Genomic DNA, 41,802 nt, shown 5'->3' on the forward strand with positions numbered 1-41,802 from the left:
CGGCGCGGCTGAGCCAGGAGAGCGTCGCGGCGCGCGATATGATTACGCGCTTCACCGAGCGCCGAGGCAGTCCACCGCAGACGCTGGGCGCGGACACGACGTACGGCAATGGCGAAATGCTGGACTGGCTCGAACAGCACAGCATCACAGGGCACATTCCGGTGAAGGAGTGTCCTTTAGGCAAAAGCAGTCTGTACAGCGTGGAACAGTTCACCTATCGGCCTGAGAACAACAGCTACGTCTGTCCGGAAGGCAAGCAACTCACCTATGTAGGGATCAACGCACGCAACCGGACGCACCTGTATGCGTCGACGCCAAAACGCTGCCACGACTGTTCGCAGAAAGCGCAATGCACACGAGGAAAGGCTCGGATCCTGCAGATTCACATTCACGAAGGAGCACGGCAGCGCGCCCGCTATCGGGCCCAGACGCCTGAGTTCAGCATCGCGTCGCGTGCTCGCAAGAAAGTCGAGGCTTTATTCGCCGAACTGAAGAATCAGATCGGATTACGCCGGCTGCGATTGCGCCGGATGAAGTTCGTACGAGAACAATTCTTCCTGGCGGCCGCCGCGCAGAATCTGAAACGCCTGGTCCGCTTCCTCGCCCGAACGACATCGCCACAGGCGCAAGTAACCGCGTAAAAAACAACAAGCAATGCGAGAGCACTAACAGGGAAACAACAGCTCAGTGAAGGAAGAGGCTACCATCAACAGGAGTTTTTCAACAGCTACAGGCATTATCGTAACTTATGATTCTGCACCGGGAACAGTGCAAATTCGTTACTTACGCTAAGACGATTTATCACTCGTTGACGCGGACTTCACCTCGATGCGGTGGTAACCAGAGGCCGTTCTTCATATCTCTGAGCCGGTCCGTGGCACCTGAGCGTGCCCACTCTTCGATGGAAGGGCTATTCTTCGTATTCGCAAGCACGTTGATGACGGTATCGCTGGCTTGGCGAAACGATAGCCACCATGCAGCTTGATATTCAACAAGTTCGTCCTTGGAATGAAGAAAGGGCTCCACGGCGGGAATAGCATCCTTACCGATCACCTCTTCGGCCCAACTGAAATAGTGGGTTGCCATCCTCCCGAGTGTCTTCGGCTTTGACCGAACAGAGTAGAACAGTTCCTCAGCGATTCCTGCCGGTGATGGCGAAACTGATGTGGCGGCTGATGACGGCCTCGGTGCAAGACGTATCTCCATTTGCCAGACAGGAACTGCGACTTGCAGATTCTGTCCATCGCCTTTTAGAAAAAGAAGGTAACGCGATCCGGTTTCGAAAAATGCGGTGGGCGGCGCGATGTGATCTGGTGTTGGATACGGGCCGAAATCGTAGTATCGGAACCGTACAGAAGGAGAACGCAAAGTTCCTTTGAACACCCGGCCCACTTCGGCTTCCGCTATGAATTCATCCCGCTCGGCACTCCCGATTAATTCTTTCCTTCCCATTTTTTCCGTCTTGAGAATGGTTGCCGAACAGACGATTTCTGAGTAGCTGATTCTCTTTGCAAGAGAGGGTTCGTAGGCGAACGGCGGTTGCTGAGCGTATGCCCCGACTACCAGTAACGAGAAAAGAACGGCGACTTCGAGTGCGCCCAGCCTTGATCGGTCCACTTGACCTCAAATGAAACCGTCTAATAGTAGCCAGTCTTGGGCAGGAAACCAAATGCAAGCTGCGTCTTAAAACGATAAGTGGCGTGAACAGTCCTGCGTAAGTAATGCCGGACGGGCTTTAAACCAGATTGCCCATATCTGCTGAAGTGGCCCCACCGTCGCCCGTGACGGAAGGTGGTGGCGTTCGACCCGTCAGCCAATCAAGCACGGCGACAATGCCATAGATGGCTGCACCCTCGGCAACGACGAAGAACAATATGGCACCCACTGTAAACCAGAGCCAACCAACGCCCACTGTCACGATGACGCAGACAACGTACAGGAAGCTTGCCCAACGCGGAACTCGACGGGTCGGCATAAGCGGATTCTACGCCAGTGATTGTCGATAACAGGCATTATCGTAGGTTTGCGCCGTTTGTTCGCCGTAATCACGGTTTTGTTACAGGCTCTTAGTAGTTAGTAGTCAGGAGTTAGTAGTTAGCACTTAGGAGCAAGAATCGGAGTCAACGCCTAACTGCCTAACTCCTAACTCCCAACTACTAACTCCTAATTACCAGCTCCTGTTTCATGGATGCGTCATGGTTTCCGGCTTGACCAGCTTATCGAACTCCTCGGCGGTCAAAAAGCCCAGCTTCACGGCGGCCTCTTTCAAACTGCTGTGTTCGACGTGCGCCGTGTGTGCGACCTTGGCGGCGTTGTCGTAGCCGATCTTGGGCGCGAGGGCGGTGACCAGCATGAGCGAGTTCTTCACGTACCAATCCACTTTCTCGCGGTTCACCTCGATACCGTTGATCATGAACTCGACGAAGCCGTGGCAGGCGTCGGTGATCAGGGTGACCGAGTGGAGGAAGTTGTAGATGATGACCGGCTTGAAGACGTTGAGCTCGAAGTTGCCCTGCGAGCCCGCGAATCCCACCGCGGCCGTGGCGCCGTGCACCTGGGCGCAGACCATGGTCATGGCCTCGCTCTGGGTGGGGTTCACTTTGCCGGGCATGATGGAGGATCCCGGCTCGTTTTCCGGAATCGTAAGTTCGCCGAGCCCGCAACGCGGTCCGGAAGCGAGCCAGCGAATGTCGTTGGCAATCTTCATCAGCGAGGCGGCGGTGGTTTCCAGCGCGCCCTGCGCGAATACGATCTCGTCGTGCGCCGAAAGCGCGGCAAATTTGTTGGGGTGGGAGCGGAAGGGAAGCTTGGTCAACTCGGCAATTTTGGCGGCCGCGCGCTCGGCAAATTCCGGGTGCGTGTTGAGGCCGGTGCCGACAGCGGTGCCGCCGATGGCGAGGTCGTAAAGGCCGTCGAGCACCATCTCCAGGCGCTTGATGTCGCGCTCGATCAGGCTGGCCCAGCCGCCGAACTCCTGGCCCATGGTCAGCGGCACCGCGTCCTGCAGGTGGGTGCGCCCGATCTTCACGATGGCGTCGAATTCCTTCGCCTTGCGGGCCAGCGCTTCCTGCACCCTCTTTAACGCCGGGATCAGCGCTCGCTTGACGCGCTCGGCGGCGGCAATGTGCATGGCGGCGGGAAAAGTATCGTTGGAGGACTGCGACATGTTGACGTGATCGTTGGGATGGATCGGCTTTTTGGAACCCATCTCGCCGCCCGCGATCTCGATGGCGCGGTTGGAGATCACCTCGTTCACGTTCATGTTGGTCTGGGTGCCGCTGCCGGTCTGCCAGATGCGCAACGGGAACTGGTCGTTCAACTTGCCGCTGATGACCTCTTCCGCCGCCTGGGTGATCAGGCGGGCCTTGTCGGCGGGAAGTTTGCCCAACTCCTGATTGACCAGCGCGGCGGCCTTTTTCAGGATGCCGAAGGCGCGGATCAACTCCGGCGGCATGGTGTCGCGGCCAATGTTGAAGTGAATGAGCGAGCGCTGCGTCTGCGCGCCCCAGTAGACGTTGGCGGGGACTTCAATTTTCCCCATGCTGTCGGATTCAACGCGCGTGCGCGGCTTTTCCACGGTGGTTGCCATTCGAGCGCTCCTCAACGCGGTAGCTAAGTACCGAGTCCCTGAGTACCTGAGAAAAAGCGAGTACCGAATGAAATTATAGTCTGCGTGGGCGCGCCGGTTGTGCGTTGGAGCACATGCAGGTGTGACAGGTTGTCCCGGGCGAAATCGCCGATTGCGGAACTGCGGAATTGCCGAACCGCCGATTCCGCGTGGCCGCAGTTACCCGGTTCGGCAACCCTCCTGACGTTCTGCGCACCGCTGCGGCCCCCGCCTGAATCCAATCACCGTGTCCGAAACGTTCGATGTAGTTGTCATTGGCGCCGGCCCCAGCGGCATGGCATCCGCCATTGAAGCGCAGCGCGCGGGCTTTCGCGTGGTGCTGATCGACAAGGGCTGCCTGGTCAATTCCTTGTTTCACTACCCGGCGAACATGACTTTTTTCACCACGCCGGAGCTGCTGGAGATTGGCGACATTCCGTTTCCCAGTGCGCACATCAAGCCGACGCGCGAAGAGGCGCTGGAGTACTACCGCAAAGTTGCCGAGCATTACCGCCTGGATGTCCGGCCGTACCAGCGGGTGGACCAGGTCAGCGGCGGCGACGGCAATTTCCAGGTCCGCACCACGGCGGTGAATCCCACGATTCTTGGCGCGCTGGAGGCGTCGGAGGAGCACCAACGGATTCCCGGGCGGGTCCGCGAATACCAGGCGCGCAAGCTGGTGGTTGCCACCGGCTACTACGATCTGCCCAACATCATGCACATACCGGGTGAGGAGCTGGCGAAGGTGTTCCATTACTATCGCGAGCCGCATCCTTTTTTTGATCGCGACGTGCTCATCATCGGCGGCAAAAACTCGGCCTCGATTGCGGCGCTGGAACTGTGGCGGCATGGTTCGCGCGTCACCCTGGTGCATCGCCAACCGGGGATGCACCCGCACGTCAAGTACTGGATCAGGCCCGACATCGAGAACCGGATCAAGAACGGAGAAATCGCCGCCTACTTCAACAGCACGGTCAGCGAGATTCGCGAGGAATCAGTATTGATCCAGACCCCGAACGGCGAGGTCCGAGTGAAAAACGATTTCGTGTTTGCCCTGACCGGCTATCATCCCGATTACGCGTTTCTGCAAAGCCTCGGAGTGCGACTCACGCCCGAGGAGTGCCGCCCGATCGTGGATCACCAGACGCTGGAGACCAACGTTCCGGGAGTCTATGTTGCAGGCGTGATCGTGGCGGGCTCGCGCACCAGCGAAATCTTCATCGAAAACGGCCGCTTTCACGGGCAGCACATCGCGCAAGATTTGAAGAAGAAGCTCTCCGCTGCTGGCTCTTAGCTTTCAGGGGTGAGGTTCGACTTCTCACTTCTCACTTCATACTTCTGACTTCGACAAATACAATGTTTCCCATGCGCACTTCCGTGATCGTGATGGTCCTGGCGGCCTCGCTGCTGGCCGCATGCAACAAGAGTTCCGAGCCGGCTGCGGTTTCTGCGCAGTCGGGCAACGCCGCCAAGCCTGCTGAAGCGAACCCGCCCGCCAACCTAAAGCCGGCCGACGCTTTCGGTCAAAAGCTGCAGGAGATTGCCGGGTCCGGGGCTAAGGACTGCGGACGACTGGCCTCGCAAGCGCCCGAGCCGACCCAGAAAGCCGGAGATTGCGCGATGGCGGCGGCGAAGGACAAGCACGCCTTCTATGTCGCGTATGACATGCCTGGACTGACGGTGGGCGTGGCCGGCAATTCGGAGGGCAAGCTGTTCACGGTCCAAGCGGAACAGGCGCAGGCGGGCGGGAAGGCGGAGGTGCACACCGCACCTTGTCCATCGGAATTGCGCATCGCGCAGAGTGGACGCGTGACCTGCATGAAGCCGGGCGCCGGCATGCCAGGCATGGGCGGGGGCGCGAGCCCGCACGGCGCAATGCCGCCGGCCAGCGGGGAAAATCCGCACGGCGGCGGAATGATGAGCATGCCTCCGCCGGGAACTGCGAACCCGCATGGAAGCAGCAAGCCAGCGACTCCGCCAAAGCAGTAAAAAGGGCTAGGAGCTAGGGGCTAGGAGCTACCACTACCCCCCTTTCTCGTACAGGTTCCGCACCGCCTGCTGCGCCGTCTCAGTCAAGGCGGCCAGGTTTTGCCGCGTATAGCCGGCCACCGGAATCGGATCGCCAATGATGAATTGCAGGCGCCGGCGGTGCAGGTGCGCGCTTCCCAGCGGCATCGCCTCATAGGTTCCAAGAATCGCCATGGGCACGACATCAACCCCGGCTTTCACTGCGACATAAAATGCTCCCCGCTTGAACGGCAGCATCTCGCCGCGAGGCGCGCGTTCGCCCTCAGGAAAAATCACCACCGACATTCCGCTGTTTAACGTTGCGATTGCGTTGCGCAAAGCACGCCGCGACAAGGCCAGGCTTTCCGGGGCGATTTCCAGCGCGCCTGCCATGCGCAGCCACCATCCGATGATGGGCACGCGGAACACCAGGCGGTGCGCCATGATCCGGAACTGGAATGGCAGGTAGCGGTAGAGAAGAGGAATGTCCATGGCGGAAAGATGATTGGCGACGTAGAGCCGTGAGCGGGCGGGATCAATGCGATCCAGGCCGTGGACGGAAACCTCGGCGACCAATTGCAGGCAGATCGCGGACCATAGCCGCACCACGGCGTTCCGCGCGCGGCCGCTGGTATCAAACAGTCCGGCAAGAAGCGAAACTGGCGCCAGGATAAGCGAGACCAGAAGGATGACCGGCCAATAGAGGAGAAGAGCGCGGGCCCAGCTGAGGAGGTGGCCGGCTGGATTCCGTGCGTCCCCACCGAGCCGGGGCTGAGGTTTCAAGTTTCACGTTTCACGTTGCCGGGCTGAGCGTATTGGCGCAGATCTTCGGAACGTGAAACTGGAAACGCGCAACGTGAAAGCAGTAGGTCAGTCCAGGTCAATCGCTTCCGTCTCCAACTGCTGGTTCATCAGGCGCGAGACCAGGGGCTTCAGGCCTTCGCCCGTTTTACCGAGCACGAAATCGTTCTGATCCTCGTTCCAATCCAGTTTGAAACTGGTGGAGAGAGCGGAAATCCAAATCTGCTTGGCAGGCGCGTTGGGCGAAACCACAAAGCGGCCGGGAGGCTCTTCGAAGCTGATGTGGAGCGCGCCCGACTGATCTTCCACATCGAAGTCGGCGTCGCCTTCGGCGTCGATCAGGGATTGCTTCAGCGATTCCATCGCGGCGTCGGCATGGCGCCGGAATTCACGTTCTTCCATGGCGCGGCATTCTAGCATTCGGTTGTCAGCTTTCAGCCATCAGCTTTCAATCGGCCCCGCCATGCAGTACCAATTAAGCACTGAGGCCCGGTCGCCATGGAGTGAGAGCGCCATGATTCTGGTTTCGAACCGCGGTTGAGGGCCCTCATCCGGCAGCCCAGATGGACGGGTGATCGGCAAGCGGAGCTATACTTTTCCGAGTGAGGATGAAATGGCTGTTATTGCAGAAATCGCACCCGACCTGTACCGCATCTCGATTTATGTTCCCGAAATCAATCTCCAGTTCAATCACTTCCTGGTCCGCGACGACGAACCCATGCTTTTCCATACGGGGCTGAAGAGGATGTTCCCGCTGGTGCGCGAAAGCGTGGCCAAAATTCTGGATCCGGCGCAGATTCGCTGGATCAGCTGGAGCCACTTCGAGTCCGACGAGTGCGGCTCGCTCAATCAATGGCTGGAAATTGCGCCCCGTGCCGTGCCGGCCTGCAGCCTGGTCGGTGCGATGGTAAGCGTCAACGATTTTGCCAGCCGCCCGGCGCGCGCGGTCGGGCCGCAGGACTTGATAGATACCGGGAAATATCGTTTCCGCTATTACCCAACGGCGCACGTGCCGCATGGCTGGGACGCTGGGGTGCTGTTCGAAGAGACAACGCAAACGCTGTTGTGCTCCGACCTGTTCCACCACGACGGCGACGTGGAAGCCATCGCTTTATCGGATATCGTCGGCCGCGTGCGCGAGACGCTGAAGGCATATCAGCAGGGTCCGCTGGCCAACTACGTGCCCTACACGCCGAATACGGGCCGCATTCTGCATTCGCTGGCAGACCTGAAGCCGAAGCTGCTGGCCACCATGCACGGATCCAGCTTCAGCGGCAATGGCGAACAGGCGCTGCGAGATTTGGCGGTGGTGATGCGAGAGGTCCTGGGCGAGGATTTATCCGCCAACGCCGCATAAGGACGAAGACTATGCCGAAAACGAAATCGCGTGCGGTCGCCGCGTCGTGGGCGAAGGTAAAGGTCGGCATTCCAAAGATGCCAGCACTCTACACCTCGCAACACCAGAAGAAATTTCTTCCGTGGAGCCACGCGGAAGAGCGGCTGGTGAACTCGCGAAGCTATTGGATCTGCACGACGCGACCGGACGGGCGTCCGCATTCGATGCCGGTGTGGGGGATGTGGGTGGAAGGCGCGCTCTACTTCGGCACCGCCCGCGACGCGCGCAAGGCGAAGAACCTGGCGCGCAATCCGGCAGTGTCCGTGCACCTGGAGTCCGGCGACGACGTGGTCATCCTGGAAGGGAAGGCGGCGGAGGCGAATGTTGCGGACAAAGAACTGCGTGCCAAGCTCGACGCCGAGAGCAAGCGGAAATACAGGATGCCGCTGCTGGTGATGCCGGAGAGCATCTGCTACCGGGTGCGCCCGCACGTGGTGCTGGCCTGGCTGGAAAAACAGTTTCCGTTCAACTCGACGAGATGGGAATTTGAAGCGGACTGAGCATTTATTCCCTGTAAAACCTGGCCCCGGCCAGCGTGGCGATGACCAGGGCCGGCAGAGTTCCAATCATCAGCGGGATAACAGTTCGCGGCGGAAAGAGCCCGAAGGAACACCAGGTCGCATCTCCCAAGCTGACGATAAACCACCAGGCGAACGCCGCGATGACGGCGGTTCTCGCGCCGCGGCCATAGAGTGGGTATAAGGCGGCATAGAGCCAAACGATGGAGATGCCCTCCATGAGATCAAGCACAACGTTGTAAGCAATAAATCCCGGCGTGGGTTTAGCCAGGCGGTTATTGGGCAGAGCGGCGAAATCGCGGCCGAGCAGCGCGGTGACCAGGGAACCGAGGATCACCCAAACCATCCCGGCCACGAGTCCGCAGCCGAGCACGCGTGACCAATTGATTTTGCGCATGGCAGCTACGGATTGTACCCAGATGGGTCAAGCATGCTTCGTACCTCATCGCCCGTCGCAAGCACTGCAAGGGGAACAACGGGTTTCCCCACTGGACACAGTCGACCAACGCTGCCGGTTCAGGGCGAACCCTGCACCTCTGTAACTATGCGCCTGCGATGCCCAGCACTAAACTAGGGTGCGACGGATCATACAAAGGCGGCACACAGATGAGAAATCATTGGGTCGCAGTATTTGCACTCGTCGGCTCGCTGTTCTTCACCTGCCCCGCCGTCATGGCGGATCACGGGCAGGGACACGGCAAAGGAAATCCGCACGCTGAACGTGACGGCGATGACGATCACGGCTGGGAGCATCGCGAAGGCTACGAGTACCGGGTGTTCGAGCGCGACGCGCGCCCGCCGGGATGGAGTCATGGCAAGAAAACAGGGTGGGGCAATTGCGGCATGCCCCCAGGCCAGGCCAAGAAATACGGCTGTCGCAGTTACGTTTACGAAGGACGTCGGCATTTTTACTACCAGGACGAGAGAGGCCGGATCATTGTTCGCCGACCTGAAATCTCCGTCCACGGCGGCATAGACGTCCACTGATTGGTTTGCGAAAGAGCTTTGGTTGCCACCCTGGCAAAAGCAGCCAGGGTGAGCCACCGGTCCCGCAGAAACTCACAAAACTTAGATTCCTCGCGGGCTCCTTCGCTCCGCTCGGTACGCCCGCTCGGATTGACAAATATTTGGCCAGGTTTTTCCGCAGGCCTGAAGGCCTGCGCCACCCTGGTGTGGCACGGTTTTCTGCAGGCCTGAAGGCATGCGCCAACCCGGGCTGAGAGCTGGATAGCAGCTGAAAGCTAGAACGGAATGTCTTCGTCCGTAATCTGGGTGCTGGTTGCGTGCTCGGGTTCGGGCTGGCGCTGATCGAAATTTTGCGCGCCTGCGCTGCGCGAGCGTCCACCGCCACCTTCTCCCATATCGCCACCGCCGCCGCCGCGTCCACCCAGCAGGACCAGGTCATTGACCACGATGTCGGTGCGATATTTCTTTTGCCCGGTTTCCTTGTCGTCCCAGGAGTCGGTCTTGAGGCGGCCTTCGATGTAGATCTGGCTGCCTTTCTTGCAGTACTCGCCGACAATTTCCGCCGTTCTCTGCCAGGCAACCAGGCTGTGCCACTCGGTGCGGTCCTGCCAGTTGCCGTCCTTATCCTTAAAGCGCTCGTTGGTCGCCAGGGTGAACTTGGCCACGGGCGTGCCTTGCGGCGTGTACTTGACCTCGGGATCCTTGCCCAGGTGTCCGACCAGAATGACCTTATTTACGCTTTTCGCCATGAAATGCTCCTGAAGAATGCGGTTGGAAGCGGCCAGTGTAGCAGAGCTGTCAGCGATCAGCCATCAGCATTCAGCCGAGGCGGCCCGCCACCAGCGTTGCCAGCAGAAGCGCCGTAAGCTGACCGCCGAAAGCTGATAGCTGAAAGCTACACTTGTCACATTTTTGTCCGTAAGTTGCTGAAAAGTCGCAGTCGTGCCGCTCCGCTCGGCTCACCACTCCGCCGCTTGACCGCGATTTTCCCCCGTTCGACACAATCCATTCTTCGTTCCTGTTTCGGACCCTGAGAATGGTCAGCGCCCGAAGCATGCCCAGGTGAGGATGGCAGAGGGCAACTCGGCACACCCCTATCCGGGGCGAAGGTGAGGAAATGAGCACATCTACGCAGATTCCTGCCAGCGGTCAAGGCTTAGTGCAGATTTCATCGCTCGAGGACATGATCCGCCAGCGTGTTGCCGAAGAGCGCGCGCGCCTGGAAAAAGAGGCGGGCGTGGTTCACAAGCAGGTACACCACTTCCATAAGCCCATTGAGCACACCTTCACCAAGGAGCAGCGACACAAGACCACGCTGCTTTTTGGCGGCCTGACGTGGAAGCACGAAAAGCTGATCCACGGCGCCCTGGAGGGCCTTGGTTACCGCTGCGAAGTGGTGCCGGTGCCCGACGTCAAAGCTTTCCAGTTGGGCAAGGAATACGGCAACAACGGCCAGTGCAATCCGACCTATTTCACGGTCGGAAACCTGGTGCAGTACCTGCAGAAGCTGGAGGAATCCGGCGTCCGGCGAGAAGACCTGCTGAACAACTACATCTTCCTCACCGCCGGCGCGTGCGGGCCGTGCCGCTTCGGGATGTACGAAGCCGAGTACCGGCTGGCGCTGCGCAATGCCGGTTTTGACGGCTTCCGGGTGATGTTGTTCCAGCAGTCCGGCGGCCTGAACCAGAGCGAAGCCGAAGCCGGGCTGTGCATGAACCTGGACTTCTTCCTCAACCTGCTGAACGCGATGAACATGGGCGACGTGATCAACGAGATCGCGCACCAGATCCGTCCGTTCGAGGTCAATGCCGGCGAAACCGATGCCATCCTGGACGAGTGCGTCGACTACATGCACGAAGTCTTAAAGAAGAAGTCACCGTGGTCAATCGAGGGAGCGTTGGGCAAGCTTGGGCAGAAGATCCCGATGAAGGGGACGGTCGAGTACCTTGGCAAGTTCCTGAACCAGCTCTACAGCGACGACTACGTGACCGCGTTGAACCACGTTCGCGACCGCTTTAACACCATCAAGGTAGACCGGCTGAGGGTGAAGCCGATCGTGAAGATCACGGGCGAGTTCTGGGCGCAGACTACCGAAGGCGACGGCAACTTCAACATGTTCCCGTTCCTGGTGAGGGAGGGCGCGCAGATCATCGTGGAGCCGGTCGGCACCTGGATCATGTACATGATCCACCAGGTAGTGCAGAAGATCCGGGACACCAAGGGCCTGGAAGAAGGCGCGGTCCTGCCTCCGGCGTGGCGCCTGGACAAGCAGGCGAAGATCGAACTGAACTACCGGCAGAAGCTGGCCAAGCTGAAGGTGGCGGAAGTCATCTTCGCGCGCGAGTACCACAAGATCATTGACTCGCTGGGTGGCACGGCACACCGGCTGGTGAACCAGTACGAACTGCAGCGCCTCGGACATCCTTATTACAACTCGCGCGCCGGCGGCGGCGAAGGCCACCTGGAAGTGGCGAAGAACATTTATTACTCAAACAAGGAACTGTGCCACATGGTGCTTTCGCTGAAGCCGTTCGGCTGCATGCCGTCGACCCAATCGGACGGAGCGCAGTCGGCGGTGGTGGCGCATTACAAGGACATGATCTTCCTGCCCATCGAAACTTCGGGTGAAGGCGAGATCAACGCCCACAGCCGGGTCCAGATGGCGCTCGGGGAGGCGAAGGCGAAGGCGAAGATCGAGATGAAGGAAGTGCTGGGGAAGGTCGGCAAGACCGCCGACGAACTGCACGCCTTCGTGGAAGCGCATCCGGAAATGCAGGCGGCGCTGTACAAGGTGCCGAAGTACAAGGGCGTGATCGGCACGGCGCCGAATTTCGCCATCCACGTCGCCGAGAAGATGGGCGCGCAAGTGCCGTACCACCAGGAAGCTCATTAGCAACGTTTCACGTTTCAAGTTTCATGTTTCACGTGTCCGCAGCCACGTGAAACGCGAAACGAGAAACCTCGAAACGCTGAGAGGACAAATGCCCGGACTGACCGAAAAGGCTGACCCGCAGAAAAAGTACGACCAGCTCTGGATGGGGTTGGATGTTGGTTCCACCACCGTCAAGGTCGTCATCATTGACGGCAACACCGACGACATCCTGTGGGCGGACTACCAGCGCCACGAGACCAAGCAGCCGGAGAAGGCCATCGAGATGCTGAAAGCCATCTCCGCCGACTTCCCCAACACGCCGACGGAGAATTTCCGGGCGTTCATCACCGGGTCGGGCGGCTCGGGGATCGCCAAGCACATTGGCGCGAAGTTCGTGCAGGAAGTCAACGCGGTTTCGCTGGCGGTAGAAAAGCTTTACCCGCAGTGCGGGTCGGTCATCGAGCTTGGCGGACAGGACGCCAAGATCATCATCTTTAAGGAAGACCCCGAGACCGGCAAGAAGAAGAAGCTGCCGTCGATGAACGATAAGTGCGCCGGCGGCACGGGCGCGGTGATTGACAAGATCAATGCCAAGCTCCGCATCCCTTCCGACCAGCTCTGCCAGATGGGCTACAAGGGTCTGAAGCTGCACCCGGTGGCGGGCAAGTGCGGGGTGTTTGCCGAGACCGACATCAACGGCCTGCAGAAGCAGGGCGTCCCTCCCGATGAGCTGATGGCGTCGCTGTTTGAGTCCATCGTGCAGCAGAACCTGTCAGTTTTGACGCGCGGCAACACGCTGCGCCCGGTGGTTCTCCTGCTGGGCGGGCCGAATTGCTACATCAAGGGCATGCGCGATTGCTGGAAAGTGAACATCCCGAAGATATGGGAAGAGCGCAATTACCCGCTGCCCGAGGGCGTGAACCCAGAAGAGCTGATCACCACGCCTGACAATGCGCAGTACTTTGCCTGCATCGGAGCGGTGGAGTACGGCAAGTCGGAGGATCCGGGCATCGGCCTCTATACCGGGTTCGAAAAGCTGGAGTGGTATATCACCGAGGGCCGGGCGCAGGAGAAAGCGAAGAAGGGCGGAGCGCAGGCGCTTGCCAAGTCGCCGGAAGAGCTTGACGAGTTCAAGACGAAATACACCAAGAAGAAATTTATTGCGAGCACGTTCCAGCCCGGGCAGGTGGTGGAAGGCTTCATCGGGATCGACGGCGGGTCGACCTCGACGAAGGCGGTGCTGGTGGACAAGGACCGCAACGTGCTGTGCAAGACCTACCAGCTCTCGAAGGGAAACCCGATCGAAGACACGCAAGAAGTGGTGGCAAAAGTAGCCAAGCAGGTCAGCGATCAAGGGGCAACCCTTAAAGTGTTAGGTGTAGGAACGACCGGCTACGCCAAGGACATCCTGAAGGACGCCGTGGGGGCCGACGTGGCGCTGGTGGAAACCGTCGCGCACACCCAGGCTGCGCTTCACTTCTACGCCGACGCGGACGTAATCTGCGACGTGGGCGGCCAGGACATCAAGATCATCATCCTGAAAGATGGGCGGGTGAAGGACTTCAAGCTGAACACGCAATGCTCGGCGGGCAACGGTTACTTCCTGCAGGGGACCTGCGAGAGCTTCGGCTTCAAGGTGGAGGAATTTGCCGACATCGCCTTCAACGCCAAGGGCTACCCGCAGTTCGGTTACGGCTGCGCGGTGTTCATGCAGTCCGACATCGTGGACTTCCAGCGCCAGGGTTGGAAGCCGGAAGAGATCATGGCGGGGCTGTGCAACGTGCTGCCGAAGAACATCTGGCTGTACGTGTCGCAGATTCCGAACCTGTCGGCGATCGGGCGCAAGTTCATTTTGCAGGGCGGAACGCAGCACAACCTGGCGGCTGTGAAGTCGCAGGTGGACTTCATCGAGTCACGCTTCAAGGGCAAGGAAATCAAGCCGGAGGTGATTGTCCACCAGCACTGCGGGGAAGCGGGCGCCATCGGTTGCGCCTTTGAAGCGGTGCGGTTGTGGGAGAACGGCAAGCAGACGACGTTCATCGGGCTTGACCAAGTGGCCTCGATCAGCTTTACCACCACGCGCAACGAAGCCACGCGCTGCTATTTCTGCAAGAACAAATGCCTGCGCACGTTCATCGATGTGACGACGATGACGCCGAACCCGAACTACAAGCCGCCGGTGAAGACCAAGGTGCCGCTGGCCGACGGCGCGCAGCGGTTGATCATCGCCACCTGCGAGAAGGGAACGGTGGAGAACGTCGAGGAGATGCGCGTCATCAAGGGCGACATCGACGCCATCAAGAAAGAAAACCCGAACCTGGTGGAGATCGCAGCCAAGGCGGCATTCAAGAGCTACGAGCCACCGGTGGTGGCCGACCCGCTGCCCAAGCTGCAATTCACGGCGGCGCAGAAGAAACGCGCTGAGCTGATGAAGAAGCGCTCGGAACTGAAGATCGGCATGCCGAAGGCGCTGAACATGTACTCCTGCGGACCGTTCTTCACCGCCTACTTCGAATCGCTGGGGGTGAAAGCGGAAAACCTGATCTGGTCGGAGTACACCAGCGAGCAGCTTTACAAGGAAGGCGCGAAGCGCGGCGCGATTGACCCGTGCTTCCCGTCCAAGGTCGGCATTCCGCACGTGCACAACCTGCTCTACGCCATTCATCCGAAGAAGCAGCTGGACATCATCTTCTTCCCGATGATCGATTCGCTGCCCACCTTCCTGGTGAAGACGCAGAGCTCGCGCGCCTGTCCGACGGTGACGGCCACGCCGGCGTCGGTGAAAGCCGCGTTCACCAAGGAGTCCGACCTGTTCACGGAAAAGGGCGTGATCTGGAAGGACACGCTCATCGAGCTGACCGATCCCAAGGTCGCGCATCGCCAGATGTACGACGACTGGAAAGAGATCCTCGGCTTGAGCGAGGAGGAGAACTACCGCGCCGTGGAGCAGGGCTTCCAGGCGATGCTGAGGTTCGACAACGAGATCATGCGCGGCACCGCCCGCGAGGTGCTGAAGAAGCTGGAACGCGAGGACAAGCTCGGCATCGTGCTGCTGGGGCGGCCGTACCACAACGATCCTGGCATCAACCACGAAATCCTGGAGGAATTCCAGAAGCTGGGTTACCCGATCTTCTCCCAGGACTCGCTGCCGCTGGATGACGAGATCATCTGGAAGCTGTTTGGAGACGAAGTCAAGATGGGCGTGATCTCGCACCCGCTGGACGTCAGCGACGCGTGGAAGAACTCGTACTCGGAGAACACGACGCGCAAGGTGTGGGCGGCGAAGTATATCGCGCGCCACCCGAACCTGGTGGCGCTGGAGCTTTCCAGCTTCAAGTGCGGCCACGACGCGCCGATCTACACGGTGATCGAGGAAGTCGTGGAGCACTCCGGCACACCATACTTCTGCTTCAAGGACATCGACGAGAACAAGCCGACCGGGTCGATCAAGATCCGGGTCGAAACCATCGGCTACTTCCTGAAGCGCTACCGCGAAGACATGGTGCGCAACAACCAGAAGCAGCTTACGGTGGAAGAGCAGCTCAAGCAATTCGAGCAGCGCCTGCGTCACGAATTAACTTTGGCCGCCAGTGTCGGCTCCAAGGCGGGTTGCTGTGGCACGGAAGAAACAGCACCCGCGGAGCTGATATCGATCGCCGGCGCGGAGCAGCCGTCGCAGGACATGGTGGAAATGGCGGGAGACTGAGAGAGTCGGTCAGGCGGTCAGTAAAGCCCCCATCATTGACGGTCCTGGGCGGCATGGCTCAAGCCGTGCCCTACCCAAAACTGTTTTTTACATCTTTTAACCCGCTGCAATTCTGCCTCTTGCTAGACTGACGTCTTACGAGGGGAGGAGGAATTATGGCAACCGCGTCCACTAAAGCCCACTACGTTCCCGCCGGGTATCACACCGCGACCCCGTACCTGATGATCAGCAAGGGCAAGGCGGCCCAAGCGCTGGACTGGTACCGGGAGGTGTTCGGAGCGGCGGAAGTGATGCGCTTTCCGATGCCGGACGGCCGCATCGGGCACGCTGAGACCCAGATCGGGGACTCCCATATCATGCTGGCCGACGAATACCCGGAAATGGGCTACCAGGGCCCGGAAACGCTGGGCGGAAGCCCGGGGTTGATCATGCTGTACGTCGAAAACGTCGATTCGGTGTTCAAGAGAGCGATCGAGCATGGCGCCAAGGTCAAGCAAGAGGTGAAAGATCAGTTCTACGGAGACCGCAACGGCACCATTACCGATCCGTTCGGGCATCACTGGACGCTCTCGACGCACTTCGAGGATGTCACTCCCGAAGAGATGAAGCGCCGCATGGCGTCCATGCAGAAGTAAGGTCCAGCTCACCACCAGGACACCGATCAGCACCGAGGCGCACCGGGGAATCGGCCTCGGTGTATTTCTGTGACCGCGTTGCCTCGTTTAAACCAAGACCTGGATCGCGCCCTTTGTCCTACTGCGCCCGGCCCATCTTCCGCCATGAACCATCGACCACCGGCTCCAGCGCGTTTGTTACAATGAAACCGGGCGAGGTTCTGAACGGATGGCGATGGAATCCGACAAGGTGATGTTCGAGATTTACCGCGAAGCGGCCTATACCGGCAAGTACCGGGTTGTGTATTACACCGAGCTGAACGAAAACAACAAGGAATGGGAGATCAATCGGGCCCTTTCCGGCGAGCACTTTTACGACGGATTCATCAAGAACTACCGTAAGGACGAGGCCAAAGACATCGTCGATGCCATTCTGAAGCGCCTCAATGACGGAGAGAAGCTGACGCCCGACGACATCGAAGCCGCGCTCAGCGAACATATCGCGGCAGGATAGTCAGCCTATCAGTCCGTCAGCAAAGACGTTGCGACTGAGAGATTGACAGACCGCGGCCCATCGGAGTACCGAGTTACAGAAATACTGAGATACTGAAAAACAACATGTCCACCGCCTCCGAAGCCAATCCCGGCATGGTTCCCGACGAGCTGAAGCAAGAGCCTCGATCCAAAGGCCTGACCACGGTGCGCAAGAAGAAGCCGAAAGAGCTGGCGGTGATCACCGAGTGCTGCACCGGATGCGCGGGGTCGCCGGCCTGCGTCGAATATTGTCCGGTGGAAGACTGCATGTTCTGGGTCCCGGATGAAGACCATCCGCCCTTCGGCCGCATCCAGGTCGATCCGATTCTCTGCATCGGCTGCAAGAAGTGCACCAGCAAGGGTCCGGATGGCGCCTTCCTCGACGGCTGCCCGTGGGACGCCATCGTCATGGTGGACACGGTCGAAGTGGAGAAGGAAGTCGGCGTGATGCCGTACTGAGCCACGGATACGAATACCAACTTGTCATTGTTACCGACGGTGAACGCGGTCCTGAATGGAACCAGCGCGATCCTGATCGCCTCGGCGCACAAGTTCATTCGCCGCGGAAACGTGGTGGTCCACCGCGGGCTGATGATCGCGGCAGTGGCGACGTCGTCGCTGTTCTTCGCTTCCTACATTTACTATCACGCGCACGTCGGCAGCGTGCATTTCCAGGGACAAGGCATCTCGCGTCCGATTTATTTCGCTATCCTGATCACGCACACGCTGCTGGCGGCCTCGATTCCGCCGCTGGTCATCATCACGTTGACGCTCGGGCTGCGACGGCGGGACCAGCGCCACCGGCGAATCGCGCGCTGGACCTACCCGATCTGGCTCTATGTCTCGATCACCGGGGTTGTGATTTACTTGATGCTGTACCAGATCTTCCGCGCGCCCGTATGAATATGCCGATCGTGAAGCTCAAGATCGATGTTGGTGGGACCATTGGCCACGAAGCGTGGTATGGGATTCATCAGTTTCCGGAGAACCAGGGCGCGTTCTTCGGGCCTGAATTCGGCTCCAGCGGCGAGTGCAAGCATCCGGCGAACATTCCCCACCCGAAGGGCGAATGGATCGGCGCGGAAGTGATGGTCGCGACCAGCCTGCTGGCGCAGTACGCCATGTCCCATTATCTCGAGCAGGACCGCGTACTCGACGTCGATATCGAGGAATGAGGGATTCTTGCCTTTACCGACCCCGATCGTGAAAGACGCAAACTTCGAGCACAAGCGGATGTCGGTGCGGAACCGGATCCTGTTCTTCGTGGTGGCGTGGGCGATCGTGCTGCTGCCGTTTCTGTTCTGGCACAGCACCTGGTTCGGACGCCAGCTCACCGACGGGGAACTCGACCAGTACATCCACGACCAGCAAAAGCCTCGCCACATTCAGCACGCGTTGGTGCAACTCGGCGAGCGCATGGGACGGCACGATCCAAGCGCGCAACGTTGGTATCTGGACGCGGTTCGCCTGGCCTCCAGCCCAGTGGAGGAAATCCGCAACACGGACGCGTGGATCATGGGCCAGGACAACACGCGAGCGGAATTTCACCAGGCGCTGCTGCCGATGCTGAAGGATCCGTCCCCGATGGTCCGCTACAACGCCGCGCTGTCGCTGGTTCGATTCGGCGATGCCAGCGGGCGTCCGCAGTTGATCGAGATGCTGCAGCCGGTGAAGGTGAATGCGCCGCACGCCGGAAGGGTGACAGACCTGGCGAAGGTGGGGGAAGCGATTCGTCAGAACGGAACGATTGCGAAGCTCGACGTCAACGGATCGACGGTCGAAGCGCGGTCGCCGATTGCGGGCCGGGTGCGCTCGTTCAGCGTGACGCGAGGGGCGCAAGTGCAGGCCGGAAGCGGCCTGGCGGTGATGGATCCGGGTCCTGAGCAGGTGTGGGAGGCGCTACGGGCGCTCTACCTGGTGGGCGAGAAGGAAGATTTGCCGGCGGTGCGGGCTTACGAGAGGGGCCAGGCAAACATGCCGGACCGCGTGCGAGACCAGGCCGTGCAGACAGAAAAGGCGATCGCGGAGCGGGAGCGAGGCAGGTAGCGGTAGCTCGTAGCTGGTAGTTTGGAGGAGATCAGCCGAGCTGCCAGCTACTACTACCAACTACTGATTACTACGCTGCAGGTTTCGTGGTGCGGCGATTGGCGACCAGGAACGCGACCACGAACATCACCAGGGAAAATCCCGCCAATACAACCAGGCAAGTGCTCACGGCGAAGATGGCGCTGTTGGGGAAGAGCAGCGCGCGCAGGGCTTCGTTGCCGTAAGTCAGCGGATTGATGCGCATCAGCAGGCGAATCCATCCGGAAGCGCCGGTGAGCGGGAACAGCGCGCCCGAGAGCAGCCACAGCGGAATCAGGAACAGGTTGATAACGGCGTGAAAGCCCTGCGAGGAATCCATGGGCCAGGCAATGATGAAGCCGAGCGCGGTCAGGGAGAACGAGACGAGAAAAACGTCGAGTACGATGAGGCCGAACTGCGCCAGGCTGAAGTGGATGCCGAGCGCGGGCGCAAAGCAGAGGAAGACCAGTCCTTGAATCATGGCAAGCGTGGTGCCGCCGAGAACTTTGCCCAGCACGATCACGGAGCGATTGACAGGCGCGACCAGAACGGAGAGCAGGAAGCCTTCCTTGCGGTCCTCGATCACCGACATCATGGTGAAGATGGAGGTGAACAGAACAATCATGATCAGCGCGCCAGGAAAGAAGTAATCGAGATAGTGCTGGTTGCCGGCGCCGCTGCCGCCGTTGAAGGAGGTGCCGAAGCCGGAGCCGATGACGATCCAGAACAGGACCGGGGAGGCGATGACACCGACGACGCGCGAGCGCTGGCGATAGAAGCGAACCACCTCGCGCCACCACAGCGAGACCGCAGGAATGATGGTCCCAACCGACGGCACGGGAACGGATTGGATGGCTGTAGTCATGGAGAATTTGGAAATCTGAAATTTGAAAAGTTGAAATTCGTCGCTGTCCGGGATTCAGGGTTGTCCTGCGAAGTCGGCAAGCCGAGCAAATTTCACATTCTCAAGTCTCCAATTTCAAACCTCCTCCTTCTCGCCAGCGTTTTCGGTCCAGAAACGATGCCCGGTGCGATGGATGAAGACGTCTTCCAGGGTCGGCTTGCTGACCGATAGGGATTGAATCTCGCCGGGAAAGGCTTCGACCACATCGGTCACGAAGCGATGCCCGTGTTCCCGCTCCAGGCGCACCTTTCCGCCGATCACAGTGGCATCGAGCCGGTAACGCTCCTTGATTCGCTGCGCGAGCGATTCCGGATCGGAAGCCTCGAGCAGGATGACGTCACCGCCGATTTCACGCCTGAGTTCCGCCGGGGTGCCGAGGGCGACCAGCTTGCCGTGGCTCAAAATGGCGAGGCGATCGCAGCGCTCGGCTTCCTCCATCAGGTGCGTGGTGACGATGACGGTGACGCGTTCCTGCTGGCGCAGGATTTGCAGGTACTGCCAGAGATCGCGGCGCGCGCCGGGATCGAGGCCGGTGGTGGGTTCGTCGAGCAACAGCACCGAGGGATGATGCAGCAGGCCCTTGGCAAGTTCCAGGCGACGCTGCATGCCGCCGGAGAAGGTCTCGGCGCGATCGTTGGCGCGGTCGGCGAGGCCGACGCGGACCAGCATCTCGGTGATGCGCTGGTTCAGCGAGGCACCGCTCAAGCCGTAAAGGTGCCCGACGTGGCGCAGATTTTCGGCGGCGCTCAGCTTCACGTCAATGCTTTGCGCCTGGAAAACGACGCCGATGTGCTGGCGCAAACCAGTGGGGTCGGTCGAGGCGTCGTGGCCCATGATGAGGGCGCGCCCACCGGAGGGCAGCATGAGGGTCGAAAGAATGCGGAAGAGCGTGGTTTTGCCGCTGCCGTTGGGGCCAAGCAGGCCGAAGATTTCCGCCGGACGGACGTCAAAAGAGACGCCGTCGAGCGCAGGACGTCCGTCGTAGAGATGGCGCAGGCCGGCGACCTGGATGACAGGCGCCTGCGCGGCAAGTTGTGGTGAGACTTCGGCGGACACGGCCACAAGCCATTTTAGCAGGCGCAAGGCTCCCGGTTGCGGCGATTGAAATGCCTTCGGCGAATTCGTTCAGCGCGCGTTGAGCATCATGAGGGCGAACAGGAGCGGGAGGTAGAAGACGGTTGCGAGCAGCAACTGGCGGGCGCGGCGCTTGGAATGGCCTGAGGTCAGAGGCTGCTTGAAGGTGGCGAGGCGGACGCCGTACCAGAGGAGCACGGACCCGAAGAGGATAGCTCCGGTGAGATAGATCCAGCCGGACATGTGCAGCAATGTCGGAGCAATGCTGACGGGCAAGAGGGCAATGGAGTAGAGCACGATTTCGCGCGAGGTCGCTTTGCCGGTGACTTCGACCACGGGGAGCATGCGGATATTGGCGCGCTGGTAGTCCTCGCGGTAGAGCCACGCGATGGAATAGAAGTGCGGGAACTGCCAGAAGAAGACGATGGCGAAAAGGATAAGGCCTTCAACGTCGATGCGTCCGCGGATGGCGGTCCATCCGAGCAGCGGCGGCATGGCGCCGGGAAAGGCGCCAACAAAAGTACAAACGGGGGAAACGCGCTTGAGCGGCGTGTAGGCGGCAAGATAGACGATGGCGGTGGCCAGCGCGAGGCATCCGGTCAGCAGGTTGCAGAAGAGCGCGAGGTAAAGCGCGCCGCCGAAGACCAGAATTCCCGAAACCATGGCGGCATGCACCATGCTCATGCGATTGGAGGGCAGCGGACGATGCGCGGTGCGGCGCATGAGGGCGTCAACGTCCTTCTCGAAGACCTCGTTGAGCGCGGCGGATCCGGCAGCGATGAGAGAAATACCGATGCAGGCGTGCAGGATGGCCCAGGATAGCTCGGGCAGTCCGGAGCGCGGGGCGGCGAAATAGGCTCCAGCCCAGGCGCTGAGGACAATCAGCGAGGTGACGCGAAGCTTGATGAGCTCGGAATAATCGCGCGCGAGCTGCTGGACCCGCACGCGCGAGGGCGCGTGTGCCACAAGTTCCTGGGAGGGAATTGGGGGTTGAACGGTGCTCATACGGCCACCGGCTTTGCATGGGCGGGCACGCGCTCGGCAGTGGGAATGGCGACGTGGCGCCATGCCTGAATGGCGATGACGACGGTAGTCGCCAGGAGAAGCGCGCCAACGGAAACGTGGGCGACGGTGGTGTACACCATGGGCGCAAGCGGCTGGGGAGTGTCATGTCCCCACTCAACCCGGGTGAGCCAGGAGCCGAAGCCGAGCGCAAGCTGGACCATCAAAAGGGTCAGCAGCATGAGAGCCGGACGGCGGAGTTGCTGGACTTGCGAATATTCGCTGAGCACGCGCACGACGGTCCAAAGCAGAACAAAAGTCACGACCGCAGCACTGATGATGTGCGGCAGAAGTTTGATGCCGTGATGGCGAAAGGCGGCTCCGAGAATTAATTGCAGGTAAACGCAGAGGACGGCGGCGCTTGCCAGCCAAGGGAGGCTCGGACGCTTGGTCGGAAGCTGCATGCGCGGCTCCTGCACCCAGGTGCGGCCGGAGAAGAGCCAGAGCGCGACGACCAGGCAGAAGAACGTCTGGGCGAGGGTAGCGTGGGCGGAGGAGATACTGGGCGGCAGGTAATTCAGAACGGTGATGCCGCCGAGGACGCCCTGTGCGATCACCGTGCCGAGGGCGGCCCAGCCAAGCTTGCGCATCCAGGGACGGCGGTCGACCTTGGATGTCCAAACAGCAAGAATGATGGTGAGGACGCCGACCACTTGCGCGATGATGCGATGGCCGTGCTCCCAGCGAACGCCGCCCACCATGGGAACACTGAAGTAGCCGTAGGTAACGGGCCAATGATGGAACGAAGTCGGCCAATCGGGGACGGCGAGGCCGGCTTCGTTGCTGGTGACCAGGGCGCCGGCGATGATGAGCAGAAAAGTGCAGAAAGCGACCAGGGCGGCAAAGCGGTGGTGGGCTGCGTTATAAGGTGTGGTTAGTGAATGCAGAACGTTACTCCAATGCAGAATTGTGAACGAAGAATGCAGAATGCCGCTGCTCTGACATTCTGCATTCTAAATTCATTCTGGATTCCTCTACTGCATGGCGCCGGGGCCGCCGCCCTTCATGGTGAAGTCGACGGTCTTCGATTCCTTGGCGCCAACCGTGACCTGCTGGGTTTCAGTGCCGAGTTTTTCGTGCACGACAGCGATGGTGTAGGTGCCCGGCGGCAGCCCTTTCAGCGTGTACTTGCCATCCTTGTCAGTGACCGCGAAATAGGGGCTCTTGACCACGTTAATGTACATCTTCATCCAGGGATGCTGGTTACATTTCACCGGAAGCATGATTTCTTCGCGGGCGAAGCTCTTGTCGATAGGAGAAGCCTTGGGAGGCTGCGACTCGTTCCACTCGCGATTGTCTTTCGGGGTGGGGTGGATATTGTGAGTGGTGGGATCGCTGTTGATGACCTCGAACTTCTGGCCGGTCATGATGCCCAGGACATGGGGGTGATAACGGCAGCCCTTCTGGTCAAGCTGGACGGCATCCTTAGGGACGTCAAAGGTGCGGCTGCCGAGACCGTCCTTCACATAGACAAAAGCGTTTTCGAGATTGCCGTTGCTGGCCACGATGGTCTCGACGGTATTGTCGCCCTTGCAGGCGGGATCCTGGCTCATGTCAATCTTGGCGGCCTTGGGAACGGCGCCGGGATACTTGACACTGCCGGTAATGGTAGCGGCGGTGGCGGGGTCAACGGGTGTAGCCGGGGCGGCGGCGGTGGCTGCCTTTTCTTCAGCCTTGTTGCTGGCCTGGGGTTCCTCTTTCTTGCTGCAAGCGAGCAGCAATGCGAGGAGAGCAAGCGTGAGCAGTACGAGGATCGATCTAATTTTCATAATGTGACTGCCTCTCCGTTCAGTAATTGAGCCCATAGGAAATCTCAACATTTTACCGCGAGCGGGTTAAGAGAACCCACCCTAGCAGAAGCAGCCAGGGTGGGCCACCCAACGGCGATGATCAATTCTGGCCCGCGCCCGAGTTGGAACCGGGCTTGACCGTGCTCGAGGTCTTTTTGGCAGGGGCAGCGCTGCGCGGCAACTGAGCCGACAGGCGGCGCTGCTCCTCCGGCGTCAACTGAAAGATGTATCGAACCAGTAGCTTGGTTTGATCCTGGGGATAGTTTTGTAAGGAGGCCGGCGTGGGCCCGGCGAAGACGATGCGTCCCTTGTCGTCCTTCTTGAAGAGGCCGGAGGGCATGGCGGTGCCGGGGCTGATGTTGGCGGGATCCATGAGCCACCGCTCGGTCCAGCCGGGCTTGAGGCGCTCCTTGGCGAAGAGGAAATTGGGCGCGGTGGCGGTCTTGTCGTGCGCCGGGTCGCCGGTGGCGTGGCACTTCAGGCAAGGTGCGGCCTGGCTGGTAAAGAGAGCACGCGCCATGTCAGCTTCGCTGGCCGTCAGCAACTGCTGCTTCTGCGGAATGTAGGGAATGGGCTGCTGGGAAAGGGCCTGGAAGAAGCGGACCAGCTTGCGCAGCTCGTTTTCCGAGAAGAAGAACGTAGGCATGCGGACTGCGAGATACGGACGGATGCCGTTCTTATGCTGATCGGCGGGGTTCGAGGCCAACGACGGGTTCGAGAGGAAGCGGAGCAGCCACTCGGGATCGACGCGGGCGCCCTCGGTGAGGAGCTTGGGAGGCAAGGTTTCCTTGGCATCCTGGTAGCGCGGCACGGTTTCGAGAGCGGTGGCCTGTCCGGGGGTGAACTGGTGGCAGCCGACGCAGTTGTACTTGCGCACGATCCACCAGCCTTCCTGGATGTCGCGTCGGGCGTCTTCAGGACGGTACTGGTAACTCGCGGGAAGGGAAGTTTCCTGGCTGCCAAGAAGGAACGTGGTGATGGCGCGGATCTGCTCCTTGGTGAGATGGGGATCCGGCATGCGAAGTTTTTCCGTCTCGCTCTTGATCATGCCCTGGTCGTACACATTGGGCATGGCGAGCTTGTGTTCGAAGAAGCCCTTGTGGTTATACCAATCGTGCGTGGCCGGCCCTTCGGGCAGTCGCTCGCGGATGGCGGCGTCCTTGATCGGCTCCTTGCCGTCCTCAGCGGGCCTGGTAAGCAGGGCGAAATCGAGGCGCTCGATGGGCTTGCTGCCTTCCTGAGTAAGCTCAGTACCGATGCGGCCTTCCTCTTCAAAGCCCGCTATCTCATGGCAGCCGGCGCAGCCGAAGTGCAAGATCCACTTCTTGCCTTCGGCCTTGAGCCTGGGATCGTCCATGTAGGCGGCTTCGGGATAAGCGGAGGGATCCTGGCGCTTTTGCGAGAGCAGGAAGGTGGCGATGTCGGCGACCTCGTCGTCGGCGAGGCGCAGGCTGGGCATGACCGTCATCTGCTCGATCTGCAGCTCGTGACCGTCGTTGGGACACTTGCTGTGATCGAAATCGAAGACGTAGGGCAGGCCCTTCTTGGCGTAATCCTCAGGGCCAATGTCCTTTTTCTCATACGGGCAGTAAGGGCGGGTGCGGACGCGCGGGTTCTTGATCCAGCGGAAGATGTAATCGTAATTCGCTTTTTCGCCGAGGCGGGTGAGATTGGCAGCGAAATCGCCGCCGATCCGGTCGGCGCCTTCACCGTTGGAGTGGCAGGCGAGGCAGCCCCGGGATTCAAACAGTTCCTTGCCGCGGGCGGCATTGCCGGCCGGCGCCTTGGGCAACTGGTCGTGAAGGGCCGATTGCCACAGGTAAGCCGAGATCGCCTTGATCTGGTCATCGTTGAGGCGGAAGTTCGGCATCTTGGTGTTAGGACGGAAGTCGGTGGGCTTCTTCAGCCAGACGGGTATCCAGTTCTTGTTGAGCTTTTCGCGAACTTCCTTAAGATCGGGGCCAATCTTCTTCATGTCGCGCAGCAGGGAAGAGGAGCGGAGGTCGAGCTGCTCGATGCGGCCCGCGATCTTGCTGTTTTCGACGCGCAAGGCCTCAGCGCGCTGATTGAGGCGGTTGGCTTCGTCGTTGGTTTCGGCGGTATCCGCCTGCTTCATGGAGATGGAAGCTTCGCGCAGGTTGTCGCGCTGCTGCTGCTCCATCTGCTTGATCTGCTGGCCAATGTTGAGCAGCTCTTCGGGTTCGCGATCGTAGCCTTCGTAGCGGTGGCATCCGTTGCAGCCGCGCTGGCGGAAGAGGAACTTGCCGTCGCTGATGGTCTGGCCGACGGCGCCGGCCTGGAGGAACATGTCGGCCTGGTGACAGGTCTGGCAGCCGGCTTCGACGTTGGCTTTTCGGAATAGCGGCCAGAGCCAGTGCTCGTAGTAGCCATGCGCTTTTTCGACGCTGGTGGTGGCGCGGCCATTGCCTTGATGACAGGGCGAGCAGCCGAACTTGTCGGGGTCGTGGACCTTGAGCAGTTCAGGCTCAGGATGGCTGGTGAAGGCAAGCGCGTACTCGTCGGGAGACTTGCTTCCCTTGGGAGTCATCAGCGCGGCGGTGATGCGAACGGGCTCGCGCGCGCCCATGTGGCAGGACTCGCAGCGGTCCACGATGTTGGCTTCCGCGACGTTGATCTGGACGATCTTGGGATCCCAGTCGGCGGTCTTGTTCTGCAGACCGCGAAGAGCATCGGGGGTGAGCGACACCATGTGTTCCTTGATCCAGGTGTCGCGGGCAAGCTTGGCCTCGTTGATGGGCTTGAGCAGATCGCCGAGCTCGCCGCCGAGCCGGCCCTTTTCGTCCTTCAGCTGGTTGTAGGTTTCTTCGAGTTGCTGAAAGTTGTATTTTTTGCGGGTGCCGTCGGGATAGACCACCTCAAATTGCTGCGCCTTGTACTTGTCGAGGTTCTTCTGCTTGGAGGCTTTGCCGCTGGCGCTGTCGTCGGTTTCGAGCTCATAGGTAAGGGCGTTGACGTAGGCGCGCTTGTCGGTAAAGACGCTTTGGACGGCGAGAATGTTGGCGGAAGTGGCGGCGAGCTTCTGGTTGAGTTCCTCGATCCGGGGTTGGGCCGACTTGTAGGCGGACTGGTAGGCATCGTCGAGGGCGTGGTAGTCGGGATTGGTCTCCAGTTCTTTTTCCGACTGCGCCGATTGCGAGCGTGCCTGCTTGAGGAACGCGACATAGCGATCCTGGAAAGCGCGCTGGTAGCGCTTCCATGGACGCTGGCCGTAAGCCTCGTCCCACATGGCCCATAATAACGTCCCGATCAGCACCACGATAGCGATGGTGTAGTGCAAGGCGTAGGATCTGGTCGTGATCGGGTCTTGCTCGGGAATTTGATCTTCCGGCACCGAATCTTCCTCCTACAAAACAGGGCCCGTGTCGTCCCTAAAAAGGTTTCACGTTTCAAGTTTCACGAGGGGCGAATCGATATACGTTTCGCTGATCCTGGCAACGTGAAACGTGAAACTCGAAACCTGAAACGTCATATATTGAACCAGGGCGTAATCCAAACATACTTGATGTGCAGCGCCAGTCGCAGCAGGATCTTGATGGGCAGAGCGAGCATGATCAGCATCAGGCCCATCGTGATCTGGTATTGAATCAGGCTCATGCGTTTCCAATCCTTCGGCATGCGGCGGCGGAAGAGCGCGGTCATCACGAAGCCGCCCACCGCGAAATAGCCGAGCACAATGATGGCGCCGAAAATCCCCTTGCCCAGGTTGGAGGTGATGCCGAATAAGTCCGGCAAGTCACGATTCACCTCGTAAATTAAGCGATTGTGGTCCCAGGTCTGGCCGGGCCAGAACCACTGCCATCCCGGACCGCGAATAAAGGTGCCGATGATGATCATCGAGACCCACAAAACGAGGAAGCCGAAACAGAAGGTGGCGATGGAAAACTTGCGCTGCTTCACGGTGTAGTAGCCGGCGCCCAGCGGATTGGTGTCGATGTAAGGAATCACCATCAAGCCGATGATGATGAGCGTGGGCATGACCACGCCTGCGATCCAGGGATCAAAGTAGACCAGCATTTCCTGCAGGCCGAGGAAGTACCAGGGCGCCTTGGCAGGATTCATCGTTAAATTGGGATTGGCAGGCTCTTCCAGCGGCGCGCTCATGGTGATGGACCAGACCATGAGGATGATAGTGACGATAATCGCGGCCAGGAATTCCATCCTCAGCAGGTAGGGCCAGACGTGGACTTCCTTCTGCCATCCGGGGCGGAAAGGCCAGGCCTTGCGATGGTGGGTTTTGGCGAGCGCGGGGTCGGCCTCGAGCTGCTCGATGAGCTGGTCGTTGGCCTTGGCCTGGCGCACCGCCAGCCAGGCATAAAACAGCACAAGCGGCAGCAGTGCCGTAATGGGGATGTTGTCAGGCGTGGTGGCGATCGTCCAGAGCTGGTGCAAATTCATAAGAAAACCTGAGTTTCAATGTTTCAAAGTTTCAATGTTTCAAGGTCACTCATCGCGAAACTTTGAAACACAGAAACTTTGAAACGTCCTTTACGTTCCTGCCGCCGATTGGGCGCGGCGCGGCTTATCGGCTTCGGAAGTAAGCATGACCGGGGCAGGGCCGGAGATGCCGCCATCCTTACGCACGCGCCAGAAGTGCACGATCATGAACACGGAAGCGATGATCGGGATGGCAATGCAATGCCAGATGTAGGCCCGCAGCAGGGCATTGGCGTCCACGATGGAGCCGCCCAGCAGGCCGAAGCGAACGTCGTTGTAAGGCGTCATGCCGAGTTGCGGACCGAATGGACCTTCATGGCCGAGCAGCGGCGTCGCGCGCGCCATGTTGGTTCCCACGGTAACGGCCCAGAACCCGAGTTGATCGTCCGGCAGCAGGTAACCGGTGAAGGAAAGCAGCAGCGTGAGCACGAGCAGGATGACGCCGACGTTCCAGTTGAACTCGCGGGGCTTCTTGTAGCTGCCGGTGAGGAAGACGCGGAACATGTGCAGCTCGACGGCAATCACCATCAGGTGGGCGGCCCAGCGATGCATGTTGCGCAGAATCTTGCCGAAGGGAACGTCGTGCTCCAGGTAAAGGACGTCGCGGAAGGCCTGCACCTTGGTCGGGTGGTAATAGAACATCAGCAGCACGCCGGTGAAGGTGAGGACGATGAAAAGGTAGAAGGTGATGCCGCCCATGCCCCAGGTGAAGGGATAGCGCACGGCGTCACGATTGATCTTGGCCGGGTGCAGGTGCAGGAAGACGTTGGACAGCACGCCGAGGGCGCGATTGCGCGGCGTCTCGTCGTGCTTATGGCGGAAGATCGAGGTATAGACCTGGGTCTTGGTCGGGTCCTTGAGGCCCTCGATCTGCTCCTTGACCTTGCCGGGCATTTCGGTGCGGAAGGCTTCGACCTCTTCCTTAACGAAAACGCCGACACCCTTTTTACCGTTCTTCGGCGCGGAACCATCGCCCGCGTTCGAGGGCGAAGGAGCTCCCGCTCCATTTCCGCCTGTAACCTTCACATCATCGTCGGCCATAACACCTCGGAAACTGACTGTCAGTCTTTCAATCGTTCATGGTTGCGCGGATCGACCGACAGACTGATGACAGAAAAACTCATACCGACAGGAACGCTCCCGGATCGTCGAAATGACTGGCCTGTCCCTTGGGCCACTGGTAAAGGCGGCTGACATCGACCAGCACCTGGCCGTCGGGAGCGATCTCGACATGGGCGCGGTCCATCGGCCGGGGCGCCGGGCCTTCGAAGTTGACGCCTTCGCTGTCGTAGCCGCTGCCATGGCAGGGACACTTGAACTTGTTCTCGCTGGGCTTCCAGTCGGGAGTGCAGCCCAGGTGCGTGCACTTGGCGTAAATCACGAACAGGCGTCCGGGGATGCGGTCCACCCAGATGCGGTATCGCTGCTGGAACTTGGTATCGACGCCGAGGCCGAAGTCGGAGGGATAACCGATCTTGAAGACCGTGCTCGGCTCGAACAAAGTACGCGGCAGGAAGAAGCGAAAAAAGGCCAGCAACCAGGTCGCGAGGAAGGCAATGACGCCGGTCCACACCAGGCGCCGGCGCGCGATGTCAGCTTCAGTGCCGATTTTTCCGGCGCTGCTGATGCCTCCTGCAGCGGCAGCTTTCGAGGTGCCGACGGCGGGCGTGCCGACATACCGAGTGGCCGCGCCGGTGCGCGCTGTCGGCGGCACATTGGGCATCACGGCAGCGGGTTTCGCAGCCGCAGGAGCAGCGGGCCGGGCTGCCGCGGGGGCAGCGGTAGCGGCGGCAGGCCCTGCGGGGGCGGCCGCAGGCGGAGCTTCGCCGAGAAGAAGTGCGACGTCCGTATCAGTGAGCGGCGGAAGGTTATTGCGCTTGCGGCGGGCCTGCTCGGCGGCGATGGAAGACTTGCTCCACTTGAAGCCGCCGTTCATCAGCTCAACGGCGGCGGGGCTGGGGGTGGCGGAAATTGCGGCGGGTGGAGCGGAAACAGCAGCGGGAGGTGCAGGCGCTGCGGCGGGGGCAGGGGCGGCGGCGGCAGGAGCAGCGGGTGCGTCGCCGCGCTCGAATGACATGGGCTGGCCGGCCCTGAGGGCTTCGACGTCTTCCTCCGAGATCAGCGGCAAGCCGGAACGCTTGCGATAAGCCTGCTCGGCGGCGATCACGGAATTGTTCAGTGGCTTGCGCGGCCAGGCGGGAAGCCGGCCGAGTTCACCGCCGGCCACAACCTTGGATGCCTCATCAACCATTCTTTAATACCCCTTTGCCACAGCCCGCATGGGTGGAGCGGCGAATGCAGGTTCCTTTCTCATGCCCGGGACACAGGCGGTAACCAGTTGCGCCAACGCGCCGATGAAAATGGGCGAGTCGTTCAGGCCCTCGGTCATCTTGAAGCGGGTAATGCCGGCGGCGGTGGCGAGTTCCCGGGCTTCATGATTGATCTCGCCGAGAGTTTCGACATGGTCGGAAACAAACGAGATGGGAACCACGCAGACGTCCTTGATGCCGGCGGCGCCGAGTTCGCGGAGGGTGGAGCGCAAGGAAGGCTGCAGCCATTTGCTGGCGCCAACCTTGCTCTGGTAACAGAGGCGGTGACAGTTCAACCATCCGCCGCGCTTCTTGACCAGTGCGACCGTCTCTTCAATCTGGCGCTGGTAGGGATCGCCCTGCTCGATGACGGACACGGGAACACTGTGGGCGCTGAAGACGAGGACGACGTCGTCGGGATCCGGGAAGCGGGCGAGCGTGTCCTCGATGCGCTCGACCAAGGCGTCCAGATAAAGGCTGTTGCGATAAAAGTCGTTGACCAGGGAAACCTGGCGCCCGGCGGCGGAAAATTTCCGGGTCCACTCGTTGAGGCTGCTGCCGGTCGTAGTCCTGGAGTACTGCGGGTACATAGGGAGCAAGACGATATTATCGCATTGCGATGCATCGAGGGCGGCGACAGCCTCCTCGGTGAAGGGATGCCAGTAACGCATGGCGACGAAACAGCGGGCATCGAGACCTTCGGCGCAGAGACGTTTTTCCAGGGCCGAGGCCTGGCGCTCGGTGAGGCGGCGGATGGGGGAGCAGCCTCCGATCGCCTGGTAATGGTGCTGAACCTTGCGGGCGCGGGCGACGGAGATCAGCTTCGCCAGCGGCTTTCGGCCGAGGCGCGCCAAGGGAAAATCGATGATATCGGGATCGCAAAAAAGGTTATAGAGGAAGGGCTCGATGGCATCGAGCGAGTCTGGGCCGCCGAGTTGAAACAAGACCACACCTGTACGACGGTTTGTCCTCACCATCCGGAAAAGCACCCCACAGCGCAGCAGGGCATGATATTCAAAACGTCTGCTGCTCGTCAAACGACGCGGCGGGAATCACTGCCCTGAAAGCCGCGCTGGCTGCGGGTTTCGAAGGGGCACGATTTTATCGGAAGGAGAACGCTCCAGGTTTCGCGTTGCGCGTTTCACGTTCGCGACGACAATCAGGCGGTGGTGGAGGCAAAGGGTTGAAAACCGGTTCGTCGGAGCAGGTCACGCTTGACGCGCGACCGGCTCGGGCGCCGCGGATTGCGGCTCGCATTGCATGGCTGCAATGACGGCGTCGGCGAACTGGGAAGTACCGGCGGTGCCGCCGACGTCGCGGGTGCGCGTGGACTTGTCGCGGTAGACCTTCTCGATGGCAGTGCGGATCCGCCAGGCGGCGTCGGATTCGCCGAGGTGGCGAAGCATCAGGATGGCGGAGCGGAGCAGGGCAGTGGGATTGGCGATATTGCGCCCGGCGATGTCGGGAGCAGAACCGTGAACCGCCTCGAAGATGGCGCAGCCCTCGCCGAAGTTGGCGCCGGGCACGACGCCAAGGCCGCCGACGAAGGCGGCGCAGAGGTCGCTGATGATGTCGCCGTAAAGATTTTCCAGCACCAGCATGTCGTACTGGTAAGGGTTGGTGACCAGTTGCATGCAGGTGTTGTCCACGATGTGCTCGCCGTAAGTGATTTCCGGGTACTCGCGGGCAACCTCGCGGGTGCAACGCAGGAACAGGCCGTCGGAAAGCTTCATGATGTTCGCCTTGTGAATGCAGTGAATGCGCTTGCGCTTGTTCTTGCGCGCGTATTCGAAGGCGAAGCGGGCGATGCGGGTGGAGGCTTTGGCGGTGATGATCTTCAGGCTCTCGACCACGCCGGGGACGACCTCGTGCTCGATTCCTGAGTAGAGTCCCTCCGTATTCTCGCGGATGATGATGAGGTCGACGTCGGGATAGCGGGTGGGAATGTGCGGCAGATTGCGAATGGGGCGGAAGTTGGCGTAAAGCTCGAAACGTTTGCGCAGGGCGACGTTGATGCTGGAGAAGCCCCCGCCGATCGGGGTGGTGATGGGACCTTTGAGCGCGACCTTGGTGCGTTCGAAGGAGTCGATCAGCGATTGCGGCAGGTACTCGTGGTATTTCTCATAGGCTTCGGCGCCGGCCTCCTGAGTGTCCCAATCAAACTTGACGCCGGTGGCCTGGAGAATGCGCACCGTGGCCGCGGTAATCTCGGGGCCAATGCCGTCGCCGGGGATGAGAGTGACTTTGTGAGCCATGAATGAATGCCGAATGCCGAACGTACTTGGATGCATAACTGCTTCTGTTCGACCCATCCGAGTCTACCAGTGGCACGCTGTTGCAGCATAGTTTCAGGGGCGGCACACCCAGGCTGAGTGGCATCAAACAGGATATTGGTCCTGGACGAATTGGAGTCAACATTGGTGTCTGACAAAACCGCCGACCGCATCCGCTCCGGTCTCAGCAAAGTTCCGCAGGTCACGCTTGTGTTCTGGGTGGTCAAGATTCTCGCCACCACACTGGGCGAGACGGGCGGCGACGCGCTATCCATGACTCTGAAGCTGGGATACCTGGTCAGTACCCTGATCTTTCTCGTATTTTTTGCCGTCACGCTGGCGGGACAGGTCTTTTCGAAGCGCTACCACCCGGTCGCCTACTGGACGGTGGTCGTGGCGACCACGACGGTGGGCACGACCACCTCCGACTACCTGGACCGAACGCTGGGGCTTGGGTACGTGAAGTCCTCGATCATGTTGTTCTGCGCGGTGCTGGTGGTGCTTTTTGCCTGGAAATTTGCGGCCGGCAGGATTGAATACCAGGACATCACATCGCGGAGAGACGAAATTTTCTACTGGCTGGCCATCCTGGTTTCGAACACGCTGGGGACCGCGCTGGGCGACTTCATGGCGAGTTCGACCGGAATCGGCTTCGAGCGGGGCGCCCTGGTGTTTGCGGGACTGATCGCGCTGGTGGCGGCGGCCCACTTCTACACCAGCATTCCCGACAACGTGTTGTTCTGGGCGGCCTACGTTTTGACGCGGCCGCTGGGGGCGACGCTGGGCGACACGCTTACGAAATCGCATGCCGAGGGCGGACTCGGGCTGGGCCGGATTTACTCTTCGCTGGTCATCGCGGTGATGATGGTCTTCATGATTTCCTTGACGTCGCTGCGCAAGCGGGCACAATTTCCCGTGCATGGCGTCAGAGAAGCGGGCGCGGAAGGCGATTAAGCCGCTGCAACCGGCTTGCCACATCGTTCCACAGGGCACGAGTGCGTTTGAGATGCGACCGCACCGCACCATCCTGTCGCTAACCATTGCCAACCTGGCGGGTCTAACGAAGATGCAGGCCGAACTTTTTCCGTGCTGATTCGTATTGCACGTGAGAGAGCATGCACTTCTATCCACGAATCGTGCTGTACGGGTTGATATTGGTTGCGACCGTCACGCGGATGCAGGGGGCGGAATCGGTGGCGCTGCAGCGCGTCTCGCATCCGCCACGGATTGAAGACTTCGGGCAGTCGCCGCCGCAGGGCGCCGCGCGTGAACTCACAAAAGTGAGCGGGTTTATCCAGAGCCAGCCCTCCGACGGCCAGCCGGCGACGCAGCGGACGGAGGCATATCTCGGTTACGACAGCACGAATGTCTATGTTGCGTTCGTTTGCGAAGACCAGTCGCCAGGGGCGATTCGCAGCCATCTGACCCGGCGCGAGCCCTCGACACCGTTCGATGCGGAAGACTATGTCGAAATCACTCTCGACACCTTCCGCGACCAGCGGCACGCATTCGTCTTTGACATCAACCCGCGCGGGGTGCAAGCGGACGCGCTGCGCACCGAAGGCCAAGGCAACGATTATTCCTGGGACACGGTATGGCATTCCTGGTCGCGGGTGACCGAGCGAGGCTTCGTCATCCTGGCAGCGATTCCCTTCAAGAGCCTGCGCTTTCGTGGCTCATCGGCCGCGGGATGGGGAATCACGCTGATGCGGTATCTCTCCCGCAATGACGAGAACGACTACTGGCCGCGAGTTTCGTCGCGCATTTCGGGCCTTCTGAACCAGGAAGCAACTGTCACCGGACTGGAAAATATCTCTCCGTCCCGCAACATGCAATTCATTCCTTACGGAGAGGCAAGAAGCTTTCGTGCGCTCGACCAGCGCGATCCGGTGCAGCCGCGCTTCGATAGCTGCACGCTGTGCGGCAAGATCGGTCTGGATTCCAAGTTCGTGTTCCACAACAGCCTGGTGCTGGATACCACCATCCGGCCCGACTTCGCGCAGATCGAGTCCGACGAGCCGCAGAACACGATCAACCAGCGCTTTGAAGTTTTCTTTCCGGAGAAGCGCCCGTTTTTCCTGGAAAACTCGAATTTTTTCGAGGCGCCGCTGATTGCGGTCGGACTGCAGACGCGAATGGTTTTCACGCGGCGAATTTCCGACCCCACCGCGGGCGTGCGCTTGACCGGTAAGCAGGGGCCGTGGAACCTGGGATTTTTCGTGGTCGATGACCGTTCCCCCGGCGAGATTGTCACCGATTCTGATCCCTTGCACGGCCAGCGCGCATACTTCGGGATCGGGCGAGTCAGCTACGACATCGGCAACCAATCCGCCATCGGCGCCATGTATACCCACCGCGAATTCCAGGGCATGTTCAACCGCGTGGGCGGGCTGGACGGCGTGTTCCGCCTCAATAAGAACTGGAGCGCAACCTATCGCGGTTACATGAGCTCGACACTGGATACGACCGGATACCTGTTCGGCCAACACCATGAGGGCGTGCTGTTCGGCAACGGCCGGCGGTTCACCCTCAGCCTGCAGTACCTGGACATCACCCCGAACTTCCGCACCGAGACGGGCTTTGTGCCCCGCACCGACCAGCGCGCCCTCAACGAGTACGGACACTTCTACTTTCGTCCGGAAGGCAAGCATCTCGTCTTCCACGGGCCGGAAGAAAACGGGACGCAGATGTGGGACCAGACCAACACCGTGGTGCAGCAGGTCTTCAGCTTCGATTACGTGTTCGGATTCCGCGGAAACATCATCGTGGCGCCGATCGTGGCGTATGAATCTGACGTGCTTCGCCCGCAGGATTTTCCGGGCCTACCGGGCAGGCGCCAGTTCGTGCAAGACGCCTGGGGCCTGGTTTTCAAAGGCAGTTTCAAGCGTTTCCTGAGCTGGAACACCAAGATCATCCGCGATGGAACACCGGTGGTGGTGCCGGCGGCCGGGCAGTTGCCGTACACGGGAAATGAAACTGCGATTACGCAAACGCTGACGGTGCGACCCACCGGCAGCCTGCAGATCGATAACACCTACATCCTCGACCAAGTGACAAACGGCGCCGTCCACCACGCCGTGTTCAACAACCACATCATCCGTTCCAAGTGGAACTACCAGTTCTCGCGCGAGCTCTCATTACGGTTCATCGGCCAATACAACGGCTTGCTGTCCAACCCGGTTTACAGCTCGTTGCAGACGCAGAAGGCCGTCAACACCGACATCCTCCTTACCTACCTGGTCCACCCCGGGACGGCGATCTACGTGGGATACAACTCCAACCAGGAGAATGTGAGCCCGGGACTGTGCGTTCACTTGCCAGGATCGACGGAGTGCGACCCGAGCGGCAACGGCCTGGTGCGCACCCGAGGCATTGGCAGCAACGACGGCAGGCTGTTTTTCGTGAAGGTCAGCTACCTGTGGCGGCGCTGATGAAGTGGTGAGTAGGAATCAGAACATATGCCGGGACCGGGCAAATGTGGGTCGCCCGCGCCGGGCAGTTGGGTTGTTCACTGGACCTTGGGGTCAAGGTTTTTCGCCTTGGCCGGCGCCGCCATGTCCTTGGCCTTGAGCAGGTCCTTCAACTCCAGCATGAACTCCTGCACGTCCTTGAAGTCGAGATAGACGGAAGCGAAGCGGACGTAGGCGACTTTGTCGTGGCGGCGCAGGCGGTTCATGATCAGCTCGCCGATTTCGCTAGTCTTGCGCTCGCGCTCGGGAGAGTTGATGACGAACTCCTCGGCCTCGTTGACGATCTGCTCCAGTTTGCCGATGGAGATAGGACGTTTTTCGGAGGCGCGCATCAGGCCGTTGAGCACCTTCTGGCGGTCGAAGCGTTCGCGGCGGCCGTCCTTTTTCACCACCATGTAAGGAATTTCGTCAATGCGCTCGTAGGTGGTGAAACGCTTGCCGCACTTGAGGCACTCGCGGCGCCGGCGGATGGATTCGCCTTCCTTGCTCTCGCGGGAATCGACGACGCGGTCGTTTTCAAAAGCGCAAAAAGGGCACTTCATGTCGGAGGCTTGGCGTACCGATCCAAGGAGATTGTACACGGGGCAGGGAAGGTGAATTGCGGAAGTGCCGAACCGCGGGCCGCGGTCAGAGCTTGCGAGGCTCGCCGGGAGCCGGGAGTCCGAAGCCTGCAGCCTGGTGTTCGGCTTTGTGCTCCAGTTCTTCTTCTTCGTGCGCCTCGTGCGAGATCTTGCGCAGGGAGAGGTGTTCGCGGTGTGCCAGGACCAGGCCGACGGGGATGACGGCCATGAAGGTTACCAGCCAGAGCAGAATGCCGCAGCTCACGGCAAGTTCGGGGGGAATGCCGTAGATGACCTGTAGCGCGCTGATGACTGCGAGCTGGCTGCCGCCGCCGACCGCGGGCAACTGCGCGACCGAGCCCACCATGCTGAAGCCCATGAGCAGAAGAACGTGGCTGAGGTCGAGATCAGAAAGGTGAGGCCGGTCGCCGATCCGCTTCAGCCGGCTTTTTCCCCGGAAGAGCCAATAGCCGTGCGTGTGGGGGGCATCCAGCCGCTCGATGTGATAGCCCTTGGCCTCCAACCCCTCGCGCAGTTGCGCGATAGTGAACTCGTCGAGTGCTTGCCCGGCCAGCAGCGGGAGCTCAGCAAGGTGCGCCGTTTCGACGTCGACCGCATGCGGCTCGGGCCTCTGTCCTGCGGCTCGCGCCTGGCGGTATCCAGGCTCGGAGGGGTAAGAGTGCGCCACCGCGCGATAGGCGAGCGCAATCAGAAGCCAGATGGCCAGCGATAAAGCGGCGACCTGCATGAAGGAATAGCGGTCGCGAATGGTATCGAGGCCGACCCCAAAGGCGCGCGTCTTCTCCTCGAGGTGGTGAGCCAACTTGCTGGACAGCGGGGTGACCCGGCGGTGCAGGAAGGCGGCGACCTGCGGGCCGCGGGTGCGGATCAGGTAACAGATCGCCCCGACGGCGGCGACGATGCCTGCCAGCACCACGGCCGCTTCCTGGAACCTCCCGATGTAGGGGTTCACTTGGATGCTGGTGGGAACGAACACATCGATGAGCATGAGCACGGCGAAGGCGCCGATGTCGAAGATGCGCTCGACCGTCCAGACCCCAATCTGCGAAGACAAGGAAACGTTTTCTTTCTTGGCGATCAGGTAGGGACGGACGAACTCGCCGGGGCGCCCGAGCAGCGCCAGCCCGGTGAAACCGATGAAGGTGGGTCCGATTAGATCGCGGGATCGAGCGTTGCAGATGGGCTTGAGAAACACTTTCCAGCGGAGCGAGCGCAGCAGGTAGGTGACGTAAATGAGGGTGACGGCTAAGGCGAGGTGAGCGGCGTCGATGCCGGCAGACTCGGCGCGGAAGCGTCCCCAATCGAAGGCGCGCCAGTGCTGTATCTGGAGATAGATGAGCACTCCCAGCACAGCCAGGACCACGGCGGTCGTCAGAATTCGTTTTGTGCTCATCCCGCTGGCAACAAATTCAAAAGTAAACGAGGTGCGGAAAGAAAGCCAGTAGCTAAGGGAGTTAGTGCTTAGGAGTTAGCGTAACTGGTGCGCGCGCGGCAGCAACCCGTTGATTGGGTACCGAGCTGGCGCCGAATACAGCTGAGCGCCATAGGCGAACACAAGCTCGCCACCCCTAACTACCAGCCCCCGACTACTAATTCCTTTGTTGGATGCCGATCACGAGCCCGGGACGGGGCTGGCGGCGGGTTTGGCTTCAGCGCGAGCCGATTTCGGAGGGTTTGGATTCTTGGTCTGGGCCTTGCGAGCGGCCAGTTTCTTGCGATTGTAATCGCGAATGATGCTGGAAACGTACGCGCGTGTCTCGCGGTAGGGAGGAACGCCCTGGTACTGCTCCACGCGGTGAGGCCCGGCATTGTAGGCGGCCAAGGCCTTCGCGAGATCGCCGTGATAGCGCGCCAGCAATTCGCGTAAGTAACGGGTGCCGCCATCGACGTTGTCTTGGGCATCGAAGGAGTTCTGGACGCCGAGTTTCGCAGCGGTGTCGGGCATCAACTGCATCAAGCCGCGCGCCCCTTTGGGAGAAACCGCCTTGGGATTGAAGCCGCTCTCGGCGCGAATGACACTGTCGATCAAGTCAGCATCCAGGAGATGCTTATCGCTGGCGGCGGCGACCACGGACTTCATGTCGACAGCGGAGAGTTGGGGCGCCGCGCTGGCCGGCGGGCGCGGCAGTTGTTCCTGGGAGAGATCGGTGATTTCCTCGGTCGGCACATCAACATAGCTGCTTTCCGAGGCGGTGGTGTAGAGGCGCGAAGTTTCGCCGCTGACGCTGCGGTGGTCAAAGCGCATGCTGAAACCGTTGCGCAAGGTGGCCACGTAGACCATGCCGGGTGCGCCAACGGCGGCGGCGGGTAACGGAGCAGCGGATGAATCGGCCCGGGCGACCGCTGTCATCACCGCCAGCAAAACCAAGATTTGTGCCAGGGTCCTCATAATTGTGAATGCGACTTCGCGGCCCCCAATGGGGCGCCTAAAACCTGTTCGACGGCAGCAGCAACACCGCTCTGATCGTTGGATGCGGTCTCCGTCCAGCCAAACTGCTTCAGCTCAGAGCACGCGTTCCCCATTATGACCGGTACCCCGGCAAACTCAAGCATTTCCACATCATTATAGTTATCACCAATGGCCATGACCTGGTTACGAATGATTCCCCGGTGGCTTGACCAGCGCTCCAGGGCGTGCCCCTTGGAGCAGCCGGAATGGAGGATGTCCACGATGGTCAGATCGCGGGCGATGTATTCCGTCTTGAGAACGGTGATCTCATTCGCCATTCCTGCCGAGGCCAGGCGAGCTTGCGCCTGGTGCATGCGGGCGACGCTGCCGCAGAACATCAATTGAATGGGATCAGTGACCAGAGCATCCTCCAGCGGCGCCACGCGCTCGATATAGGCCGCATTCTTGTCCATCCAGCGGCTGATGGAGGCGTGCAGCTCGTCGGTGCGCTCGACCACCAGGGCGCCGCGTCCCTCGCGCTCAAAGGTAAGGACAGCGTAGCCGCGAAATTCGTCCATGTAGCGGATCAGCTTGCGCGCGCTGGCGGCGGGCAGCTTGTCGGTGAAGAAGTGTTCGCCGCGGGTGGACATGGTGACGGCGCCATTGGAGCTGATCAGCCAGAGGTCGAAGCCGAGGGCCTGGGCAATCGGCATGGCAAAGATGTGACGGCGGCCGGTGACCAGGACAATCTCGATACCGGCATCGTGGGCTCGCCGCAGGGCCGCCAGGTTAGCGGCCGGGACTTGGAATTGGGGATCGAGCAGGGTGCCATCAATGTCGATGGCGATCAGTCTGATATTCGGAGTCACTGGGTTCATTCTAACGAAAAACAGGCGAACCGTGATTGTAGAGAAGTCGGTCAGCCGGTCAGTCGAACCGAGCGACTGAGAGACTAAAAGACTGACAGCTGACAGATGGCCTGGAAAACCAGCCCGGGGGAGAATAATTTGCATGCGCCGGGCGAACGATTGTGGGTGACGCGATTGGAGGACGGCATTTATTCTGTTCGCGCTGTCGCGAGCATCGAACCCAAACGGCGCAGTTTTCGCCGGCAAACGCGCGGGGAACAGTCCAGTGGCACAACGAAAAAAATCGATGTTGCGCCCTGCCAAGCTGCTGCGCTATCGCCTGCTCGCGTTCCTGGCCGTGCTCGGGCCGGGGTTTATCACCGCCAACGTCGATAACGATCCGGGCGGCATTCTCACCTACTCGCAAGCGGGCGCGAAATTCGGATACGCGCTGCTGTGGACGCTGATCCCGACGACGATCGCCTTGGTCGTGGTGCAGGAAATGGCGGCGCGCATGGGAGCGGTGACGGGCAAGGGCCTCTCCGACCTGATCCGGGAGGAGTTCGGGTTCCGGGCGACGTTCTTCACCATGCTGGTGCTGGGACTGGCAGACCTGGGGAACATCGCAGCGGAATTCGCCGGGATCGCGTCGGGCCTGGGCATTTTCGGAATCAGCAAGTATCTGACCGTACCGTTCGGCGCGGTGCTGGTATGGGCGGTGGTGGTTTACGGCACGTACAAACCGGTGGAACGGATCCTGCTGTTGTTCTCGCTGATCTACTTTTCCTACCCAATTTCGGCGTTGATGTCGCACCCGGACTGGATGGCCGCCATCCGGCAGACATTCGTTCCGACAGTGCAATTCAAATCGTCGGAGTACCTGGTGCTGGTCGTGGGCCTGGTAGGGACCACAATCACGCCCTGGATGCAGTTCTACCTGCAGGCTTCGATCGTGGAGAAGGGAATCACGGAGCGGCAGTACCGGCTGAGCCGGTGGGATGTGATTGTAGGCTGCCTGGTCACCGATATCGTCGCCTTCTTCATCGTGGTGGCCTGCGCGGCGACGCTGCATGTCAGCGGCATCCGCGAGATCACCGATGCCGCCGAGGCGGCGGTGGCGCTGAAGCCGCTGGCCGGACAGTTTGCCGCCATCTTGTTTGCCGTGGGACTGGTGAATGCGGCGCTGCTGTCGGCGGCGATTCTTCCGCTGGCGACGACCTACAACATCTGCGAAGGCCTGGGCTTTGAGTCGGGAGTGAACAAGCGTTTTTCCGAAGCTCCCGTTTTTTACTCGATTTATACCGTTCTGATAATTTTTGGCGCCGGGATCGTGCTGCTGCCGCACATACCGCTGATCAAGCTGATCATCCTGTCCCAGGTGGCGAACGGCATCCTGCTGCCGTTCGTGCTTTTCTACATGCTGAAGCTGGTCAATCGATCCGACCTGATGGGAAAACACAAGAATTCGCGGCTGGCGAACGGCATCGCGGTGACTACCAGCGTGGTCATGGTAGGCCTGACGGTGGCCATGATCTGGACCACGCTGCTCGGCTCGTAAGGCC

General features: G+C 60.4%; 38 protein-coding genes. 17 read left to right on the forward strand and 21 right to left on the reverse strand.

Features of this window, described 5'->3' with window-relative positions; translation table 11 throughout:
• Positions 1-641, forward strand: a 641-nt coding sequence (locus VFI82_07115) for a transposase (GenBank protein ID HET7184438.1), incomplete at its 5' end; no start/stop codon positions are given.
• A gap of 160 nt (positions 642-801) precedes the next feature.
• Here the strand turns inward: VFI82_07115 and VFI82_07120 are convergent.
• Entirely contained in the window at positions 802-1,617 is an 816-nt protein-coding gene (locus VFI82_07120) for a hypothetical protein (protein HET7184439.1), read from the reverse strand.
• Positions 1,618-2,182: 565 nt separating this feature from the next.
• Entirely contained in the window at positions 2,183-3,589 is a 1,407-nt protein-coding gene (gene fumC / locus VFI82_07125) for a class II fumarate hydratase (GenBank protein ID HET7184440.1), read from the reverse strand.
• A gap of 265 nt (positions 3,590-3,854) precedes the next feature.
• On the opposite strand from fumC, the gene VFI82_07130 reads away from it, so the two are divergent.
• Both VFI82_07130 and VFI82_07135 read left to right on the forward strand, forming a co-directional pair.
• The gene (locus tag VFI82_07130) at positions 3,855-4,901 is read left to right on the forward strand and encodes a YpdA family putative bacillithiol disulfide reductase (GenBank protein ID HET7184441.1); all 1,047 of its coding nucleotides are present in this window, start codon (positions 3,855-3,857) and stop codon (positions 4,899-4,901) included.
• 71 nt (positions 4,902-4,972) lie between these two features.
• Positions 4,973-5,596, forward strand: coding sequence for a hypothetical protein (locus VFI82_07135; protein HET7184442.1), 624 nt, complete (start codon positions 4,973-4,975; stop codon positions 5,594-5,596).
• A 33-nt stretch (positions 5,597-5,629) separates the two neighbouring features.
• Here VFI82_07135 and VFI82_07140 read toward each other — a convergent pair whose 3' ends face one another.
• A complete protein-coding gene (locus VFI82_07140) occupies positions 5,630-6,397 on the reverse strand; it encodes a 1-acyl-sn-glycerol-3-phosphate acyltransferase (GenBank protein HET7184443.1) in 768 nt (255 codons plus the stop codon).
• 87 nt (positions 6,398-6,484) lie between these two features.
• Positions 6,485-6,817: an iron donor protein CyaY gene (cyaY, locus tag VFI82_07145; GenBank protein HET7184444.1), complete on the reverse strand. Its 333-nt coding sequence runs from the start codon at positions 6,815-6,817 to the stop codon at positions 6,485-6,487.
• Positions 6,818-7,028: 211 nt separating this feature from the next.
• Here cyaY and VFI82_07150 point away from each other — a divergent pair, with 211 nt between their 5' ends.
• Together VFI82_07150 and VFI82_07155 are read left to right on the forward strand one after the other, a co-directional pair.
• Complete coding sequence (locus tag VFI82_07150) at positions 7,029-7,772, forward strand: hypothetical protein (protein HET7184445.1); 744 nt, start codon at positions 7,029-7,031, stop codon at positions 7,770-7,772.
• An 11-nt stretch (positions 7,773-7,783) separates the two neighbouring features.
• Positions 7,784-8,311: a pyridoxamine 5'-phosphate oxidase family protein gene (locus VFI82_07155; protein ID HET7184446.1), complete on the forward strand. Its 528-nt coding sequence runs from the start codon at positions 7,784-7,786 to the stop codon at positions 8,309-8,311.
• 4 nt (positions 8,312-8,315) lie between these two features.
• Here VFI82_07155 and VFI82_07160 read toward each other — a convergent pair whose 3' ends face one another.
• Positions 8,316-8,726: a hypothetical protein gene (locus tag VFI82_07160; GenBank protein ID HET7184447.1), complete on the reverse strand. Its 411-nt coding sequence runs from the start codon at positions 8,724-8,726 to the stop codon at positions 8,316-8,318.
• Positions 8,727-8,935: 209 nt separating this feature from the next.
• Here VFI82_07160 and VFI82_07165 point away from each other — a divergent pair, with 209 nt between their 5' ends.
• Complete coding sequence (locus tag VFI82_07165; protein HET7184448.1) at positions 8,936-9,316, forward strand: hypothetical protein; 381 nt, start codon at positions 8,936-8,938, stop codon at positions 9,314-9,316.
• A 254-nt stretch (positions 9,317-9,570) separates the two neighbouring features.
• On the opposite strand, the gene VFI82_07170 is transcribed toward VFI82_07165, so the two are convergent.
• Positions 9,571-10,044 (reverse strand): single-stranded DNA-binding protein, encoded by a 474-nt coding sequence (locus VFI82_07170; protein ID HET7184449.1) that lies wholly within the window; start codon positions 10,042-10,044, stop codon positions 9,571-9,573.
• 368 nt (positions 10,045-10,412) lie between these two features.
• Between VFI82_07170 and VFI82_07175 the strand changes: the two genes are divergently transcribed.
• The 8 genes from VFI82_07175 to VFI82_07210 all read left to right on the forward strand — a co-directional run bounded on the left by VFI82_07175 (position 10,413) and on the right by VFI82_07210 (position 19,067).
• Positions 10,413-12,188: a hypothetical protein gene (locus tag VFI82_07175; protein ID HET7184450.1), complete on the forward strand. Its 1,776-nt coding sequence runs from the start codon at positions 10,413-10,415 to the stop codon at positions 12,186-12,188.
• Positions 12,189-12,276: 88 nt separating this feature from the next.
• Positions 12,277-15,873: a BadF/BadG/BcrA/BcrD ATPase family protein gene (locus VFI82_07180; GenBank protein ID HET7184451.1), complete on the forward strand. Its 3,597-nt coding sequence runs from the start codon at positions 12,277-12,279 to the stop codon at positions 15,871-15,873.
• Between the two features lie 155 nt (positions 15,874-16,028).
• Positions 16,029-16,508 carry a VOC family protein gene (locus VFI82_07185; protein ID HET7184452.1) on the forward strand — a complete coding sequence of 160 codons (480 nt, stop codon included), beginning with the start codon at positions 16,029-16,031 and terminating at the stop codon, positions 16,506-16,508.
• Between the two features lie 208 nt (positions 16,509-16,716).
• The gene (locus tag VFI82_07190; protein HET7184453.1) at positions 16,717-17,001 is read left to right on the forward strand and encodes a hypothetical protein; all 285 of its coding nucleotides are present in this window, start codon (positions 16,717-16,719) and stop codon (positions 16,999-17,001) included.
• Positions 17,002-17,105: 104 nt separating this feature from the next.
• On the forward strand, positions 17,106-17,480 hold the full coding sequence (locus tag VFI82_07195) for a hypothetical protein (GenBank protein ID HET7184454.1): 375 nt from the start codon (positions 17,106-17,108) through the stop codon (positions 17,478-17,480).
• 21 nt (positions 17,481-17,501) lie between these two features.
• A complete protein-coding gene (locus VFI82_07200; protein ID HET7184455.1) occupies positions 17,502-17,924 on the forward strand; it encodes a DUF420 domain-containing protein in 423 nt (140 codons plus the stop codon).
• Positions 17,925-17,935: 11 nt separating this feature from the next.
• Positions 17,936-18,196 carry a hypothetical protein gene (locus tag VFI82_07205; GenBank protein HET7184456.1) on the forward strand — a complete coding sequence of 87 codons (261 nt, stop codon included), beginning with the start codon at positions 17,936-17,938 and terminating at the stop codon, positions 18,194-18,196.
• A 7-nt stretch (positions 18,197-18,203) separates the two neighbouring features.
• Positions 18,204-19,067, forward strand: coding sequence for a hypothetical protein (locus VFI82_07210; protein ID HET7184457.1), 864 nt, complete (start codon positions 18,204-18,206; stop codon positions 19,065-19,067).
• A gap of 70 nt (positions 19,068-19,137) precedes the next feature.
• Here the strand turns inward: VFI82_07210 and VFI82_07215 are convergent, their stop codons facing one another.
• The 11 genes from VFI82_07215 to VFI82_07265 all read right to left on the reverse strand — a co-directional run bounded on the left by VFI82_07215 (position 19,138) and on the right by VFI82_07265 (position 32,934).
• Positions 19,138-19,950, reverse strand: a complete 813-nt coding sequence (locus VFI82_07215) for an ABC transporter permease (protein ID HET7184458.1) — start codon at positions 19,948-19,950, stop codon at positions 19,138-19,140.
• Between the two features lie 114 nt (positions 19,951-20,064).
• Positions 20,065-21,051: an ATP-binding cassette domain-containing protein gene (locus VFI82_07220; protein ID HET7184459.1), complete on the reverse strand. Its 987-nt coding sequence runs from the start codon at positions 21,049-21,051 to the stop codon at positions 20,065-20,067.
• A 63-nt stretch (positions 21,052-21,114) separates the two neighbouring features.
• A complete protein-coding gene (gene cyoE / locus VFI82_07225; protein ID HET7184460.1) occupies positions 21,115-22,068 on the reverse strand; it encodes a heme o synthase in 954 nt (317 codons plus the stop codon).
• On the reverse strand, positions 22,065-22,826 hold the full coding sequence (locus tag VFI82_07230) for a COX15/CtaA family protein (GenBank protein ID HET7184461.1): 762 nt from the start codon (positions 22,824-22,826) through the stop codon (positions 22,065-22,067). Before VFI82_07230 ends, cyoE begins: the two co-directional genes overlap by 4 nt.
• Before the next feature lie 273 nt (positions 22,827-23,099).
• Positions 23,100-23,894, reverse strand: a complete 795-nt coding sequence (locus VFI82_07235) for a carboxypeptidase regulatory-like domain-containing protein (protein HET7184462.1) — start codon at positions 23,892-23,894, stop codon at positions 23,100-23,102.
• Positions 23,895-24,015: 121 nt separating this feature from the next.
• A complete protein-coding gene (locus tag VFI82_07240; protein HET7184463.1) occupies positions 24,016-27,267 on the reverse strand; it encodes a cytochrome c in 3,252 nt (1,083 codons plus the stop codon).
• 134 nt (positions 27,268-27,401) lie between these two features.
• On the reverse strand, positions 27,402-28,331 hold the full coding sequence (locus VFI82_07245) for a hypothetical protein (GenBank protein HET7184464.1): 930 nt from the start codon (positions 28,329-28,331) through the stop codon (positions 27,402-27,404).
• A gap of 90 nt (positions 28,332-28,421) precedes the next feature.
• On the reverse strand, positions 28,422-29,411 hold the full coding sequence (locus tag VFI82_07250) for a cytochrome b N-terminal domain-containing protein (protein HET7184465.1): 990 nt from the start codon (positions 29,409-29,411) through the stop codon (positions 28,422-28,424).
• Positions 29,412-29,490: 79 nt separating this feature from the next.
• The gene (locus VFI82_07255; GenBank protein ID HET7184466.1) at positions 29,491-30,621 is read right to left on the reverse strand and encodes a Rieske 2Fe-2S domain-containing protein; all 1,131 of its coding nucleotides are present in this window, start codon (positions 30,619-30,621) and stop codon (positions 29,491-29,493) included.
• Between the two features lie 3 nt (positions 30,622-30,624).
• The gene (hemH, locus tag VFI82_07260) at positions 30,625-31,629 is read right to left on the reverse strand and encodes a ferrochelatase (protein HET7184467.1); all 1,005 of its coding nucleotides are present in this window, start codon (positions 31,627-31,629) and stop codon (positions 30,625-30,627) included.
• Between the two features lie 258 nt (positions 31,630-31,887).
• The gene (locus VFI82_07265; GenBank protein HET7184468.1) at positions 31,888-32,934 is read right to left on the reverse strand and encodes an isocitrate dehydrogenase (NAD(+)); all 1,047 of its coding nucleotides are present in this window, start codon (positions 32,932-32,934) and stop codon (positions 31,888-31,890) included.
• Positions 32,935-33,099: 165 nt separating this feature from the next.
• On the opposite strand from VFI82_07265, the gene VFI82_07270 reads away from it, so the two are divergent.
• The gene (locus tag VFI82_07270; GenBank protein ID HET7184469.1) at positions 33,100-33,906 is read left to right on the forward strand and encodes a hypothetical protein; all 807 of its coding nucleotides are present in this window, start codon (positions 33,100-33,102) and stop codon (positions 33,904-33,906) included.
• 161 nt (positions 33,907-34,067) lie between these two features.
• A complete protein-coding gene (locus tag VFI82_07275) occupies positions 34,068-36,383 on the forward strand; it encodes a DUF5916 domain-containing protein (GenBank protein HET7184470.1) in 2,316 nt (771 codons plus the stop codon).
• Positions 36,384-36,460: 77 nt separating this feature from the next.
• Here the strand turns inward: VFI82_07275 and nrdR are convergent, their stop codons facing one another.
• From nrdR to VFI82_07295, 4 genes are all read right to left on the reverse strand, one after another.
• The gene (gene nrdR / locus VFI82_07280) at positions 36,461-36,964 is read right to left on the reverse strand and encodes a transcriptional regulator NrdR (protein ID HET7184471.1); all 504 of its coding nucleotides are present in this window, start codon (positions 36,962-36,964) and stop codon (positions 36,461-36,463) included.
• An 85-nt stretch (positions 36,965-37,049) separates the two neighbouring features.
• On the reverse strand, positions 37,050-38,396 hold the full coding sequence (locus VFI82_07285; GenBank protein ID HET7184472.1) for a lysylphosphatidylglycerol synthase transmembrane domain-containing protein: 1,347 nt from the start codon (positions 38,394-38,396) through the stop codon (positions 37,050-37,052).
• Positions 38,397-38,615: 219 nt separating this feature from the next.
• On the reverse strand, positions 38,616-39,392 hold the full coding sequence (locus VFI82_07290) for a lytic transglycosylase domain-containing protein (protein HET7184473.1): 777 nt from the start codon (positions 39,390-39,392) through the stop codon (positions 38,616-38,618).
• Complete coding sequence (locus VFI82_07295; GenBank protein ID HET7184474.1) at positions 39,389-40,261, reverse strand: Cof-type HAD-IIB family hydrolase; 873 nt, start codon at positions 40,259-40,261, stop codon at positions 39,389-39,391. The genes VFI82_07290 and VFI82_07295 overlap by 4 nt, the downstream gene beginning before the upstream one ends.
• A gap of 265 nt (positions 40,262-40,526) precedes the next feature.
• Here VFI82_07295 and VFI82_07300 point away from each other — a divergent pair, with 265 nt between their 5' ends.
• A complete protein-coding gene (locus VFI82_07300) occupies positions 40,527-41,798 on the forward strand; it encodes an Nramp family divalent metal transporter (GenBank protein HET7184475.1) in 1,272 nt (423 codons plus the stop codon).
• Positions 41,799-41,802: the final 4 nt, after the last annotated feature.

The organism is Terriglobales bacterium (assembly GCA_035691485.1).
GTDB lineage: Bacteria > Acidobacteriota > Terriglobia > Terriglobales > Acidobacteriaceae > JAIQGF01.

What these genes read in the sequence shown, in the direction of transcription:
- VFI82_07275 (HET7184470.1), top strand. Translation starts at nt 34,068, where the DNA reads ATGCACTTCTATCCACGAATCGTGCTGTACGGGTTGATATTGGTTGCG.
- cyoE (HET7184460.1), bottom strand. Translation starts at nt 22,068, where the DNA reads ATGAGCACCGTTCAACCCCCAATTCCCTCCCAGGAACTTGTGGCACAC.
- VFI82_07215 (HET7184458.1), bottom strand. Translation starts at nt 19,950, where the DNA reads ATGACTACAGCCATCCAATCCGTTCCCGTGCCGTCGGTTGGGACCATC.
- VFI82_07235 (HET7184462.1), bottom strand. Translation starts at nt 23,894, where the DNA reads ATGAAAATTAGATCGATCCTCGTACTGCTCACGCTTGCTCTCCTCGCA.
- VFI82_07190 (HET7184453.1), top strand. Translation starts at nt 16,717, where the DNA reads ATGGCGATGGAATCCGACAAGGTGATGTTCGAGATTTACCGCGAAGCG.
- VFI82_07175 (HET7184450.1), top strand. Translation starts at nt 10,413, where the DNA reads ATGAGCACATCTACGCAGATTCCTGCCAGCGGTCAAGGCTTAGTGCAG.
- VFI82_07195 (HET7184454.1), top strand. Translation starts at nt 17,106, where the DNA reads ATGTCCACCGCCTCCGAAGCCAATCCCGGCATGGTTCCCGACGAGCTG.
- fumC (HET7184440.1), bottom strand. Translation starts at nt 3,589, where the DNA reads ATGGCAACCACCGTGGAAAAGCCGCGCACGCGCGTTGAATCCGACAGC.
- VFI82_07245 (HET7184464.1), bottom strand. Translation starts at nt 28,331, where the DNA reads ATGAATTTGCACCAGCTCTGGACGATCGCCACCACGCCTGACAACATC.
- VFI82_07180 (HET7184451.1), top strand. Translation starts at nt 12,277, where the DNA reads ATGCCCGGACTGACCGAAAAGGCTGACCCGCAGAAAAAGTACGACCAG.
- VFI82_07155 (HET7184446.1), top strand. Translation starts at nt 7,784, where the DNA reads ATGCCGAAAACGAAATCGCGTGCGGTCGCCGCGTCGTGGGCGAAGGTA.
- VFI82_07135 (HET7184442.1), top strand. Translation starts at nt 4,973, where the DNA reads ATGCGCACTTCCGTGATCGTGATGGTCCTGGCGGCCTCGCTGCTGGCC.
- VFI82_07230 (HET7184461.1), bottom strand. Translation starts at nt 22,826, where the DNA reads ATGGTGGGCGGCGTTCGCTGGGAGCACGGCCATCGCATCATCGCGCAA.
- VFI82_07265 (HET7184468.1), bottom strand. Translation starts at nt 32,934, where the DNA reads ATGGCTCACAAAGTCACTCTCATCCCCGGCGACGGCATTGGCCCCGAG.
- VFI82_07150 (HET7184445.1), top strand. Translation starts at nt 7,029, where the DNA reads ATGGCTGTTATTGCAGAAATCGCACCCGACCTGTACCGCATCTCGATT.
- VFI82_07160 (HET7184447.1), bottom strand. Translation starts at nt 8,726, where the DNA reads ATGCGCAAAATCAATTGGTCACGCGTGCTCGGCTGCGGACTCGTGGCC.
- VFI82_07250 (HET7184465.1), bottom strand. Translation starts at nt 29,411, where the DNA reads ATGGCCGACGATGATGTGAAGGTTACAGGCGGAAATGGAGCGGGAGCT.
- VFI82_07165 (HET7184448.1), top strand. Translation starts at nt 8,936, where the DNA reads ATGAGAAATCATTGGGTCGCAGTATTTGCACTCGTCGGCTCGCTGTTC.
- VFI82_07285 (HET7184472.1), bottom strand. Translation starts at nt 38,396, where the DNA reads ATGAGCACAAAACGAATTCTGACGACCGCCGTGGTCCTGGCTGTGCTG.
- cyaY (HET7184444.1), bottom strand. Translation starts at nt 6,817, where the DNA reads ATGGAAGAACGTGAATTCCGGCGCCATGCCGACGCCGCGATGGAATCG.
- VFI82_07185 (HET7184452.1), top strand. Translation starts at nt 16,029, where the DNA reads ATGGCAACCGCGTCCACTAAAGCCCACTACGTTCCCGCCGGGTATCAC.
- VFI82_07170 (HET7184449.1), bottom strand. Translation starts at nt 10,044, where the DNA reads ATGGCGAAAAGCGTAAATAAGGTCATTCTGGTCGGACACCTGGGCAAG.
- VFI82_07290 (HET7184473.1), bottom strand. Translation starts at nt 39,392, where the DNA reads ATGAGGACCCTGGCACAAATCTTGGTTTTGCTGGCGGTGATGACAGCG.
- nrdR (HET7184471.1), bottom strand. Translation starts at nt 36,964, where the DNA reads ATGAAGTGCCCTTTTTGCGCTTTTGAAAACGACCGCGTCGTCGATTCC.
- VFI82_07255 (HET7184466.1), bottom strand. Translation starts at nt 30,621, where the DNA reads ATGGTTGATGAGGCATCCAAGGTTGTGGCCGGCGGTGAACTCGGCCGG.